Raw genomic sequence first — 57,671 nt, 5'->3', positions numbered from 1 at the left:
GGTCGAGGTCTTCAGCGGCGACCCCTCGGTGTCGCGGCGCGTCTACGAGCTGTCCGGCGAGGTGATCGAGTTCCAGCGGGCCACGGCGCCGCTGGTGGGCATGATCCACGCCTTCATCGCCGGAGCCGCCAAGTACGGCGTCAACGACGAACTGCAGAGCTACCTGCGGGACGTCGCCGACCACGCGATCACGGTGACCGAGCGCATCTCGGCCTTCCGCCAGATGTTGCAGAACATCCTGGTGGTCAACTCGACGCTGGTGACCCAGGCCCAGAACGCGGAGATGGCCCGCATGACCGAGGCCAGCATCCAGCAGGGCGAGGAGGTCAAGAAGATCTCGGCGTGGGCGGCCATCCTGTTCGCGCCGACGCTGGTCGGGACCATCTACGGGATGAACTTCGACTTCATGCCCGAGACTCATTGGGTGTTCGGGTATCCGTTTGCGATCTTGTTGATGGCGGCGGTGTGCATGGTGCTCTACATGGTCTTCAAACGCCGCGACTGGCTGTAGGTGCGCTTGGTGCGGCTCGCTTGGTGCGGCTCGCTTGGTGCGGCTCGCTTGGTGCGGCTCGCTTGGTGCGGCTCGCTTGGTGCGGCTCGCTTGGTGCGGTTCGCTCGGCCGTGAGGTGGGTGGCGGTCGGCTGGTTGCTGGGAGGTCGGCTGGTGCGCTGGGGCGTGCTCGGGTGTTGCGGTTCTCCGACCAGGGGGCTGGGCATCGGTGCGTGCGGTGTTGCTGGTGCCCCCCTGCCGATAGGCCCGCTCGATCCGCCGGGTGTCGTTGAAGCGTCCGATCTTGCCCGACCAGCCGACGAAGACCCGACCACGCCCGGCCGGCCTACGCCGAAATCTGGTCCGATGAGACCGTCACCACCATTGCCGTGGTAGTCCCCACCTGCGGCATCACCTAGGGCATTACCCGGGGCATCACCTGCGGCTAGCCGGTGATGACCGGCGACGCGCCGGGTCCACCCCTGCCCGGCCGCCTTCGCCGCCGCCATCGGCCGGCTCGACGCCCGTCATCCGCCGGTCCGGCCACACCGGGCGTGGCCCAACGGCGAGAACGTACAGGTGGGCGTTGCCGATGCCGCGTCCGCAACATCGGCCCTGTTGTCTGCGGCCGTGTGCGGGACGGCCCTCACCAACCGCCGCGGAGACGCCACGGTTGCGGCCGGCCCGGATCATCGTCCCGGTCAATAGGTCGCACTCGGCCAGGCGTGGCGCCTCGCAACGGAAGGCGCAGGATCGGCGGGAGGGCCCGCTCGGGCACGCCGGTCGCCGTGGCGATGCGCGCCGGTCCGCGCCACTGTTCCTGAAGGGCCGCAGGGTACGGTCGCCCCCTCCGCTGCAGCCATCAGGAACAAGCCCGCAGACCCGCAGGCCCGCATGCCCACATGCCCACATGCCCACATGCCCACATGCCCACATGCCCGCATGCCTGCAGGCCCGCAGAGGCCCGCAGAGGCCCGCAGAGGCCCGCAGCCATGCTCGTCGAAGCCGCGTACCCCCGCTTCCTACCCCTGCTCCCCCTTTTCCCTCTCCCTCTCATTCAGCAAATACAACGACATCAAGTGCTTTTGCGCATTTACCGCCACAAGCCCCTCAGTACAATTCATCACCATCAAGCCGAATTGCGCGATGCCTCAATTTCCACTTCGCCTGCACCGACGCGGCGGGCTAATATTCATGGACCCACCCCTCCCCCAAGCGCAACGAAATCGGGTGATGATGGCGACGCAGCAAGAAATAACCGCCGCCCGGCGTCACATCGAACGACTGCGCGACGAACACGCCAACGACCTGACCGCACTCGTCCGTCTGGTGGACGGCGGCGCGCTCAAGGGCCCGGCCGGTGACCGCCTCGCCGCCGACCTGCGCACCTGGGACCGCGGCTACAAAGACCTCTTCGCCCGGGCATTGAGGCTGCTCGACACGCTGCACCCGTCCGAGCCGGCCTCATGACCCCTCCCGTGGGCATCGACCCCGCCCTGATGATCCAGCTCATCAACGGCATGAAACGAGCAAGCCACACACTCCCCGACATCGGCCTCCAAGTCGAACGAACCCTCACCAACCTCGGCATATCCCTATGGGGGCCGGCCCACCTGTCATCCATAGGCCGCCAGCTGAACGACCGCGTCCCCACACTCCAGGGCCGTCTCGACCTCATCCTCGCCACCCCCGACCGACGTCCCGGCGAACGCGGCCTCCTCTGGGCGGATGAATCCCCATGGCTGTCGAAATCCCCCGCAGAAGGCACGACCGCCGCCACCGCACTGGCCGCGCAACTCCGTACGAAGATCGCATCCCATTCGCTCGACGCAGAATCCGTCGCCGAACTAGAACGCCACAAGAACGACCCGTTCTTCGCCGTGGCCTTCCTCACCCTGGTGCCGCCACGCGAACTCAAATCTCTCATCGCCCGTACATACTGCTCGGACCTCCCGCCCGGCGACCGCCCCCTCCTCTATGACACAGCCGTCCAGGATCGGTTCCTCACCATGCTCAGCACCCTGCTCGGCACCGCCTCCCACGGCGTCGGACGGATGCGCCTGGCCGCCGACTACGCCGACCGGCTGATCGAGGACATCGACCACCCCCAAGACGCGTTCGCCGTGAAGAGGCTCCTACAGGACGGCGACTTCGACCACACCTTCCTGCTCACCCTGGTCCGCAAACTCCACGACAAGGACCTGGCCCATCCCCCCGATCTGTCCCTCCCCCGAGACCCCTGGACCCTCCCCGGCCCCAGAGACGCCTCCCCCGGCGACCTCAGCCCCATGGGCACCGCCCTGATCGCCCTAGCCCATCACCCCGCCGTCGCCCAGGACTTCTTCACCGACCCGGCCCGCAAACCCCTCGCCTACCTGATGCGCACCCACCCCTGGCTCGGCGACGCCGACGCCGACCTCGGCTGGGCCCTCCAGGCCGCCACCACGGAGTTCCGCGACCACGACCTGCCACCCGGCGGATCACGCGGCTACAAGTCCGCGCTGATCGCGTCGTGGGCGGTCCGCTTCTGGAGCGACCCCAAGGTCCAGTCCAACCTCCCCTCCACCCGCCCCCACCTCGGCACCCTCCTCAGCCAGTACATCGCCGACGTGCACCGCGATGCCCAGTCGTTCATCGACAAGCGGCCGGGCGTGGAGACGGACGCCAATGCGGACAAGAATCTCCTCGGCGGCGCCCCCTACGGCGCCAAGTTCAACACCAGGGACATGAAACAGGCCATGGCCTGGACGTTCGAGGACGACAACGCCTTCCGGAAGGTGACCGCCGCCCACGGCCTGTACGCCGCCCGAATGCTGGACGAGTTGGCAGGCAAGATCGCGGCGGAGGTCAAGGCCGATGTCACGGCATGGCGCAAGTCGCACCCTGGTGCCACTAGGCAGCAACTGGACGCCGCACGACAGGACATCCTCGAGGAACGGATGAGCCGTAGTGGAGGCGCGGAGTTCGCCCGGGCGGCGCGCGGTCTCAGTGTGACGACGTGGATGATCACTAATGCGGCCAACATCTCCGGCATCGAGGAAGCCAGGGCGGAGGACGCCCGTTTCTCCGCGTTCAAGGAGATGACGGAGGCGATCGTGGGGCTTGCTCCGGGCCCACCCGGTAAGTTCATCGGCCTGCTGGTCGACACGGCCAAGGGAGAGATCTTCGGCAAGGTCAAGACCGGCCGGGCGGAACAGGCCCGCATGAACGCCGACGATGCGCTGGGAGCCGCCAAGCACATGTTCTCGGACCTGACCGCGGCCACCATGATGCGCCACGGCCTGTTCGGGGACGGTTCCGTACCGGCCAGGACCCATCCGTACCGACACAAGGATTTCTCACCGGGAGCGAGTGGACACTTCCTGGTCAACGGAGAGATCAAACCTTGGGATGAGATGAATTCGGACGAGCGGGAGTCTTACGACGAGTGGCTACACCTGAACGAAACCGGCCGAGTATTCGACCACCCAGACGCGGCCATCGAGATCGGATTCAATAAGGCTACTGATTACCATGCCGGAAGTGGATCATGAAGGTCAGTCGAGCGATTGCCCTTGGTGCGCTCATTCTGGCAGGGTGCTCATCGACTCCGCCCCCAGACGGCAGAGCGCTCGGAAACGTCACCATCGCCCCACGTGAATGCAACTTGATCTCAGCAGATGCCATTATGATCGCGACGGGCCTCAACGAGTACCACGCATTCGGCACCAAGATGGATATGGGCCACAGCTTTGAGTCATGCACGGTTACCGGGAAGTCAGATGCGGAACATCGCCAGGGTCTGCTAATCGAGGTGTTCGACCCGTCGCCTGATGATGCGGAAGATCTGGAGAACACCAGGCAGTCCACCAATGGGATCGATCTGCCTGGTGGCCTGGGGCCCGGTTTTGCGGCCCGGCGTAGGAATGCTCAGGGGCAGGGTATTGCCTTTGTTTATGGGTGGACGGCTGATTACAAGCGGCTGCTCAGCGTGAACATCATGGAGGGGGCGCCGGGGAGGGATTCATTGGCGGATGCGGTGGAGTTTTTTCGGCAGCTCAAGCCGATTTTGCTTGTCCCGGCCTGATGGGGGGCGCCGCCTTGGGGGCCTCGGTGGGAGGGCTCATGGGGGGCAGGTGGGGAAGTCGGTCAGGTGGGGTTCGGCTTCGGTTATGGATTGGCGGAGGTCGGTGAGGAGGGAGGGGAGGCGGGCGGGGGTGTAGCGGGCTGAGGGGATCGAGATGGAGAAGGCTCCTACGGGGGTGCCGCGGCCGTTGCGCAGCGCTGCTCCGATGGCCGAGACGCCCTTTTCGGTGCCGTCGAGGTTGAGGGCGTAGCCGCGGGGGCGGATCTCGTCGAGTTCGCGGAGCAGGGACGTTCGTTCGTGGTCGGGCAGGTCCGGGTAGAGGTCGGCGAGTTGGTCGCTCGGCAGCGCGGACAGCAGGACCTTGCCCCCGGAGGCGCGGTGGGCAGGCAGGATCGTCCCGCGGCGGTCGCCGACGTACAGGATCTGCGGGGACTCGATGCTGTCCAGGAAGCGTACTTCGGCGCCTACTCTGACCATGAGGTTCACGGTCTCCTGGACGCGGGCGCACAGGCCCTCCATGGCGGGCCGGACGCGGGCGCGCAACTCGCGCAGGGCCGAGCCGCCGCCGTCGCCCGCGGCCGAGGCGAGGAAGGGGCCCGGCAGGTACGCGTGGTGCTCGTCCTGGACGGCGAAGTCGCGATAGACCAGCATCGCCAGCAGGCGGTGCGCGGTCGAGCGGGCGATGCCGAGTTCCTTGGCGACGTCGGTGACCTTGAGTCGTCCTTGGTCGCGCAGCATGTGGAGGAGCAGCAGCACGTTGTCGACCGAGCCCAGGGGGTACGCGGGCTTGTTCTTCACAGCAGAACGCTAGTGCAGTATGCGGAATTACTCCCTAGCGTGGGGCAGCATGAACCCGGAGGAGAGGCTGGGTGCGGGCTTCGCCGTCGAGCGTCTGATCCCGTTCTGGGCCCAGGTCGGCGACTTGATGTTCGTACGTCCCAGGTCTGGGGGCCGGAGGCTTGGGTGGGAGTGGAAGACGTTCCAGCCGCCGGGCGGACGGGCGGGTGAGCTCGGCTCGGTTGGCGGGGGCGGGGAGCGGCGGGCCGGTGCGTCGGCTGATCTCGGCCTGGGCGGGTTGCCGTACGCGATCCTGATCTTCTGGGCCGGCGTGCGGTGCCAGGCCCGCGCGAGGTCGCGCCCGAGCAGCGCTCGCCCCCGGAACGCCTTCCGCCTCGTGGGGCGACGGATAAGCGTGGGAACGGTCGTGGTCGTCGACGGCGGGTCGGTTGTGGTGCGGCGCGGCGGCTTCCTGGTTCGCGCCCGGCCGGCGGTTCCCGCGCCGCCACAGCACCATGGGCTTCCCCATGGTGGGGATCGATGGGCTCGGTATCCCATTTGTGCACCACGCGTCGTTCTTTGTGCTCGGATCGGAGCAGGTGAGCGACGCCTCGATGTCGGATGTGTCGCGGTCCGAGCGGTTGCGGGCATGTCCGGAGCTGCGGGTGGTGTCGGTGCGCTGGGCGGGTCTGCGGCTCCGGGCCGCTTCAAGGCTCGGTGCGGGTCCGGGGCTGCGGGTGGTGTCGGGGCTCGGGGCGTGTCTCGGCTTGCTGATCGTCGGCTGTCGCTGGGAGCGCGCCTGCCGGGCTCTGGGCGAGGGGCTGCGGGGTGTGGCCGGGTTGGGGATGTGGTTGTCCGGTTCGGGGAATCGACGGTCGGCGGGGGCGGCTGCCGTCGGTTGGGGCCGAGTTCTGCCGGCTGCGGGACGGGGTGACGACCGTCGCGGGTGGGGGTTGGGGTTGGGTTGCGAGGGGTTCGGCGGCGGGGGTTGGTCACGTTGGACGGCGGTGAGCGTGTTCTGTCGCGTGGTGATCTCGTCGTCGTGGTGGTGGTCGTTTTCAGTTGTTTGTTTTCCGGCACGCCCGTTTGAGGGCTTGGATCAGTTTCGAGAGGGGCTCGTGTGAAGCTCGCGACGCTGCGACTGCCGCGCCGTACGGCCGCCGTCCGGATCGACGGGGAGCATGCCGTGGAGGTCGGGGCGCCCGACGTCGGGATGTTGCTGGCCGACCCGCGCTGGCGGGAGGTGGCGGCCGCGGCGGACGGCGCGCGGCATCCGTTGTCCACGGCCGACCTGGCGCCCGTGGTGCCGGTGCCGGGGAAGATCATCTGTGTCGGGCTCAACTACCGTGACCACATCCTGGAGATGGGACGGGAGCTGCCGCGGTACCCGACGGTGTTCGCGAAGTTCGCCGAGGCGCTGATCGGGCCGTACGACGACATCGAGTTGCCGGCGGTCTCGGAGGCGATGGACTGGGAGGGCGAGCTGGCCGTGATCATCGGGGCCGAGGTGCGCGGTGCCTCGCGGGAGGAGGCCGAGGCGGCCATCGCCGGGTACTCGGTGCTCAACGACGTGACGGCCAGGGACTACCAGAACCGTACGGCGCAGTGGCTGCAGGGCAAGACGTTCGAGGGGACGACGCCGTTCGGGCCCTTCCTGGTCACGCCGGACGAGATCGGCGGGGCGATGACCCTGCAGTGCGAGGTGGACGGGGAGGTCGTGCAGCAGGCGGACACGTCCGGTCTGGTGTTCCCGCCGGCCGAGCTGATCGTGTACCTGTCGGAGATCCTCACGTTGCGGCCGGGCGACGTCATCGCGACCGGCACGCCCGGAGGCGTGGGGCACGCCCGTAGGCCGCCCCGGTATCTGGCGGACGGGAGCAAGGTCGTCACGCGAATCGCCGGGGTCGGTGAGCTGGTGAACACGGCGCGACGCCTTGTCTGACCTGTTCATGCTGGATGGTGGCACCGGCTGTTTCCTGGACCGGTTGCATCTGGCCGACCTCGATCGGCTCTCGGGGCTGCCGGGCTGAGGCGTTGCCGCGCACGTGGCCGTCCCGTACCTCGATGGATGGGGCGGTGCGTGGCTGCCGACGCGAACCGCGCCGGGGCGGCGCTCAGGGGATGGCCGCGGGGCGGTGGGCGGCGCGGGTGCGCACCGCGAAGGGGCGGGACGCCGCCGACACGTAGGGGCAGGGCGTCGCCGCCGAGGGACGTCGCCGCCACGTAGGGGCGGCGACGTGACCGCTGAAGAGGTGGTGTGGCTGCGGGTGTGGGAGGTGTCCGTGGATAGGTCGACTTCGGCGGTCGATGCGAGGAGTTTCGGATGCGACGGCCGCCTCATCCCCTCCGCGATGCCACTGCACCTATCCGTCTGGTCGTCGACGGGGCGTACGAGCTGGTTCTCCAGACGCTCGCCAGTGGACGGCGCGGGCCCATGCGTGACGAACCGTTCAGGGCCAGGGACCCGCGTTCCCCTCGGCCGGCTCTACGGCAGGTGAAGGCGTTCGAGGTCGGGATCGGCCGTCCCCGGCACGACGGCGGTCAGCACTTCGGACGCCTTCCCTGACGTGACCGTCACCGCCTCCTCGGTGCGCAGGTAGCCGGAGGAGACGGTGGCCGTCCCCACCTCCATCCCCGTCGCGGGCCACTGCAGCAGCGTGACCCGCCAGTCGCCGTCGCCGAGCACCACGGCGCCCGCCCGCCGCTCGACCACCCGCAGCGCGGGGTCGAAGTGCCACAGGCTGCGCAGCGTCCCGGACGGCACCGAGTCGCGTACGGCCATCACGTCGTCGCCGTGCCCGACCAGGACGCGGCGGGTCCTGGTCACCCCGTAGGCGTCGTCGGCCAGCTCGAACACCTGACGTTCCGGGCCGAGGTCGGCGCGCAGCAGGTGGGTGTCCGTGCCGGGACGGAAGTCCCCGTCCGGGATCGGCACGTTGTGGGCCTGCGGGGTACGGGTCCAGGCGGCGTAGTCGGTCCGCTCGTAGGAGTGGAACCCGGCCTCGACCAGGATGCGGCGGCCCTGGGCGGAGTAGGTGACGCCGAGGTGGTCCTCGTGGCCGTGCAGGCGGCGGCCAGGGCCGAACCTGATCGAGTAGTGGGCCGAGCGCGGGTCGTCCCAGGCGGTCCGGCCGAAGACGTAGCCGGCGTCGAAGACCCGTACGAGGGGGCCGTCGTGGGGGAAGCCGGGGGCGCGGGTGCCGGCCGGGCTGTCGCCGATGGGGGTCAGGCAGCCGTCGGGCTGGGTGGCGTGCGCGACGTAGCTCTCCAGGGCGGTTCTGCGCTCGGTGAGGCGGGTGGGGGGCTGGGCGCCGCTCTCGCTGATGGCGCGCAGGGCCACGCCGAGGCGGCGGTGCACGTACAGGCCATAGCGGGGGGCCTGCTCGTGCAGGACGCCCTGGGCGTCGACGGCCAGCTCGGCCGAGCCGGTCATCCTGCGTACGGCCAGGTCGCGCCACCTGGCGCGGCCGAGGCGGCAGGCGATGACCAGCAGCCCGATGTCCTGGTCCAGGCCGTGGTTGTGGCCCGCGCGGTAGAGCGCGGGGTCGGCCAGGATCTCGCCGTGCTCGGCCAGGCTCTCCCACAGCAGCGGGGTGCGTACGTGCTCGCTCAGGCAGACCAGCACGGGGGCGCGCAGCGCGACGGCGTGCTCGGCCCACGCCCACTCGCTCACCTCGCGCCCGCCGCGCGGGTTCCGGCTGATCCACTGCGCGGTCACGTCGGCGGCGCGCTCCAGGTACGCCCGTTCGCCGGTGCGCTCGTACGCGGTGACCAGGCGGCCGGCCCAGCGCAGCGTGTGCAGGTTCAGCGACCAGGAGCGGTTGCCGTACGGGTCGGCGGTCCAGTCGATCTCCGTGCCGAGGTCGGCGGGCGGCAGGCCGGCGAACCTGACACGTCCGTCCATCACCTCCGCCACGTCTGCGGCGGGGAACTGGTCGCTCAGGCAGATGGCCCTGCCGGTGGTCGTGCGGGCACGCCAGAACACGTCGCGGCTCCTGTTTTCGGGCGCGCCGAACTCGCCGCGTGGCGGGTCACGCACCTGTCGAGGGTGGGATCAGTGCAGGTCGGGGGCCTGGTCGGTCCAGCCCGCCGTGAGGACGATCTGCGAGCCGCCCGTCCCGCCCGTGTCGGTGCCGGCGAGGACCTGGGAGGTGGCCGGATCGATGATCAACGTCCGCCGGACTCCGGCGGGGAGCGGATAGCTGAACGCCTCGCCGGAGCGTCCCCTGGGGTCGGCGCGGCGTCCCAGGTAGCGGACGTCGGGCAGGTCGGCGAGCGCCCGGTAGGCGGCGGCGCGGACGGCGGGCGGTGACGGCTTGCTCCACAGCAGGCCGCTGAGCGCGTCGGCCAGCAGGTCCGACGAGCCGGTGGGCAACATCGAGGCGACCCGTTCCCTGAGGGCCACGGGGTCGTCGGGCAGCTGCTGGATCTGCCGGAACGTCAGGTCGCGGCCCGCCATGCTGAACGGCGCCCGGCCGGTCACGGGCACGGCACGCCCCGCACAACTCTCCTCGGCGGCCGAACCCGAGGTGCAGGTCCACGCTTGGCCGGTGCTGGTGGCCCAGAGCTCGGTCAGGCGGTCGCCGTCGTGCAGCCGGCTGATGTGCCAGTAGGCGGCCTGCTGCCCGGAGGCCGCCGTACTGGCCGCCGCGAGCAGGATCGAGCGGCCCGGCGCGGCGGACGGCGTGCCCCGGACCAGCATGAGCGCCACGGCGAGTGCGGCGGCCGTGGCCAGGGACAGCGCCGACAGCCGGGCCAGGCGCCTGCGGCGGCGCGCGGCCGCCACTCGCCGCCACACCCTGGCCTGGGCGTAGGGTGCGGGCGCCGGATGCCCGTACAGGTCACGAACGGCCCCCAGGTCGTCGGGCGCGGGGGGCGGGGTGGGGGTGCGGAGGTGGGGGTCAGGCATGGGTGGCCTCCTCCAGGACGTGGGTGCCGAGCCGGCCGCGCAGCTTCCTGCGGGCGCGGCTGAGGCGCGAGCCGACGGTTCCGTACGGGATGCCGAGCGCGGTGGCGATCTCGTCGTGGCTCAGCCCGGCGAGCGCGACGAGCAGCAGCACGTCGCGGTCGCGCCGGTCGAGCTCGGCCAGGGCGGCGGCCAGGTTCGGGCGCAGGCTCTGGGCGCTGACCCGCAGGGCGACGGCCTCCTCGTGGCCGGGCGCGTCGGCGTCGGGACCGAACCGGCCGAGTGCCCGCAGGGTGCGGGCCTCCAGTCTGCGCTGCTTGCCGATGAGGTTCGTGGCGATGCCGTAGAGCCAGGCGCGTACGCCCGCCCGCGACGGGTCGTAGTGAGCGCGCTTACGGAAGGCCGTCAGGAAGGTCTCGGCGACGATGTCCTCGGCGTGGTCGGGGCCGAGCCGCTGGGCGACGTAGGCGTGGATCTCGCCGAAGTACTGGTCGAACACCTCCTCGAAGCGCTCGTCGAGCGTGCGCTCGCCGGGTGCGCGGGCGGCCCACGGCACCGCCGTCGCGATGGTCTCCCCCGTCATGTCCAGCCTCCGTGCGTCAAGTGGTTCATCTCTTATCACCCGACGCGCCGGATCACTTTCACGAAAGTTCGGCGAGGAAGCGGCGGATGTCCGCGATCTCGTCCTGGACCGGGCCCTCGGGCAGCTCGTCGAACGGCTGCACGCTCACCTGCGCCCCCTTCCTGGACCACACGCCCCTGACCATCCCGCCGGCCAGCACGACCGGCCGCAGGACGCCGCCGCCGGGGAACACCTTCGCGGCGTGCTCGGGGGCCAGGACGCCGTCCCTGCCGCGCCAGCCCATCAGGTACTCGTCGAAGGCGGGCGCGAGGCGCAGCACGGGCTCGCCCGGCTCGGGCGGGTCCTGGGCGGCGCTCGTCCGCCAGGCCGTGCGGGCCTCGCCGAGCGGCAGGCCCGACCAGGCGGCCAGGTCCTCGGGGGTCGCCGGGTGGTGGGCGCGCCGGTAGCGCACCGCCAGCTCCTTCAGCGCCTTCCCGCGGTCGGACTCGGGGACGACGGGCGCGCCGAGCCAGTCGCCCGCGTGCACGTACGTCGGCTTGCCCACCCGGGACGGGCCGAGCACGGCCAGGCCATGATGGGCGGCCAGGGCCATCAGGTGCACGACGCCCTGGCCTCGGGCCCGTCCGGCGAGGCGCTCCTCAAGCTGGGCCTTGGTCAGCGGGCCCTGGCCGGCGAGGGCCCCCTCGGCGAGCGGGAGCAGGTCGTCGCCCGTGACGCCCTCCTGGCGCAGGCGGCGCAGGGCACTGGTGTCGCTGCTGGTGAGGGTGTGGATCCAGGGGAGGTCGTCGGCGTGCACGAAGTGCAGCGTGCCGCGCGGGCCCCACGTCCTGACGATCTCGCGGGCCTGCCAGGCGTCCTCGACGGCGGACGGCGTGAGGGTGGCCGAGCGGGCGCGGAAGGCCAGCAGGGCGGAGGGCACGTCCTGGGCCTGGATCGCGGTCAGGTGCCTGACGACGTCGGCCGCGGCGAGGCCGGGCGGGCGGTGCAGGAGCTGGGCCTCGGCGCTTCTCATGGTCTGGATCATCGCAGGAGGAGGCGGTCGCGCAGGCGGGTGGGGAGGGGGGTGCGCGACCGGGCGGCGCGGCGGACGGCGTCGCTGTGGTCCCATGCGCGGGCGGCGTCGGCGTCGGTGACGTCGTCGGGGGCGTACCGGACGAAGTTCGAAATTTCGGCCAACGGCCTGAGATGGGGGGTGATGTCGGGTGGTTGGCCGGTCAGGACGTCCTCGGCGGTCAGCGTCCGCCTGCCGCCCAGCCGCAGGTCGTCGCAGGTCTGCCGCCAGGCGCCGAGCACGCGTTCACCGGGCGCTCCACCGCTCCGCCTGGACCGCCTGCGCCACCAGGGCAGCACGGCGGCCGTCACCGCGTACGCCACCAGCAGGCCCCCGCCCACGGCGGCGCCGAGCACCCAGGGGGACGGCCCGCCGCCGGGCCGGACGTCCTCACTGCGAGCCTTCGGCCGCGACGTGCCGGACCGGTCGCCGTCCCCACGCGTGAACTCGCCTTCCAGCTGCTCGCTCTCCTCGATCGCCGAGGAGACGACGTCATGATCGTCCTTGGCGCCGCTGCGGCCCGGCGTGGGGTAGAACGGCCGCCAGCCCAGCTTCTCGAACTTGATCTCCGCCCAGGCCATGACGTGCCCCGACTTGACGCGATAGATCCCCCCGGACGCCTGCCCCGGCCGGAAGCCCACCACCACCCGCGACGGCAGCCCGAGCGTCCTGGCCATGAGCGCGAACGTCGCCGCGAACTGCTCCGACGTGCCCCGGTGCGTGGTCCGCAGGAAGAACTCCAGGCCCTTGAGCGAGTGACCGGGCGGCGCGGTGACGTCGTAGGAGGCGCTGGTGCGCAGGTAGCTCTGCAACCGGTACGCCTGCTTGATCGGCGCGTCCGCTCCCTTGGTCGCCTCCTGCGCGAGCTCGCGGAACAGCGCCTCCTGCGGACCCGCCGGGAACGCGGTCAGCTCGGGGTCGTCGTGCGCCGGGGTGGCCGCCAGCAGGTCCGCCTTGGACGGCTGCGGCACCTTCGAGGTCACCTCGTAGGTGAAGCCCTTGCCGGGGCTCGGGCCCGTCCCCGGGGCGGGGTCGGCCAGCAGGGCGCCGCTCCGCGGGTCGGTGGCCAGCCCGCGTACCCCGGTGACCTCGACCGGCCGTTCGGCGGCGGGCAGCCACGTCCCCGGCAGCCCGGCGAAGGTCACCCGCTGGCGTACGAGCCGCGCGGCCCCCGTCCACTCGCCCTCGGGGATCCGGCCGCCCGTGGGCTGGAAGCGGGCCCCGGACGTCCAGCGCACGCCGTCGTAGCGGTCGAGCACGGCCAGCCGCCAGTTGAGCGGTTTGTCCGCCCTGACGGTGAACAGTTCCCTGTCGGGGATCTGCAGCCAGCCCGACACGCGGTCCAGCGGGCTGACGCTGTCCACCCGCCGGGGCGGCGGCAGGTCCGCGTCCTGCCTCGGGTCGTACGGCTGCGCCGCCACGGGCAGCAGCGGGCCCAGCACCAGGGCCAGGGCCGCCAGCGCGGCGGCGACCGGCAGGCCGCCGAGCAGCCAGAGCGGTGAGCGGTCGTCGCGGATCAGGGCGAGGGCCGCGACGAGCACGAACAGGGCGGCGGCGACCGGCAGGTTCGAGCCCTCGCCGTGCACGCCGAGCAGCAGCGCGGCGGCGTACACGGCCAGGGCGGGGACGGCGGCGGCGATCCTCGTGCGGGTACGGGTGAGGGTCTCGGCGCCGATGACGGCGGCTGCCCAGACGAGCGTGTGCACGAGGACGAGCAGGCGCGGCTCGGGCTGGGCGGGGAGCAGCGTGGTGAGCAGCGCCTGCCAGGCGTTGGCCACGTCGGCGAGCACACCGGGGGCCAGGCCGTGGTAGAGCGGGATCGTCCCGGCGAACCAGGCGACGAGGTCGAGCGCGAGCGCCAGCCACAGGGGGCGTCGCGCGGTGAGCGCCGCCACCAGGGCCGGGGCGACGGCCGCGGGGACGACGGCGAGCAGCAGGTCGCCGCCGGGGAAGACCCGGTGAAACCCCCACCCGGCGACCCCGCAGACCGCGGCCACCACCCCAAGCCCGACACCCCCACGCCACCCCACCCCGGACGCGGAAGCAACGGACGCGGAAGCAACGGACGCAGAAGCAACAGGCGCGGAGACGACAGGCGCGGGGGATTCGGGGGTTCTGGTTCGGTGTGCCCTCGGCGCGGGGTCCGGGGGTGTCATCGGGGGGCCCAGGCGAAGGGGAGGGTGGCGAGGTCGGTGAGGGGGATGACCGTGACGCCGGGCGCGACCACCGTACCCGGCCCGGTGTGGACGCAGATGACCCGGTCGAACCGCCGCCGGACGCCGGCCGCCCGTCCCACCTCGGCCGCGTCACCGGTGACCAGCACCAGCGACCCGCCCCCACGCGCCACCCGCATCGTCTCCGCCACGCCCGCCGGGCCGGGCCGGGCGAGGGCGAGCCGGTCGAGGATCGTGTCGGGATCGGCCTTGGCGTCGGTCGCGACCCCCTCTCCGGCCTGCACCCGCACCGGGAACCCCGCGCGGGCCGCCGCCACCGCCACGGACGCCGCCGCGTCCACCGCCAGTTCCGTCAGCTCCCGCGTGTCCAGGACGACGGTCGTGGTGGGCAGGCTTGCGTCGATGAGCTGGCGGACCATCAGCGTGCCGGTCCTGGCGCTGGAGCGCCAGTGGACGTGCCGCAGGTCGTCGCCCACGACGTACTCGCGCAGGGTGTGGAAGGTGACCGTGCCGCTGGGGGCGTTGTCGCTGGTGGGCCCCTCCAGGTGGTGGGCCTTGCCGGACGGCGGCACGGGCAGCGCGACGGTGCGCGGGCGGACGAGGAGGGTGACGGCGTCACCGTACCGGCGCACCCGGCGCGTGAGGCCGAACGGGTCGGCCCGGACCAGCAGCAGCGGCCCGACCGGGATCTCCCCGCGCACGTCGGTGGGCAGCGGGTACGACACCGTGCGCGCGGCGTTCCTGGGCAGCCGCGGCAGGCCGATCAGGTGCTCCGACGCCCCGACGCGGTCCTGGACGCGCAGCCCCGACAGGCCGCGCCGGCCCCGGTTGACCACGTTCAGCACGGCGACCGCCGCCTCGCCCCGCGGCACCTTGAGCGGCGTCACCTCGCGCCGCACCTCCAGGTCGGGCGCGGGGGCCGTCCAGGCGAGCGCGGCGGCCAGCGCGAGCACGCCGCCGGTGGCGAGCACGACCGGCTCGGGGTAGCCCAGCGCGAACCCCGCCGCGTAGAGCGCCGCCGAGCCCGCGAGCGTGGCCCACCCGAGCGGGGTGAACAGGGCCGTGAGCCGCATCTACGCCGCCTGCGGCACCGGCGTCCCGGCGAGGATCTCGCCGAGCGCCGACGCTGCGCCGACCTCGCGCAGCTCGGCCTCGGGCGTCAGGATCAGCCGGTGGGCCAGCACCGGGACGGCCAGCGCCTTGACGTCCTCGGGCACCACGTAGTGCCGTCCGGCGGCGGCCGCCTTGACGCGGGCGGCGCGCAGCAGCGCGAGGCTGCCCCGCGGGCTCGCGCCCAGCCGCAGGTGCGGGCTGGTACGGGTGGCCCCGCACAGCCCGACGATGTAGTCGTAGACGGGGTCGGCCACGTGGATGCGGGAGGCGAAGTCGATCATCCCGGCCACGTCCGTCGCCCGCGCCACCACCGGCAGCCGTTCGACCTGCGGCCCGGTCGGCCCGCCCTTGAGCACCTCGACCTCCGACACGTGGTCGGGGTACCCGACGGAGATCTTCATCAGGAACCGGTCGAGCTGGGCCTCGGGCAGCGGGTACGTGCCGTCCATGTCCACCGGGTTCTGCGTGGCCACCACCAGGAACGGCCGCGGCACCGGGTGCGGCTCGGCGTCCACCGTGACGCGGCGCTCCTCCATGACCTCCAGCAGGGCCGACTGGGTCTTGGGCGAGGCCCGGTTGATCTCGTCGGCGAGCACGATGTTGGCGAACACCGGCCCCTGGTGGAACTCGAACCTCTGGTGCGCCTGGTTGAAGATGGACACGCCGGTGATGTCGCTGGGCAGCAGGTCGGGGGTGAACTGGATGCGCCGCCACTCGGCGTCCACGCTGGCGGCGATCGAGCGGGCCAGGGTGGTCTTGCCGGTGCCGGGGACGTCCTCGATGAGCAGGTGGCCCTCGGCGAACAGGCAGATCAGGGCCAGTTCAATGGCCTCGTGCTTGCCGCGGATGACGCGTTCGATGTTGCCGGCCAGGAGCTGGAACCGCTGGGCGAACTGGCCCGCCATGGCGGCGGACTGTTGCGGCGGGGGTTGCTGCGGGTAGGCGTGGGCGGTCTGCTCGAACTGGTCCTGGTAGTTGTACTGGGTCAACCGAGTCCCCCTCCTCAGTCGGTGCACTCGAAGAGCGGTGGCGCCGGGAACGAGCCGCGGGGCGTGGTCATGAGCGTCTCGCTCAGGTAGGCCACACCACCGTTCCACTCGATCCTGTTCCAGACGACGCTGGTCTCCTTGCTCTCGTCCTCGGTCACGCTCTGGCCCTTGACCTGGCAGATGACAGTGATCGTGAGGTACTGCCCCTTGGGGATGCGACCCGCCTCGCCGGTCTTCGTCGCGGCGGGGCGGACCAGCGTGTCCACCACGTTGTTGTTGGCGTTCTTGTACTGCTGCCTCGGATAGGCCAGGTCCACGTCGGCGGTGGCGACGTCGGGGCTCTCCCCGGCCGCGTTCGTGGCCTTGAGCCTGAAGGAGTACTTCGCGTTGTTCTTCAGCCCGTCCACGGTGAACGACGTGCCCTTGATCGCGTCGTTCGCGGCCCCGCCGCTGAGCTGGTACATCACGTCCGGATCGCCGTTCTCGGGGGCGTTCCAGGTCAGTTCGGCGCCCCGGTTCCTGGGCTTGGCGGCGAAGTTCGACGGCGCGCCCGGCGCCACGCACGGCCTGGCCCCGGCGCTCTGCTCCGACTCCACCTCGCCGCCCTTCCAGTGGGCGACGACGACGAAGGTGTACTCCCGCGCGCAGTCCCCGCCGGTGAACTCGAACTGGAAGGGCCCGTCGCCGGCCACCGACTCCGGTTCCGGCCGTCCCTCGCCGGACGCCTTGAGCGTGTAGCGCTCGACCTCGCCGCCCGCGGACGGGCTGAAGGTGACGATCACCCGGCCGGGGCCCGACCGCGCGGTCACCGCGCCGGGCGCGCCGGGCGCGGTGCCGGTGGTGGGCGTCGGTGTGGACGTCGGTGTGGACGTCGGTGTGGACGTCGGGGTCGGGGTGGGGGCCGGCGTGGCCGTCCTGGCCGGGCGGCGTGGCCGTTCGGCGTCCTTCGTCCTGGTCGGGTCGGGTTCGCTGGTCTCGGGCGGGTCGTCCGGCGGCGGCGGATCGGTGTTCGTGGGGTCGGGGCGCGGGGTCTGCTTGGGCTTGGGGGTGTTGGTCGGCCCCGGTACGTCGGAGTCGTCCTTGTCCACGTCGTGCTTGCGGCCCTCGGGGTCGATGACCACGGCCTTGTCGCCGTTCTCGTCGTTGGCCCAGAGCAGGCCGTCCTTGACGAACACGTCCACCGGGGCCGGCCGGTCCGCCACCTGGAGCGTGGTGGGCTGCCCGCCGGCGGCGCTGTCCCAGACGATCAGCGCGCCACGGCCCTTGTCCGGTACGTACACCTTCGCCCCCAGCACCTGCGGCACCCCGAGCCCCGCGGGGTCGTCGATCGCGAACTTGGTGCTGAGGACGGCGTTCGAGGAGGTGTCGATCACGACGAGCAGCCCCGAGTCGCCCGGCGTCAGCACCGGGACGAGCGGGCCCTCGGTCGTGGCCGGGGTGAGCACGCCGCCCTTGGCCGCCCGCGCGACCTCCTTGGGCAGGGTGATCTCGCCGACGCCGCCGTCCGAGCCGATGGTGACGGCCGTGGCGGCCCGCGTGTTGACCACGACGGGCAGGCCACCGGCGATGGTGACGGCCAGTTCCTCGCCCGGTTCGCCCACCTTGACGGGGGTCGCGGCGACGCCGCCGGACACCGGCACGACCTCGCCCCTGGCGGTCACCGGCACCCACAGCCGGCCGCCGCCGTCGATGCGGGCCGCGCCGAGCGGTCCCGGCAGCGTGATCGGCGCGCCCACGGCGTTCAGCGTGACCGGGTCGATGCGCTGGACGCGGCCCGCCGCCGGATCGACGGCGTACGCGGTGCCGCCGGAGACGGCGAGCTGCATCCCGGCCGCGCCGAGGTCACGGGTCTGGGTGACGGTGAGCTGGCTGGGCTCGACCCGGCTGACGAAGCCGGTGCCGTCGTCGACGAGCAGCACGTTCGTGCCGTCCTGGACGACGCGCAGCCGTTTGCCGGCCTTGTCGTCGAGGTAGCCGTCCACCTCGCCGGACAGGCCGTTGACGTGCACGACCTTGCCCCGGGCCGTGGTCCACAGCCACGCGCCGACGTCGGCCAGCTTGGGATTGGCGCTGGAGACGCCCACGCCGAACCACGCCGCCGCGGCCACCAGGACCACGGCCGCTCCCCCGGCTATCAAGGCCGTCGCCCGGTCACCTCGGAGCACACGGATGGACAACCGTCACTCACCCCGTATGTACGATCACAGAGAGTTTGCCCCGCTTTTACCGGGGATCACCCTAGCGGGCAGGAGTCCCATCTGCGCCCGTACCGACTGGTAGCCCGCGTCGGGTTCCGAGTCTGTCGGTGTGAAGCCGTACCTTAGTGCGCGTGTCCGAACAGCCCCTGACCCTCGACGCCGCCCTCTCCGAGGAGGCGGTCCTGTCGACCTACCGCCGCATGTTCGCCGCGCTGGCCCGTGACAGCGGCGCGGTGGTCGACGACCCCGCCCTGGTCGACATCGCCGAGACGCTGTTCGCGGCGTTCGCCGAGGCGGGCGAGGAGTGGCTGACGCACGAGCAGATGCGCTTCGCCTGCCGGGCCTACCCGAGCGACCAGTTCGACAACCGGCTGCGGGTGCTCAAGGGGCTCGGCGCGATCCGCGAGGTGTTCCCCAAGCCCAACCAGCTCCGCTACCGCGCCTCGTTCACCAGCGTGGTCGGCCTGATGTTCATCCGCCGCATGATGGACGACGGCGGCCAGTCCGAGATGCACCGCCTGCTCGCCCTGGAAGACCTCAACGTCGCCGACCCCCGCACCACGATGGAGGAGGCCCGGCAGAGCGCGGTCAACCTGGCCCGCGCGTTCCGCCTGTGGGCCCTGGAGCTGATCACGCTGACCACGGGCACGATCGAGGAGCTGCGCGAGCAGGCCCCCAAGCTGTGGGGCACCGAGGAGATCGCCCGGCGCGCCCAGGGCCTCCACGGCACGATCCTGACCCGCTGGCCCGAGCTCGACCGGGTCTGCACCGACCTGCGCGCGTCCATCTACTCCTACAGCGACGCCTCGCGCCGCGCCGCCGGCCGTCTGGCCGACTCGGCGGGCACCACCCGCAACCTGACGCTGCTGCCCACCGAGACGTGGCGCACGTTCTCCCAGACCGCCTCCAAGGAACGCCTGGCCTCGGTCCTCGACGGGTTCGTCTTCGACGCGCCCGCGCCGTGGCACGATCCGGCCGCCGTCGCGCGGGCGGTCGACGAGGCGCCGCGGCCGGCGCCCGTCCAGCCCACTCCCCCGCGTTCGGCGCTGCCCGACCCCGGGCCGGAGGGCTCGCTCGACTCCTCGCCCGGGGCCGCCGTCGAGCGCCTCACCCAGGTGGCCGAGTCGCTGCTCGGCACGGCCTCGCGGGTCGCGCTGGCCGACGTGATCGGCTCCGACTGGCCCTCGGTCCGCCGCCTGCTCGCCGACCTGACCACCGCCGACCTGCGCCCCGAGCTGCCCTACCGGCTGGCCTGGTCCGACGGCCTGACCGTCGATCCCGACGGCGAGCCCGCGTGGCTCTCCCACGGCTACCTGGAGCGCACCTCATGACGTCCACCGGTTCTTCCGCGGGCCAGGCGCTCGCCCACGCGCGGGCGCGCTCCGGCGGGCCGCTGCGGCTGGGGGCCGGGGTGCCCGCGCCCGCCGGGATGACCCGGCTGACCCGTCCCGACTCCACCGGGCACGCGCTGCCGGTGTGGCCCGACGGGGTGACACCGTCGCTGCTGGAGGAGTACCAGGTCGCCGCCGTGCCGGTGGAGCGGGCCGGTGAGACGCGGCGGGTGCTGGCGGCCACGCTCAAGTGCTGCTGGAACGATCTTTCCGTCGATCCCTGGCCGGGCGATCCGGCGCCCGTCGAGCTGGTGCTCGACACGTACCGGGCGTTGATCGGGCGTACCGACGACCTGATGCGCAACTGGGCGCGGGGCGCGCTGCGGCGGCTGCACGACTCGGCGTGGATCGTCCTCGACGACGGGGTGGTGACGCTCGGGCCGCGCTGCGCGCTGTGGCCGGTGGAGTCGCACGCCCAGTTGCAGGAGCTGGTCCGCCGCCTGCCGGAGCCCGAGCGGCCGGAGCTCACCGTGGTGGCCGACGCCGACATCGTGGCCGCGGCGGTCCTGCCCCTGCCCGGCGCCGGTGGGCGGGCCGAGCCCGGCCTGGCGGAGTTCGACGACCTGCTGGGGGCCTACGACGAGCGGCGGCGGGCCGAGCTGGTGGCGGCGTTCATGGTGGTCGAGCACGCGGCCGATCCGGTCCCGGAGGGCCGATTCGCCGCGCTGCGCGATCCGGCGCTGCGCCACACGCTGGGCGAGATGCTGGCCCGCCGCGGCCGCGCCCTCATCCAGCTCCGCGAACGCTGGACCTCCGGCTACGACGACACCCACACGGCCGCCCTGGCCCGGCCCCAGGCCCCCGAGCCCCCGCCCGTCTCCCCGGCCGGAGATCCGCCCGCGCCCGAGGAAGAGGCCGAGAGGTCGGCGGATGCCGGGAGTGCGGGGCTCGGGGTCGGTGAGCGTGCGGTGCTGACGCTGGTGCTGGTGCACTCGGTCGCGATCCCCAGGGCCGAGGGCCTGCTGCCGGAGGACTCGTGGCTGTCGCCGCACCCCACCCCGGTCGACGAGCTGCGCCGCCACACCCAGGTCCCGATCGGCGAGCTGGAGTCGGCGCTGCGCACGCTGCGGCACGCCGGCCTGCTGGCCCAGGTGAAGGCCGGCGAGGAGGCGGGCGGCTACGTCCCGGGGCCGCAGTTCCACCGGCTCACGCCGGCGGCCAGGCGGCGGTTGCAGGAGGAGCTGATCCTGGCCGCCGGCCCGCACACGCCGCTCGCGGCGGCCGTACGCGCCCGCAGGTCGGCGCAGTGAACGTCATGACAGATGGAAGGGTTACGGGGGTTCGGGTGTCGCAGATGGAGAACGTCGTCGGAGACCGGGTGCTGATCGCCGTGCAGGCGGTCAACATCTCACGGCTCTCGACCCATCCGGTGCCCACGGTCCCCGGCACGCTCATCGTCGTCGCGGGCGCGGGCCCCAAAGACTCCAACGGCGCGGGCAAGTCGTCGTTCATCGCCTCGATCACGGCGCTGCTCGGCGACGAGCAGTGGCGGTTCGCCTCGGGCGCCAAGGCGGTCTCCGAGCTGCTCTTCAACGCAGAGCTGGCCAGCGGCGCGGGCGCCCGTCAGTGGGCGAGCGCCGACCACGGCTACATCGTGGGCGTCTTCGGCCCGCCCGGCATGGACTCCTTCTCCCCGCCGCCCGCCCCGGCTCCGGTCGAGCAGGTCGCCGCGCAGGACCTCACCCTGACCGAGGAGGGCGAGGAGGTCGAGGAGGACAGCGCGGAGCTGTTCGAGGTGCCCGACACCTCCGGCGGGGCGATCACCGTGTGGCTCAAGGTCAACCAGGAGGCCCCCCACCTGGAGATCCGCTGGCGGGAGGGCGTCCACCTGGCCGCCTCGCCGTCCGAGGCCGAGCGGGTGGCGCGGGCCGACGAGATCTGGGCGTCGCTGCCCAGGTCCGCCGGCAAGCGCGACGTCGTGGCCCGCGACCTGACCAAGGTGCTCTACGGCGACCGGGTCAGGTGCGTGTCGTTCCTGTCCACGTCCGTGCGCAGCAAGGTCGCCACCAACCTGCTCTCCCAGCCGCTCAACGAGATCTCCCCCGAGCGCGTCTTCGAGGCCATCGCCGCGCTCACCGGCCTCGACGCCGAGCTGGAGCAGGAGCGCGAGGCCCGCCGCGACGAGCACGCCAAGCGGGTGCGGGCGGCGCAGGCGGCCGACCGGCTGGCCGAGTTCGAGGTGGAGTCGAAGGCGCTGCTCGGCACGTTCGACCGGCGCGACCAGGCCCGGGTGCGCCTGGCCGAGGCGTTGCGCTGCTGGCGCGGCAGGCAGGCGCGCAAGCTCGCCGACGCCGCCGCCAAGGACGAGCTGCTGGCCGCCGACCTCGGACGCCACCGCGCGGCCGGCGAGTCGGCGGCCGAGGCGATCGCGCTGGTCAAGGCCGAGATCACCACGCTGCGCGAGGACACCCTCGACCGCCAGGTGTCCCAGGCCCGCAAGGAGCTGGCCGCCCTGCAGGCCCGTACCACCAAGCTCGACGCCGACCGCGCGGTGGCCGAGAACTCCGCCGACGAGCTGCGGGCCGCGATCCCGGCCCTGGAGGAGACGCGCAGGTTCGCCGACGGGCGCGACGTGCCCGCCGCCGAGGGCGAGCTGCGGGAGGCCGGGCTCCGGCTCAACCAGGCGCTCAAGGCGCTCGGCGTGGCCGACCAGGAGGTGGCCTCGGCGCGGGCGGCGCTCGACGACGCGGAGGGCGGCCCGGCCGCGGCCCAGCTCGACGCCCTGTCGGCGGCGGGCGTCGGGGCGACCGGCCTGCTCGACGCCCTCGACGTGGCCGAGCAGGCCCGCGACGCCGCCCTTCCCGGCGGTGGCCTGCGCGGCTGGCCGCACGAGCACGCCGTCATCGTCGACGCCGCGCGGCTCGGCGAGGCGGCCCGCGCCCTGGCCGGCCTGCCGGGGTCCGTGCTGGTCAGCGCGGCCGGGGTGAGCGTGGTGGGGGCGTTCGACGGGGTGGCGACCGGGCGGGAGGCCCGGATCAAGGCCGCCGGGCAGCGGCTCAACCGGGCCGAGGACGCGCAGGAGAGCGCCGCGGAGGTGGTGCGCGAGGCCGAGGAGGCCGTCGCCGAGGCGCAGCGGCGGCTGGAGGGCGCGCGGGCCGGGGTGCGGCTGGCGGAGCTGGAGGACCGGCTGGCCGAGCGGCGTGAGCGGCTCGTCGGGCTCAACGCGGCGATCGAGGAGCTGGCGCCGAAGGTGGCCGAGGCCGAGCGGCAGGCGGGCGCGCTCGACTTCCGGGCCCGTACCCGGGACATGGAGATCGAGCGGCTCGACGGGCGGCGGCAGCGGCACGAGAGCGAGCGGGCGCAGGCCCGCGAGCAGGAGGCCAAGGTCACGGGCGAGCGCGAGGCGCTCAGGCTCGACGCGCTGGCCGCCGACTGGGGCGGCACGGTGGAGACGGCCCGCGAGTGGATCGCGGCGCTGCCCGAGGAGGAGCGTCCGCGGGCGGCCGAGGAGTGGTGGCGGATCGCCGAGCGCCACTTCGACCAGGCGCTGCGCGACACCTTCCCCGAGGAGGACGCGGAGATCCCGGAGGAGCTGGCGTTCCTGCTGTCCGAGCGGGGCGGCAGCACGGCGCGCGAGCAGGCGACGTTCGCGGCGGTGTGCGGGGCGCTGGCCTCCTACCTGCGCGGCCAGGAGGAGTACGAGAAGCACCAGCGGCGGCAGATCGAGGCGCAGGTCGTCTCCCGGCAGCGCGACCTGGCGGCGGCGGCCCGGGGCGCGGAGGAGGCGGCGCAGTCGACGGCCGTGCACCGGGCGGCGCTGACGGCGGCGATCAAGGCGCGGCTGACGCGGGTGGCCGAGGAGTTCGAGAAGCTCGACACCTCCTACGGCGGCTACGGCGCGACGCTGGAGTTCCCGGTGCCGCCCGCACCCGCCGACCCCGAGCAGCGCTGGCAGTGGCGGGTGACGCCGAAGTGGCGGCGGGGCGAGGGGCAGGGGTTCGTGCCGTACAACCGGCGGGCCAACACCGCGCTCATGGACGAGAAGGCCGTCAAGCTGGTGTGCGCGGCGGCCATCGCCTCCTCCGGCGGCGGCCATCTGTGCCTGGTGCTCGACGAGCTGGGCCGCAACCTGGGCAAGGAGCACCGCAGGGAGGCGGTCGCGCTGTTCCGGCGGATCGGCGAGACGTACGGGATCACGGTGATCGGGGCGTTGCAGGACGACATGGAGCCGTACGCGATCGACGCCTGCGGCCAGTACGTCAAGCTGCGGCGGTCGTCGGACGCGATGCCGTACAACGAGCCGCCGGTGATCGTGGGCCATGACCAGCACGCCGAGCGGGTGCGCTCGCTGGCCGCGTACGTCGACCGGGGTCAGCCGGTCGAGCACGCGGTCTAGCAGGCCCGCGGGGCAGGTACGCGGGGGCGGGTGGGTCAGGCGGCGCGGTCGAGGTCGTCCGGGGCCAGGGCCTGGCGGAAGTCCTCCTCCGCGTGCTCGATGGCGGCGAGCTGCACCGCCTCCCGCCGGAACACCATCGACAGCCCCCAGTCGGCCAGCACCCGCGCCTTGTGGTTGAACGTCGGCACCCACGCCAGGTGGTAGGCCCGGTGCGCCAGCCACCCCAGGAACCCGGTCAGCCTGATCGAGTACACCTGGGCCACGCCCTGGTGATGGCCGAGCCCGGCCACCGACCCCAGGTACGCGTGCCGGTACGCCTTCAGCTTCCGCCCCCTGACGTATGCCACCAGGTTGCGGGCCAGCAGCTTGGCCTGGCGCACCGCGTGCTGGGCGTTGGGCGCCGTGAACCGTCCCGGACTGGTCAGGTCGGGCACCGCCGCGCCGTCGCCGGCCGTGAACGCGTCCTCCAGGCCCGCCACCGTGAGGTATTCGGTGGCCTGCAACCGTCCGGCGGCGTCCACGGGCAGCCCGCTGCCGGCGGCGAGCGGGCTGGGCCGGCCGCCGGCCGCCCACACCAGCGTCCCGGCCTCCAGCGACGTGCCGTCCGACAATGTCGCCACGCCGCCCTCGGCCGAGGCCAGCCGGGTCTCCAGCCGCACGTCCACGCCTCGGGCGCGCAGCGCGTCCACGGTCCAGCGGCCGAGGTCGGGGTGGAGTTCGGGCAGGATGCCGCCGGTCGCCTCGACCAGTGTCCAGCTCAGCTCGGCGGGCGCGATCCCGTCGTGGTAGCGCAGCGCCTCGTCGGCCAGCCCCTGCATCTCGGCCAGCGCCTCGACGCCCGAGAACCCGCCGCCGACCACCACGAACGTCAGCGCCCTGCGCCGCACCTGCGGGTCGTCGGTCGAGGCGGCCGCGGCGAGCTGGGTCAGGACGTGGTTGCGCAGGTGCACGGCCTCGCCGAGGCTCTTGAACCCGACCGCGTGCTCGGCCAGCCCGGGGATGGGCAGCGCGCGGGTGATCGACCCGGCCGCCATCACGAGGATGTCGTACGTGAGCGTCCTGGCCGGCCCCTGGACCGGCTGGAACCGCGCGGTGCGGTTCTCGTGGAACACGCGGGTGACGCGGCCCGTGAGCACCTGCGCGCCCTTGAGCACCCGGTTGAGCGGGGCGACGACGTGGCGGGGCTCGATCGTCCCGCCGACCGCCTCGGCCAGGAACGGCTGGTACGTCATGTACCCCCGCGGATCGACCACGGTGACCGTCACCTCGCCCGACCGGATCAGCCGCCGCAGCCCGAGGGCCGTGTACATCCCGACATATCCACCGCCGACGATCAGAATGTGCTTGCTCATCGCCCGCTCCTCCTTCATCAGGTTCTGCATCAGGAGGACGAGACAGCCCCGGCGAATGTGACCGGAAAAATAGAGTTATTTGAGTGATGTGCCGCCGGTCTCCGGCAGGGCGAACAGGCACAGCAGGCTCAGCAGGGCCATCGCCGAGACGTACAGGCCGACGCCCATGACACCGAGGGCGCTCGTCTGCAGGCTGGTGGCGACCAGCGGCGGCACCGCGCCGCCCAGGACGCCGCCGAGGCTGTAGGCGACCGAGGCGCCGCTGTAGCGGAACTCCGTCCTGAACAGCTCGGGCAGGTACGCCCCCATCGGCCCGAAGATCAACCCCATCAGCCCGAGCGCGCCGGCCAGCGCCAGCCCGGCCAGGACGACCGACCCGGTCTCCATCAGCAGGAACATCACCAGGCCCCACGCGACGGCGGCGGCCGTGCCGGCGAGGAGGGTGCGGCGGCGGCCCAGCCGGTCGCTGACCACCGCCGAGACGACCGTGCCCGCGCCCATGAACAGCACGCCGATCATGGTCAGGCTCAGCATGGTCGTCTTCGGGATGCCGAGGGTGGCGGTGCCGTAGGACAGGCAGTAGGTGGTGGCGGTGTAGAAGAGCGTGTAGGCGACGGTCATCGCGCCGGCGGCGAGCAGCACCCGCCGCCACTGGTGGCGCATCAGGCCGGCGAACGGCACCTTGGCGATGCGGCGCTCGTCCATGGCGGCCCGGAAGACCGGCGTCTCGGAGATCCTCAGGCGCACGTAGAGGCCGACGACGACGAGGAGCAGGCTGGCCACGAACGGCAGCCGCCATCCCCAGTCGCCGAACTGCTCGTCGGTCAGCGTCTCGCCGAGGATCAGGAACAGCCCGTTGGCCACGATGAACCCGGCCGACGGGCCGAGCTGGGGGAACATCGCGTACAGGCCGCGCTTGCCGGGCGGGGCGTGCTCGGTGGCCAGCAGCGCCGCGCCGCCCCACTCGCCGCCCAGGCCGATGCCCTGGGTGAACCGCAGCAGCACCAGCAGCACGGGCGCGGCCACGCCGATGGCGGCGTAGCCGGGCAGCAGGCCGATCGCCACCGTGGACAGGCCCATCACCAGCAGCGAGACGACCAGCATCGACTTGCGCCCCACGCGGTCGCCCCAGTGGCCGAACACCGCCGACCCGAGCGGGCGCGAGACGAACGCCACCGCGAACGTCGAGAACGCGGCCAGGCGGCCGGCCACCGGGTCCATGCCGGGGAAGAACGCGGTGTTGAGCACCAGTGCGGCGGCGGTCCCGTAGATGTAGAAGTCGTAGAACTCGATCGCGGTGCCCATGAGGCTGGCCATGGCGATCCTGGTCGTGCTGGGCGCCGCGGCCCGGGGGGAGGTCTTCACATCGCTTCTCACTATCCGGACTGACATCTTGTCAAGTGATACAACGACGCTACCACCTGCGCAATGTCACACAGCCGCCCGATAGATTCGACCGCAAACGTCACTTTTTGGGAGGTTCACACCTTGGCCGTCGAACTGGTCATCTTCGACTGTGACGGGGTGCTCGTCGACAGCGAGCGCATCTCGGTACGTGTGGGCACCGCCGCCCTGCGCCGCCTGGGCTGGACGATCGACGAGACCGAGTACGCCGAGCGCTTCGTCGGCTGCAGCAACGAATACTGGGACGAGCAGGTCGGCGAGACGCCCCCGGGCTGGCGCGACCAGATCACCCAGGAGTACCTGGCCGCGATGGCGGCCGAACTGTGCGCGATCGAGGGCATCGAGTCCGCCCTTGACCGCCTGGACATCCCCAAGTGCGTGGCCTCCAACGGCCGGCACGCCAACGTCCGCAAGAGCCTGGAGCTGACCGGGCTCGCCCGGCACTTCGACGGCCGCGTCTTCAGCGCCGAGGACGTGGCCCGCGGCAAGCCCGCCCCCGACCTGTTCCTGCACGCGGCGGCCACGATGGGCGCGGCCCCCGAGGGGTGCGTGGTGATCGAGGACAGCCCGTTCGGCGTGCGGGCGGCGACGAGCGCGGGGATGCGGTGCCTGGCGTTCGCGGGCGGCCTGACGCCGCCCTCGCGCCTCACCGGCCTGGGCGCCACCCTCTTCCACGACCCCACCACCATCCCCGACCTGATCGCCACCCTCCCCTGACGCCCCGGACCGGCCCCCTCCCTCGCGACGCCCGAACCGGCTCCCGGCCCGCCCCAACCTGACGCCCCGCCTTCCCAGCTACCCCAGCGGAGGCGGGGCGGCGGGGCTGGGCGACTGGTGGGTGGGCATATCGGGGCTACCCGGGGTGCACGAGCAGGGCGTCACGCCTCGCCATATCGGGCGGGTGGGCAGGTGGGGTCGAGGCGGTCGGCGGTGCGGCGTAGCGAGTGTGCGAGCCGGGCCCGTACGGCGACCCGTTCCGGATCCCGTCTGCGCGGCGCCCCCGGCAGGGCCGCGTCGAGCGAGTCGCGGAACCCCATCGCCGTCCGGTGCGCGAGAACCTGCATGGCATCCATGTCTCTCCTCCTTAATCAATTAAGACCTTAATCAATTAAGAACGCACCGGCAAGGCCGTTCGATACGGTTGGACGATGGCAAGGGTCACCCTGCAGACGATCGCCGACAGGCTCGGCGTGTCCCGCGCCACCGTGTCGTACGCCTTCTCCCGGCCCGACCAGCTCAGCGACGGGCTGCGGCGGCGCATCCTGGAGGTGGCCGACGAACTCGGCTACGCGGGCCCCAACCCGACGGCGCGCTCGCTCCGGCTCGGCCGCGCCGGCGCGCTCGGCCTGCTGTTCAGCGAGACGCTGGCCTACGCCTTCGCCGACCCGTACGCGCTCGGGTTCTTCCGGGGGCTCGCCACGGCGGCCGAGGAGGCGGGCGTCGGCCTGCTCATCCTGCCGCTGCCGCACGGCGACCGGCGCAGCGACACCGTGCGTGACGCGGTGGTCGACGCGTTCTGCGTGGTCTCGCTGCCCGACGGCCATCCGGCGCTGGCCGAGGTGCTGGCCAGGAAGCTGCCCGTCGTCGTGGTGGACGAGCCGTACGTGCCCGGCCACCCCTTCGTCGGCATCGACGAGCCCGCCGCCGGGGCCGCCGCCGCCGCGCACGTGCTCGGCCTCGGGCACCGGCGGGTCGCGGTGGCGATGGTCGGCCTGCACGACGACGGCCACACCGGCTGGGCCGACCGCGCCCGCCAGGAGGGCGCGGTGTTCGCGGCGATGCGCGCCCGGCGCGGCGGCTACCAGGCGGCCTGCGAGCAGGCCGGCCTCGACTGGGACGACGTGCCCTGCTACGAGGTCGCCAGGAACTCGCGGGAGGCGGGCAGGAAGGCCGGCCACGCGCTGCTGCGGCTGGACCCCCGCCCCACGGCGATCCTGACCAACACCGACGTGCTCGCCCTCGGCGTTCTCGACGCCGCCGCGGACCTGGGCCTCGACGTGCCGGGCGAGTTGTCGGTCGTCGGGTTCTCCGACAGCGCGGCCGAGGAGGCGGGGCTCACCACGATCCGGCAGGCCAAGCAGGAGATCGGGGAGGCGGCCGGGCGGCTGCTGCTGTCGGGGGCCGCGGCCCGGCCGGAGCGGCGGCTGTTCCCGTACGAGCTGATCGTGCGCGCCTCGACCGCGCCGCCGGCTAGCTGACCAGTGTCGAGCCTCTGCGGGTCTTGCCCACCTTGAGCTGCACGGGGATGCGCGTGCGCAGCTCGCCGACGTGGCTGACGATGCCGACCGCGCGGCCGCCGTCGCGCAGCCCGTCGAGGATGTCGAGCACGTCGTCGAGGGTGTCCTCGTCGAGGGTGCCGAAGCCCTCGTCCACGAACAGCGTGCCGACCTCCGCGCCACCCGCCTCGGCCGTGACCACGTCGGCCAGGCCGAGCGCGAGCGCGAGCGAGGTGATGAAGCTCTCGCCGCCCGACAGGGTCGCCGGGTCGCGGTCGACGCCGGTCCAGGCGTCGGCCACCTTCAGGCCCAGCCCGCCGCCCGAACGCGCCCGCGATCCGGCGGTCTTGCGCAGGTCGTGCCGGAGCAGGTAGCGGCCGGACGACATGTGGTCGAGGCGTTCGTTGGCGGCGTCGACGACCTGCCTGAGCCGCTCCCCCAGCACGAACGACGTCAGGCTCATGTTCCACTGGTTGTCGCCGGACGTGCCCGAGGCCAGCGCCGCCATGCGTTCGGCCAGCCGGTGCCGCTCGGCCGCGGGGCGCCACCGCTCGATGCGCGCCGCCAGCTCCTCGCGCAGCTCGGCGAGGCGTCCGGCCCTGGCCACCGCCCGGTCGCGCTCGCTGGCCAGCCGCGTGTACGCCTCCTCCGCCGTGTCCCGCTCGGCCCCGGCCGCCGCCAGGTCCGGTTCCGGCTCGGCGGCGGCGGCGACCAGCTCGGGGTCGGCCAGCAGGGCGGTGACGGCGGCGTGCTGGTCGTCCAGCCGCCGCAGCAGCTCCGCCCTGCCCTCCCGCTCGGCCGGGCTCCGGTACGCCTCCTCCGCCTCCCGCGCGTCGGCGAACCCGGCCTCGGCCGCCGCCCGCTCGGCCGCCTCGACGGCGGAGTCGAGTTCGCCGGCCGCCGCGACCGACGCCCTGGTGGCCTCCAGCGCCTCGCGCAACAGCTCGGCCTCGTCGTGGAGCCTGGACAGGCGGGCCGTCAGGGTCGGGTCTCCGCCCCGGGCCGCGTCGAGCCGTGCCGTCAGCCGCCCGGCGTCGCCGCTCAACTCCTCATGCCTGGTGCGTCCGGCCGCCAGCCGGGCCGTGACGCGCCGCCCCTGCTCCTCCAGCTCGGCACGTTCGCGGCCGAGCGCGGCCACCTCGGCCGCCGCCCCCGGCTCCCTGGCCGCCACCGCCGCCAGCCGCCGCAGCTCCTCCTCGGCTGCCCTCAGCACCCGCACCCCGTCGACCTCGGAACCCGTGTCGGCGTCGGCCGCCCCGGGCCCGTCCGCCGCGAAAGGGGCGTCCGGCTGGGAGGGGTGGAGGGTCTGGGCGAGCCGGGTGTGCAGACGGGTGCGCTCGGCGGTGAGCCGGGTGCGATGGGCGTGGTGGGCGGCGAGCGCCTCGGCGATCTCCCTGGCCTGGTCTCTGACGTGGTCGCGCTCGCCTTCGAGGCGGTCGAGCGCGTCGGCGAGGACGGGCTCCCGGTCGGCGACCGACCGCAGCCGGGCCAGCTCCCGCTCGGCCGCGAGCACGCGTTCGGAGGCGGAGTCGGCGGACAACCCCTCGGTGGCCTCCGAGGCGTCGGCGAGCCGGGACTCGATCGAGGCCAGAGCGCGCTCGGCGGCCTCCCGGTCGGCCGCGGCCGACTCGTGGGCGGTCTCGGCGGCGTGCTCGTCCTCGGGCGAGGGGGCGCTGGGGGCCGGTGAGGCGGGCATGGGGTGGTGCTCGGAGCCGCAGACCGCGCACGGACGCCCGTCGGCCAGGTCGCGGGCCAGCTCCGCCGCCATGCCGTCGATCCTGGCCTGGCGCAGGTCGAGCCAGCGTTCGCGGGTCTCCTGGGCACGGTCGACCAGGGCCTGGTGGGCGGCGGCGGCCGACTCCAGCTCGGCGGCCAGGGTGTCACGGCGGTGCGCGGCCTCCAGGGCGGAACGGGCGGCGTCGAGCTGCGCGGCGGCGGCGGGGACGGCCGCCGCCTCGGCGCGTACCTCGGCCAGGGCGGCGCTCGCCTCGGCCAGCCGGGCGGGGAGCTCGGCCTCGGCCGCCGACACCTCGGCCTCGCGCCGCGCCAGCGTTTCGAGCTCGCCGGCCAGGGCGGTGAGCTCGCGGTCGACGTCGATCAGGTCGGCGGCGGCGTCGCGTACGGCCTGGGCCGCCGGGATGCGCGCCGCGGCCACCCGCGCGCCGGCGAGCCTGCCCTCGGCCTCCTCGATCAGCCCCGGCAGGACGCCGAGCCGCGCGGCCACGGCCGCGTCGGCTCCGACCAGCTCGGCCAGCTCCTGCTCCACCCGCAGCAGGTCGCGCCGGACGACCGACAGCCGGGCCTCCTCGGTGAGCAGCTCGGACAACCGGGCCGGCTCGGCCCGCCGCTCCCGTTCCAGGCTCTCCAGCTCCTCCACCGACGGCTCCCCGCCGCCCGCGGGCCCGCCGTCGCGCCGGGCCGGTGGGGTGAGGAGGTGGCGGGCGCGGGCCAGGGCGTCGGCGACCATGGCGCGGGCCTTGGCTGCGGCCTCGGCGCGCTGCCCGGCGGCCGTGACCAGCGGGAGCACCCGGTCGGCGCGGACGGCGTCGTCGAGGACGGCCTGGAGGTCGGCGCGTTCGTCGGCGCGCTCGTCGAGGGTGCGGCGCAGGGTCAGGGCCTCGGCGTGGCGGCGCCGGCGTTCGGCGAGGGCGGCGGCCTGCTCGAACCGCGACCGTGCCGCCCGCGCGGCCTCGCCCGCGGCGGCGTGCCGCTCCTCGCACCGGTGGACGACGGCCCGCGCCGCGTCGAGCAGCGCGCCCGCCCACGCGAGCGGATCGTCGTCCGCCGACGGCGGCCCGCCGTCGGCGAGCACGTCGAAGAGGGCGGGCGGGACGTCGGCGGGCCGCCCTTCGGGAGCCGGGGCACCGTCCGGCCCGGAGGGACGCGGCGCGAGGGTGAAGGCGGGGTCGGAAGGGTGCGGGGTCAGGGTGGGGCCGGCGGCCTCTTCCAGGCGCTTGACGGCGAAGGCCACCTCCCGCCCCAGCTCCTGCTCCTCCCGCCCCGTGGCCCGCCGCAGCTCGGCCAGCCACGACTCGGCCTGGGTGAACACCTTGACGGTGAACAGCCGCTCCAGCAGCCGGGAGCGGTCGTCGCCGTCGGCGCGCAGGAACTTGGCGAAGTCGCCCTGCGGCAGCATCACCACCTGGCAGAACTGCTCGGCGTTCATCCCGAGCAGCCCGCCCACCAGGTCGCCCGCCTCGTCGAGCCGGGTCGTGAGCCCCTGCCAGGCCGACCCGTGGCGCTCCTCGACGACGACCTTGGCCTTCTCCTCGGTGAACCCGGCGCCGCGCAGCTTGGGACGCTGCCACGACGGCGACCGCCGGATGCGCAGCGACCGGCCCCGGATCGAGACCTCCAGCGTCACCGACGGCCCGGTGCCGGCGGGCGCGTGGTCGCAGCGCAGGCTGCGGGCGCTGTTGCGCTGGCCGGGCACGACGCCGTAGAGGGCGAAGCAGAGCGCGTCGAGGATCGTGGTCTTGCCCGCCCCGGTGGGCCCGTGGATGAGGAACAGGCCGGCCTCGGTCAGGGCGTCGAAGTCGACCGTCTCGGTGCCGGGGAAGGAGCCGAAGGCGGTGAGGGAGAGCCGGTGGGGTCGCATCTACGCCATCACCTCCTTCACCCGCGACGCCTCGATCGCCCGTCTGAGCAGGTCTTCCTCCTCGGGCGCGGCGGGCTCGCCGCGCACCTCGCGGACGAAGTCGAGGGCGACCTCCGCCTCGGGCCGCCCGCTGACCTTCACCGGCCCGGCGGCCGGCGCGGCGCCCACCGGCTCGAAGGACAGGGCGAGGGCGTGCGGGAAGCGGGCGCGCAGCCGGTCCATGGCCTGCTTGGGACGGACGGCGTCGGTCAGGGTGATCTGCAGCCAGTGGTCTTCGTAGGAGGCGAAGGCGGGCTGCGTGAGCAGGTCGTCGAGGTCGCCTCGGAGCCGCCCGACCGGCCGGGGCACGGGCGCGGGCACGAACTCCGCGCCCGACCCGAGCGTGACCAGCCAGCAGCCCTTGACGTGGCCGGTCTCGGAGAAGGAGTAGGCCAGCGGGGAGCCGGAGTAGCGGACGGTCTCGGACATGCGCTGGCGGCCGTGCAGGTGGCCGAGCGCGACGTAGTCGACGCCGTCGAAGGCCGACAGGGGCACGTGGGAGACGCCGCCCACGCTGATGTCGCGCTCGCTGTCGCTGGCCTGCCCACCGGTCACGAAGCAGTGGGCCAGCACGACGGCGGCCCGATGGCGTACGGCGTCGGCGCGGACGCGGCTCATCGCGTGGGAGAGCGCGGCGGTGTGGCCGCGGTCGGGCAGTTGCCAGGGGGCGCGCACCAGCTCCGGTTCCAGGTAGGGGATGCCGTAAAAGGCGACGTCGCCGACCAGCACCGGCTCCCACGACCGGTCGGGCTCGGTGCGGACGTGCACCCCCGAGGACTCGAACAGCGCCGACCCGAACCCCAGCCGCAGCGCCGAGTCGTGGTTGCCGCTGATCAGGACCACCCGCGCCCCGGCGGCGCGCAGGCGGGCGAGCGCGTCGGAGAGCAGGGCCACCGCGTCGACCGGCGGCAGGGCGCGGTCGTAGACGTCGCCGGAGACGGCCACGACGTCGACCCGCTCGGCGCGCACCGTCTCGACCAGGTGGTCCATGAACGCGGCCTGCGCCCCGAGCAGGCTCTCCCGATGGAAGGAGCGCCCGAGGTGCCAGTCGGAGGTGTGCAGGATCCGCATGTCGCAGGAAGCTAACATCTCTCACCGACAAATGCGGCCCCTCCCGTCACAGAAGCCGGGAGTAGGCTGGATGATCAGCGGGCAAACCAACGCACATGGGGAGGCCGATGCGCACTGGCCGTGGCACCTTGAGCGTCGCCGCCGGCCTGGTGCTGGTGGCTCTTGCGTCAGTCGGTTACGTGCTGCCGCCCGCGTTCGACCCGCCGCCCCTGAAGGCGGACCCGGCGTTCGCGGCGATCCCGGCGCAACCGGCGGACGAGCTGCGCCCGGTGGTCTCCGCCGACCCCGTGCGGCGGGAGGAGATCTCGCTGCCGGCCGAGGGCCAGCGTCTGGAGGGCACCTTACGCGTCCCGCTCACGCCCGGCCCGCACCCGGCGATGGTGTTCGTGTCGGGATCGGGCAACGGGTCGCGGACGGAGTTCACGCCGCAGGCGGAGTTCCTGGCCAGGGCGGGCGTGGCGACGATCGCGTTCGACAAGCGCACGGTCGGCTATGACTTCCGGGAACGCGACTTCGGCCTGCTCGCCGACGACGCGCTGCGCATGGTGGAGTACCTGCGCACCCGGCCGGAGGTGGACGCCGCGCGCGTCGGGCTGTGGGGGGTCAGCGAGGGCGGCTGGGTCGTCCCGATCGCGGCGGCCAAGAGCGCGGCGGTGGGCTTCACGGTGCTGGTCTCCTCGCCGAACGTCTCGCCGCTGCGGCAGGTCGCCTGGGCCCTGAACGAGCAGCTGGTACGGCTGCACGCCCCCATCGGCGCCCGTGACCTGCTGACCAGGGCGATGGGCGGCGTCGGCTTCAACTTCCTGCGCTACGACGCGATGCCCGCCTTACGGCAGGTCAGGCAGCCGGTCCTGGCGTTCTACGGCACGACCGACCCCTCGATCCCCTTCGTGGAGTCCACCAGGGCGCTGGTCACGGCGCTCACCGAGGCGGGCAACGACCGGTACACGATCCGTTTCATGGACAAGGGCGACCACGCGATGCGGGTCAACGGCGGCCCGTTCACCAGGGGCTACCTGGAGACCCTGGCCAACTGGATCACCGGCCTGCCCGCCACCGCCAGGCCGTCCGTGCACATGGCGGGCAGCACGCCGGTCCAGCGGTTCGAGGCCAGCGACGTGCCCGCGGCCCCCTGGTACGCCGGCGGCACGATGCTCGGGCTGACCATCTGCCTGGCCGCCGTCGGGTACGTGGCGGGCCCGGTGGCGGCGATGGTCGTCCGGCTGCGCGGCCACGGCAGGCCGCCCGTGGAGACCAACGCCCGGTTGTGGCCGCCGATCCGGCGCAGGCTGCGCAGGATGGCGTGGACGGGCCTCGGCCTGCTGGCGTCGGTCGTGGCGTTCATCACGCTGCTGGTGCTGTTCTCGGTGAACCAGGCGGGCGCCTGGCCGGCCGTGCTGGCGGGCTGGCTGGTGGTCCGCGTGCTGGCCGTGCTCATGCTGGTCCAGGAGGTCACGGCGGTGGCCGCGTACGTGTCGGCGCTGCGCGAGGGCATGCAGCCGACCCGGTGGCAGTACGTGGCGATCGGCGGCGTGCTCGGCGGCACCGGGCTGCTGCTGGTGGCGGCGGCCTACTACGGCCTGTTCGCGTTCCCCTGGTAGGCGTTCATCCAGCGGTCCAGCTCGGCGAAGACCTGCTTGCGCGCGGGCTCGGCCGACAGCACCAGGTCGTGCAGGCCGTCCTGGATCCGCACGCAGGTGACGTGGGGGCCGATCGAGGTGGCCCAGCGGGCCATGTGGGCGGGGTCGAGCACGATGTCGGCCGAGCGCGCCTCGGGCACGAAGTCGCGTACCCGCAGGCCGGTCGAGGAGGCCAGGACGAGCACCGGCACGTCCACCGCCAGCCCCCGGTGCAGCCGCCGCTGGGCCCGCCGGACGGCGGCCAGCCACATCCCGTGCACGGAGAACCCGACCAGCGGCTTGAGCTCCAGGTCGTAGTCCCATTCGCCCTGCTCGGTGCGGTGCAGGCTCTGGCCGTAGGCGGTGCTGATGCCCAGGGGCAGCGGGCGGCGGACGTAGGACATCGGGGTCTTGAGCAGGTCGGCGGCCAGCCGGAGCGGGGCGGGCACGTTGAGGTCGAGGAACGGGCTGTTGAGCACGAGCCCCTGCACCAGCCCCCGGCCGCGGACGCGGTCGGCCCACAGCGCGGCGATCAGGCCGCCGGTGGAGTGGGCGTTGACGGTCAGCTCGTCGTGGTCGCGGCGGATGAGGCGGACTGCCTCGTCGATCTCGGGGAAGTAGTCGGTGATGCTCCTGATCAGTCCCCTGGTCTGGTGCGGGAGCAGTGAGCGGCCGTACTTGCGCAGGTCGAGGGCGTAGAAGTCGATGCCGCGCTGGACGTAGTAGTCGGCCAGATGGTCCTGGAAGAAGTAGTCGGTGAACCCGTGGACGTAGAGCACCGCCCTGCGCGAACCGGCCTTCCTGGCAATCAGGGTCGCGACGACCTCGCCCTCGAAGTCGGGCTGCATGGGGAGAACGGTGATCTCGTACATATCAGACAGAATATGGATTGTCCGGCCATGAGGGGATGCCGGGCGGAAGGTCGGTGCTTACCTTCATCGGGAAGTCGGCCTGACGCTTCTCCAGGAACGCCGTCACCCCCTCCACCGTGTCGGCCGCGCCGCCGAGTTCGGCCATGAGCCTGGAGTCGGCCGCGTGCGCCTCCCACGGCGAGGCCGCCGACAGGCCCGACCACATCAGCCTGCGCACGGCGGCGACGGAGACGGCCGAGGTGTTGCCGGCGATCTCGCGGCCCAGCGCGTACGCGGCGGGCAGCAGCTCGTCGTCGGGCAGCACCCGTGACACCAGGCGGCCCTCCAGCGCCTCGGCGGCGGGGAAGATCCGGCCGGTCACGGCCCACTCCATGGCCCGGGAGATGCCGACCACCCGGGGCAGGAACCAGCCCGACGCCGCCTCGGTGACGATGCCGCGCCGGGCGAACACGAACCCGAACCTGGCACTCTCGGCGGCCAGCCGCACGTCCATGGGCAGTGTCATCGTGACGCCCACGCCCACCGCCGGGCCGTTGATCGCGGCGATGACGGGCTTGAGCGAGGCGGCGATCCGCAGCGCGACCGTGCCGCCGCCGTCGCGCGGCGCGCCGTCGACCAACTCGGCCTTCTCCCCATGGCCGGGCGCCCGGTGGTCGAAGGTGTCGCCGCCGCCGCTCAGGTCGGCCCCGGCACAGAAGGCGCGTCCGGCCCCCGTGACCACCACCGCGCGCACGTCGTCGTCGGCGTCGGCGAGGTCGAACGCGCTGATCAGCTCGGCGCGCATGGTCAAGGTGAACGCGTTGAGCCGCTCGGGGCGAGACAGTGTGATGGTGGCGACGCGATCGGCCACGTGGTACTCGATCTCGGAGAAGGCCATGACCCGAATCTTATTCGGTTACCGATGTTCACCCTCCGATAAAGACATATTTCGCATCCAATGCGTAGGCTGCCCGCGCTGTTCGTGCCTGCGGGTTACGGTGGACTTCGGGGAAACGGGGATGGCGTGCAGGATGGCATGCAGGGCAGGAGACCGGTGAGCGCGGCAGCGGTCCTCGGCTGGCTGGCGCTCTCGGCGCTGGCGCCCGGGGCCGCCCATTTGCGCGCCGGCCGGCGCCGGACCGGCCTGATCCTGCTCTCGTGCTACGTCGCCGGGCTGTTTGCACTGCTGGCGGTGGCGCTGACGACCGACAACCTGCTGGGGTCGCTGACCCAGGACTCGTGGCTGACCGCGATCGTCGTCGGGGCCGTGTCGCTGGGCGTCGCCTGGTTCGTCGTGATCGTGCACTCCTTCGTGGTGCTGCGTCCCGGACGGCTGCCGCAGAGCGGCCAGATCCTGGCCGGCACGCTGGCCGGGCTGCTCGCCGTCGTGGTGGTGGTGCCGTTCGGGGTGGTCGCGAACAACGTGTGGACCTACCAGAAGACCCTCGGCGACATCTTCACCGGCCCCGAGCCGGTCGAGTCCCCCGTCCAGGCCGGGCAGAAGCCGCCGGAGGACCCGTGGACCGGGCGGGAGCGGGTCAACCTCCTGCTCCTCGGCGGCGACGCCGACGACAACCGCACCGGCGTGCGCACCGACAGCATGAACGTGGCCAGCATCGACGTGAAGTCCGGCAACACCGTGCTGGTCAGCCTGCCGCGCAACCTGGAGAACGTGCGCTTCCGCCCCGGCACGCCCATGGCCCAGCGGTTCCCCGGCGGCTTCCGCCTGCCGGCCGACCCCGGCGGCGGCCGCAGCGACCTGCTCAACAGCGTCTGGGAGTACGCCGACGCCCACCCGGAGATCTTCGGCGGCCGCCGGCACCAGGGCCCGCAGGTGCTCATGGAGACCATCGGCTACACCCTCGGCCTGGAGATCGACTGGTACGCCCTGGTCAACATGTGGGGCTTCGCCCGTCTCATCGACGCCATCGGCGGCATCACCATCACCGTCGAGCAGGACGTCGTGTTCGGCAAGTACAACGAGGGCCTGGTCAAGGCCGGCACCAGGAAGCTCAAGGGCGCCGACGCGATGTGGTACGCCCGCTCGCGCACGTTCAGCGACGACTACACCAGGATGCGGCGGCAGCGCTGCGTGCTCGGCGCGCTGCTGGGCCAGGCCGACCCGGCGACCGTGCTGGCCCGGTTCAACCGGATCGCGCTGGCCGCCAAGGAGCTGATCAGGACCGACATCCCGCGCTCGATGCTGACGAACCTGGTGCCGCTGGCGCTCAAGGTCAAGAACGCGAAGGTGACGAGCCTGCAGTTCGTGCCGCCGCTGATCAGCACCGGTTACCCCGACTGGGACAAGATCCGCGAGCTGACCGCCAAGGCCGTCCGCGACTCGACCGCGGCCACGTCCGCCGTCGCGGCCTCGGCGACCCCGTCGGCCGGCCCGTCGGCGTCGGACGGCACGTCCTCCCCCAAGCCCGGCAAGTCCGCCGAACCGGGGAAGTCCGGGCCGCCGACGAAGGGGCTCACCGAGGGGTGCGGGGCGGGCTGAGTCCGCGCGAGACGCTCCGGAGCCCCGGTCACCGATGGCATCCTGGACGGACCGGCAAATCTGGAGGAGATTCGCGATGTCCCACCCCCTCGGCACGTCACCCGCCATCCGGCACACCCCTCTCGACGCCGACGAGAGAGCGCGGGCCGAGGCCGGCTTCGTCCCCCTGGTGGCCCAGCAGCTCGCCGAGAACGGGCGGTTCAGGGTGAGTGCCGACACCCCGGAGCTGGTGGAGGTGTTCCAGGGGGTCGCCCGCAAGGTGGGCGAGCTGCTCGGGCGGCCCGTGGTCAGCTACTCCAACGGCCGGTACATGGTGATCACCTTCGGTCAGGGCTCAACGGGCGGCTGAGGCCGGAAGGCGTTCCAGGAGGGCGCGCAGGATCCGGTGGGGGTGCGTCCACAGCAGGGCGCCGCCGACGCCGGGCACGACGTGCCGCACGGCTCCCGGGATGCGGGCGGTCAGCCCCTCCCCCTGGTCGGGCGAGTGGGTGGCGTCATGCTCGCCGTACCAGACGTCGACCGGCACCGTGATCGACGACAGGTCGATGCCCCAGCGGCCCATCGCCAGGACGGTGTCGCGGGCGTAACCGGCCGGCCCCTGCGCGAACGCCTCCCCCAGCGCCTCGCGGTACCCGTCGGCGAACTCCGGGCCCTGGTAGACGGCCAGGTCGCAGGCGGGGCTGCCGCCCATCACCAGGTCCCACATGGCCTGCGGGGTGAAGCCCGCGAAGACCTGCTCGGCGGCCTGCGGATCGTGCGTGGACAGCTCCGTCAGCCGCCGCAGCTCGTCGGGCAGCGCGTCGGCGAAGCGCGGGTCGGCCACCTCGTCGGCGGCGGAGACCAGGGCCAGCGCGCCGACCACGTCTGCGGCGGCGCAGGCCAGCGCGAACGGCGCGCCCTGCGAGTTGCCGACCATGGCAGGACGCCCGAGGCCCAGACACCCGGCGAAGACCTCCACGTCGGCGGCGAAGTCAGCGAACGTGCGGCCCGGCGCGGGGGTGGAGGCGCCCAGTCCGGGCCGGTCGAGGGAGATCAGGCGCACGCCGAGGTCGCCGGGCGCCGCCGCGCCCATGCCGAGCCGGCGGCTCGTGGCGGCCCCCGGGGAGAGCAGGACCGGCGTCCCGTCCACCGGCCCCCATTCGGCCCAGCCCAGAAGCCGGCCGCCGGGCAGCCGTTCCGCGCCGGTGCGGGCAGGGCGTTCGATCAAGGTGGTCATGCGCCCATCATCGCGTGAGCACCTCGGGGGGCATCCACCGGTTTTCCGGGCGCGCCGGAGCCGCCGACGGGTGAATCCGCAGGTCATCCGGCACACTTGGCTTGTGCTCATCGATCTGGTCCCGCCCTTTGAAGGGCGTCACTGCGAGACGACCACCGCCGGCACCCTGCTGCGGCACGCGGGCGTGGAGTTGTCTGAGTCGATGCTGTTCGGGCTGGGCGAGGGGCTGAGCTTCGTCTACTGGGACAGCGGCTCGCTGGACGTCCCGCTGATCGGCGGCCGGGTCAAGCCGCACGCGATCACCGAGAAGCTGGCCTCGGCGCTCGGGTTCACGCTGGACACGCAGGAGACGTCCTCCCCCATCACGGCCTGGTCGAACGTCCGCCGCCACCTCGACGAGGGCACCCCCGTCGGGCTCCGGCTCGACTGCTACCACCTCGACTACATCAGGACGCCCTACCACTTCGGCGGCCACTACGTCGCGATGGTCGGCTACGACGAGGGCCACGCCCACCTCGTGGACACCGCCCAGCAGGGCACCCGCAACCGGGTGCCGCTCGACTCGCTCGAACGCGCCCGCGCGGCGACCGGGCCGATGACGGCGCACAACCTGTCGTACACGGTGGGGCCGTGCGCCGAGCCCGACCTGCCGTACGCCATCAAGGAGGCCGTCCGGTCCACCGCCGCCGCCTTCCTCAACCCGGCGATGAGGAACGTCGGCTACCGGGGCATCGAGCAGGCCGCCGCGCTCGTCCCCACCTGGCTGGAACGCGGGCCGACCGCGCAGCTCACGCGTACGGCCAACCTCATGGAGCGGGGCGGCACCGGCGGCGCGTTCTTCCGCAACCTCTACACCGAGTTCCTGGCCGAGGCCCAGACGATCGCGCCCGGCAAGGCCCTGGAGACGGCCTGCCAGGCGTACATGGCGCTGGCGCCCAAGTGGAGCCAGGTGGCGGACCTGCTGGCCCAGGCCGGGGAGACGGGCCGGCAGCAGCCGCTCGACGAGGCCGGGTCGCTGCTGTACGACCTGGCCGAACGCGAGCGGCTGGCCATGGAGACGCTGTACGAGGTGTCCTGAGAATCCCGCCGGACGCCCGGGGCGCGGGTCAGCGGGGGCGGCGGAAGGTGGCGCGCCAGCGGTGGCGACCGCCGTCGCGCAGGTCCTCGATCCGCTCCGCCGTCAGCCCGCCGGTCGCGAACGCCGCGATCTCCGAAGGCGTCAGCGGCCACGGCGGGCCGCCGACCGGGCCGCCGTGCTCGCGGCCCGACGCGATCACCAGCAGCGTGCCTCCGGGACGGACGAACGCGGCGACGCTCTCGGTGGCGCGAGCGTGCAGCGCCTCGGGCAGGGCCTGCACCGTCATGATCTCCACGACCAGGTCGAAGGCGTGCCGCCAGTCGGCGGGCGGGTCGAGCAGGTCGGCGGTGACGTACTCGACGGCACTGTCCGGGAAACGCTCGCGGGCCAGGCGCACGGCCGACTCGCTGACGTCGAAGGCGACCGTCGCGTAGCCGAGGGCGGCCACGTGCTCGGCGTCGTCGCCCAGGCCCGCGCCCACCACGAGCGCCCGCCCGTCGCCGGGCTTCCGGTCGGCGGCCCACTCCACGAGCAGGAAGTGCGGGGTACGCGTGTCCCACGGCACGATCGCGTCGCCGGTCGCCGACTCGGCGTAGAGGCGCTCGAACCAGCCGGTCGGATCGCCGTCCGCGAGCGACCGGGCGGCCAGCCGCCGGGCGTCGGCGTCGGGGTCGGAGTCGGCGGCGGGGTCAGGGGCGGTCATGCGTGGAACGACTCCTTGGCGAGGCGGCTCAGGCGGCTCTCGTCGATCGTGTGGCCCAGGCCGGGCTGGGTGAGCGGGACGGCGATGACGCCCGCGTTCGCGCCGACCAGCGGCGTGACGATCTGGTTCTGCTTGGGCGGCTGGGTGACGTCGCACGGCAGCGTGCAGCCCGGCAGGCTCGCGACCGCCACCGTGGCCGCCCTGGCCAGGCCCGCTCCCTGGCCGCCCGTGCACTGGATGTCCCAGCCCGCGGCGGCGGCGCGGTCGTGCGCCCGGCGGGCCTCCGAGAGCGACGGGAAGGCGGTGGGCCGCAGCAGGAGGACCCTGGCGGCGCGCAGGGTCAGGTAGTCGTCCAGCTCCGCGGTCGAGCGCACCTCGACGGCGACCGAGGCGGACACGTCGTCCTGCAGCGCGGCGTGCGCGTGGACGTCGCCGAGCGGGAAGGGCCGCTCGATGACCTCAAGGCCGTAGGAGTCGAGGGCGACGAGCTGGCCGAGGTCGGAGTAGGCGTTGCCGCCGTCGACGGCCAGGGTCAGCGCGGGGTAGGCCTGCCGCACCGCGCGTACGGGCTCGACGTCCCAGCCGGGCCTGATGTCGAGGGTGACGTGCCCGTAACCGGCGCAGACCTGCTGGTTGACGCGGGCGACCAGGCTCTCGACGGACGGGTCGGGCGCCAGCCGCACGGTGGCCATCACCGAGGTTCGGGTGCCGCCGATGGCGTGCGCGAGCGGCACGCCGCGCATCCTGGTCCACAGGTCCCAGCAGGCCATGTCGACGGCCGGGTCGCCGCTCGGCACGGCGTCGGGGTGCTCCCAGTCGACGCCGATCAGCAGCGCGGCCAGTGACTCCTCCAGCCGCGACCAGGCTTTGGGCTCGGGTGAGACGGCCTCGCCCCAGCCGGTCATGCCGCCGTGGTCGGTGAGCTTGACGAGCAGGCTCTCCGTCCTCGCGCCGTACGGCAGGACCAGCCGGAAGACCTCCAGCTCCCGCACTCGCGGCATGAGAACCCCCCTTTAGCCATGACGAGAGAGTCGTCGCGCCTGGTGAAGGCCGTCCACGCCGATGCGTTTGGCAGCGTTCTCAGCACTTTGACGTTCTCATCACTATGACGCGGTCCCTTCCATACTGCCTGCCTTGGCGGACTGCACAAAACGGGGGGCCAGCACGAAGGCCAGGACGGCGAGCACGACGGTGAATCCGAGCCCCACGGCGTAGTTCTCGCCGGTGGCGGTGAACAGGGCGCCGCTGACCGCGACGGCGACCACGGTGAACACCGACTCACCGACGCCCACGGCCGCGCTGTTCTGCCCCTCCTCGCCCTCCTTGGACATCTCCAGCACCAGCACGGACACCGTGGGGTGCAGAGCGCCGATGCCGAGGCCGGAGATGGCCATGGCGACGTAGGCGACCGCGATGGGCAGGGAGTCGACGAGCACGAGCGACACCAGCGTGATGCCGACGGCGATCATCGCGGCGCCGCCGCGGATGGCGGTCATGTGGCTGATCGTGCCGCGGCCCTTGATCCAGGAGCCGGTGGACCAGCCGAGCGCGCCGACCGTGAGGACGACGCCCGCGCCGGTGGCGGTCAGGCCGCGCTCGTGGATCAGCATGAGCGGGATGAGCACCTCGGCGGCCATGAGCGAGCCGTAGGCCAGGCCGCGCAGCACGGGAGCGGTCGGCAGGCCGCGGGCGGCGCGCAGCGAGCCGGGCAGCAGCAGCTTGGGCAGGGCCACGACCAGCAGCACGATGCCGGCCACGAGCAGCGGCAGGCCGGCCAGCTCCAGGGCGCTGCCGTACTGGATGAGGGCGGCGGCGACGGCGGTCAGCATGGCCCAGACGAGCTTGCGGCCGAGGCCGGGGGCGGGTTCGGCGGAGCCGCGCTCGGCCGAACGGCCGGCGGTGCCGCGCCACAACAGCAGGGCCGAGGGGATGACCAGGGCTGAGACGCCGAGGAAGATCCACCGCCAGCTCACGTTCTCCACGACGAACCCGGCGATGGCCGGGCCGATCATGGAGGGCACCACCCAGGCGGCCGAGAACAAGGCGAACACCTTGGGATGCATGGCCCCCGGGAAGACCCGGGCGACCAGCACGTACAGGGAGACCTGGATCAACCCGGCGCCGAGCCCCTGCACGAAACGGCCCGCGACCAGCACCTCCATCGTCGGTGCGAATCCGGCCACCAGGAGCCCGGCCACGAAGGTGGCCACGCCGACGGCGATCGGCTGCACCGGCCCCCGCACGTCGCTCCACCGGCCGCCGAGCACGGTCGCGATCACGCTGGCCGCGAGAGTGGCGCTGAAGGCCAGGTTGTACAGGGCCATGCCGCCCAGGTCGCCGGCCACGATGGGCATCGCGGTCGCCACCGCCATCGCCTCGAAGGCCACCAGCATGACGAGCGCGACCAGGCCGACGCTGAGCGCCCGGTACTGCGCGGACAGCACGCCGGCCGGGGCCGGGGCGACGTCTTCGATCGGTTCAACAGTCGTTGTCATGACCGTAAAAGTAGGGGGAACCGCGCGTCGACACATCGGGCGCGGGGCCTAGGCAATTGGGCCTAAGGCATGCGGGACTCGATGCCGTCGAGGAGCAGTTCGAGGCCGTAGCGGAAGCGTTCCTCGCCGTCGGCGGCGATCAGGTCGTCGATGTGCTCGACCAGGTACGGGAAGCGGTCGCGCGGCAGGGCGCGGTAGTAGTCGGCGATCTGGGTCGCGAACGCGGTGAAGTACTCCTCCGGCGTGGACATGTCCGAGGCGCGCAGCCGGCTGATGTGCACCGAGCCCTCGTAGGCGTCGCCGATGAGGTAGAGGGACAGGCGGTCGAGGCACAGGGCGGCCTCGCGCGGCGGCATCCCGGCCTCCACCATCAGCCCGTACACGAACTCGCCGGTGCGCAGCGAGTTCTCGCCCGTGGGGATGTTCGCCAGGGCCGCCCTGGCGACGTCGGCGTGCTTGTTCAGCACCCGGTAGACCTCCAGCGCGTACGCCCTGAGCTGGTCCTTCCACCGGCCGGGGTCGCGCTCGGGCAGCCGGATCTCGCCGAGGACGCGGTCGTAGACGAGTTCGAGCAGCTCCTCCTTGTTCGCGACGTGCGCGTACAAGGAGGCGGGGCCGGTGTCGAGCTCCTGGGCGACGCGTCTCATGCTCAGCGCGTCGAGCCCTTCGGCGTCGAGGACGCGCAGCCCGGTCTCGACGATGAGGTCCTGGCTGAGCTGCCGCCTGATCGGCGCGGGCTTGCGGGACTTGCGCCACGGCGGCACCGGCACGGCTTCTTCCTTGCTCCCCATGGCGAACACTGTACTTGACACGAACGCTGTTCGCTACTAAAACGGTGTTCGTAACGAACAGTGTTCGTACCAAGAACAGCGTTCTTAAGGAGTTCCCCCCGATGACAGTGACCAACTCGGCGCAGGCCACGGAGGCCGTCGCGCCCTACCGGTGGCGCTGGGCCGCCCTTTTCGTGATCCTCGCCGCCGAGGTGATGGACCTGCTCGACGCGTTGATCACCACGATCGCCGCCCCCACCATCCGCGCCGACCTGGGCGGCAGCGACAGCCTCGTGCAGTGGCTCGGCGCCGGCTACACGCTGGCCATGGCCGTCGGCCTGGTCACCGGCGGACGGCTCGGCGACCTGTTCGGCCGCAAGCGCATGTTCCTCATCGGCGCCTTCGGGTTCACCGCCGCCTCGCTGCTGTGCGGCGTGGCGGGCAGCCCCGAGATGCTGATCGCCAGCCGGGTGCTGCAGGGCCTGTTCGGGGCCGTGATGTTGCCTCAGGGCCTCGGGCTGATCAAGGAGATGTTCCCGCCGCAGGAGATCGGCAAGGCGTTCGGCATGTTCGGGCCCGTCATGACGATCTCGTCGGTCGGCGGCCCCGTGCTGGCCGGCTGGCTGGTCGACGCCGACTTCTTCGGCACCGGCTGGCGCATGATCTTCCTGATCAACCTGCCGCTCGGCCTGGCCGCCGCGCTGGCCGGCATCCGCTTCCTGCCCGAGTACCGCCTCTCGAACGCCACCAGGCTCGACCTGGTCGGCGTCGGCCTGGTCTCGGTCGCCGGATTCCTGCTGATCTACCCGCTGATCCAGGGCCGCGAGCTCGGCTGGCCCGCCTGGACGTTCGTCTCGATGGCCGCCTCGCTGGTCGTCTTCGCCCTCTTCGGCAGGTACGAGTCGCGCCGCGCCGCCTCCGGCAAGGACCCGCTGGTCACCCCCAGCCTCTTCCGCAAGCGGGCCTTCTCCGGCGGCCTGGTGGCCGGCCTGGCGTTCTTCTCCGGCATGATCGGCCTCAGCCTGGTCTTCAGCATCTACATGCAGGCCGGCCTGCACTTCAGCCCGCTCAAGGCCGGCCTGGCCAGCCTTCCCCAGGCGGTCGGCGGCGTGATCGGCTTCGGCCTGGCCATGTCCGGGCTCCAGGAGAAGCTGGGCCGCGGCCTGCTGCAGATCGGCGTGGTCGTCATGGCCGCCGGCGCGGCCGTGCTCGGGGTGACCATCCACCTGGCCGGCACCGACGTCGGCGTCTGGCAGCTCGCCCCCGGGCTGGCGCTGGTCGGCATCGGCATGGGCCTGACCATGGCGCCGTTCTTCGACATCGTGCTGGCCGGGGTCGAGCCGCACGAGTCGGGGTCGGCCTCGGGCACGATGACCGCCGTCCAGCAGCTCGGCGGCGCGCTCGGCACCGCCGTCCTCGGCACGCTCTTCTTCAACCTGCTCAAGGATCAGTGGAGCTTCGGCTCGGCCATGCAGGTGACCGTCTGGGTCGAGATCGGGCTGCTGGCGATCACCTTCGCCCTGTCGTTCCTCATGCCGCGCAAGGCCCGCCCCGAACAGGCCGGCCACTGAGCGCTGACCCGGCCGCGGCTCCCCTGCGGGGGTGGAGCCGCGGCCTCGGCCTTTCTCAGCCGCCGGCGTGACGCTCGGCCCACCGGGTGATGTCGCGGCGTTCGACGGCGGCGGCCATCAGGTCGGGGAAGGCGTCGGGGGTGCAGGCGAAGGCGGGCACGCCCATCGCGGCCAGCGCGGCGGCGTTCTCGTGGTCGTAGAAGGGCGCGCCCTCGTCGGAGAGCGCGAGCAGCACGATCACCTGCACGCCGGCCTGCGTCATCGCCGCCACCCGGCGCAGCATCTCCTCGCGCACACCGCCCTCGTACAGGTCGCTGATCAAGACGAAGATCGAGTCGGCCGGACGGGTGATGAGACCCTGGGAGTAGGCGATGGCCCTGTTGATGTCGGTGCCGCCGCCGAGCTGGGTGCCGAACAGCAGCTCGACCGGGTCGTGCAACTGCTCGGTCAGGTCGACCACCGCCGTGTCGAACACCACGAGCGACGTCTTCAGCGACCGCATCGAGGCCAGGACCGCCCCGAACACGCTCGAATACACCACCGAGGCCGCCATCGAACCGCTCTGGTCGATGCAGAGCACCACCTCACGCTGCACCGACCGCTGCCTGCGCGCGTAGCCGACCAGCCGCGACGGGACGACCGTGTTCCGCTCCGGCAGGTAGTTCTTGAGGTTCGCCCGGATCGTGCGGTCCCAGTCGATGTCGGCCACCCGCTTGGGCCGGTACGTACGCGCCGAACGGTCGAGCGCGCCCGTCACCGCCGCCCGCGTACGGTCGGCGAGGCGGCGTTCGAGCTCCTGGACCACCTTGCGCACCACGGCCCTGGCCGACTCGCGGGCCTGGGCGGGCATGACCCGGTTGAGCGCGAGCAGCGTGCCGACCAGGTGCACGTCGGGCTCGACGGCCTCCAGCATCTCCGGTTCGAGCAGCAGCCTGGTGAGGTTCAGCCGCTCGATCGCGTCCTTCTGCATGACCTGGACGACCGTGGACGGGAAGTACGTCCGGATGTCACCCAGCCAGCGGGCCACCCGCGGCGCGGACGCCCCGAGGCCGCCCTCGCGACGGCTCTGCCCCTCGCGGCCGTCCTGGTCGTAGACGGCGGCCAGGGCCGCGTCCATCTGCGCGTCGGCACCCTCCAGGGCGCGGCCGGTGCCGTCGGCGTCGCCGCCCCCGAGCACCAGCCGCCACCTGCGCATGCGCTCATCCACGGTCTCTCCCGGTGATCGCCAGCACGGTCGCCACGGCTCCCGCCGCGCGCCGCTCGTCCACGTCCGGCTCCGCCGCGCCGCCGGGGTCGCCCGTGCGGCCCGCCGCGCTCACCCGCTCTCCGACGGCCCGCCGCTCCGGCGCGGCGAACCCGCCGAAGGTACGGCGCAGCAGCGGCAGCACGTCGGTGAACTGGTCGGCGGGCAGCGCGGTCAGCCAGGCGTCGACCAGGCCCAGCAGGCGCGGGTCGTGCACCAGGAGCAGGCCGCCGCCGGACAGGAAGCCCTCGACCCAGGCCGCCGCCCTGACCGGGGTCTGGCCCCGGGACATGGCCCTGGACATGCGGTCGCCCGCGTCGTCGAGCTCGCCGCAGTCGAGCAGGAGGCGGGTGAGCCGGCCCTCGATGAGACCGTGCAGGTCAGGCCGGTCGGCGATGCCCCGCAACGTGCCCAGCCACCGCCCGCGCGGCGACGCCCCCTCACCGGCCGCTCCGCCGTCACCGGCCGCGTCATCAGCGGCCTCGGCGGCAGGTTCGGCGAGGAGGGCGACGGCGGCGTGGACGGCGTCGACGTGCTTCAGCAGCCCGGCCGCCGCGTCGTCGTCGAGCGCGGTGACCGCCACCGGCAGCCCGACGCAGATCCGGTCGAGCATCGAGCGCACGATCACCGCCAGCCCCTCGGCCGAGGTGCCGCGCACGTCGCCGTAGCGGTGGGCGCGCACCATCGCGGGCAGCGCCGCCATCAGGTGCGTGACGTCGGTGTCCAGCGCCGCCTTGGCCGACAGCGCGGCGAGCACGCCGGGCAGCGCCTTCGGCAGGTCGGCCAGCAGGCACAGCTCGACCAGCGCGGTCAGGTCGGCGAGCGCCGCCGACGCCGCCCCTGCCAGGTCGCGGGCCCGCTGCGCGGCCGCGGCGGCGACGGTGGTGCCGAGGGCGGCGTGCTCGATGAGCGCGAGGTCGTGCTCGGGCCGCCACTGCAGCGTCCACGACTCCCTGAACGTGCCCTTGCCGCGCGCCTGGCCCGGCGTGCCCCAGCCCACCTCCAGCATCCGCAGCCGGTGCAGCAGGTGGCTGCGCTCCAGGTCGAGCGGCTTGCGCAGGTCGAGGTCGAGCTCCCGGTCGAGGGCCTCGGGCCGGAGCTTGAGCCGCCGCCGCTGCTCGCGCAGGTCGCGCTGGAGCGGGACCATCGGGGTGCCGTCGGTGACGTGGCCCAGCCGGTCGCCGACGACCATGCGCCGCTGGATCAGCTCGACGGCCAGGTCGTCGCCCTCGCACAGCACCGCCCTGGCCGCCTCGGTGACCTCGCCCAGCCCGGCCAGCGGCCTGCCGCGCAGCCCCGCCAGGGTCGCGGCCAGGCGCACGGACTCGATGACGTGCGCGGACGAGACCGGCAGGCCCTCCTCGCGCAGCACGGCGGCGGCCTCGGTGAGCCAGCGCTCGACCGGCCGGTCGGGGGCGGCGAACAGGTGGTGGTACCAGCCCGGCGAGGTGATGCCCGCGCCGTAGCCGCTCCAGGAGGCCAGCCGTCCGTACGTCCACGGCACCCAGGTCAGCTCGGCCTTCACCCTCGGCATCCCGCGCAGCAGCGCGTTGTCGGCCGAGGCCGGGGGCAGCGGACCGGTCAGCGCGGGCACGTGCCAGGCGCCGCAGACCACCGCGATCGTGCCGAACCCCTCCTTGATCGCCGCGCGCAGCGTCCTGCGCATGTACGCCTCGCGCCTGGCCTCCCGGCCGGTCGGCTCGTGCCCCTCGCGCACGGCAGCCATGGCCTCGGCGATCGCCTCGAAGGGGGTGTCGCCGCGGTGCTCGACGACGTCCTCCCACCAGCGTTCGGGGTCGTCGTGCCCGGCGGCGGCCGCCAGCGCGCCGATGGGGTCGGTACGCAGCCCGTCGCCCCCCGCCTCGGCCTCCTCCTCGCCCTCGGCCTCGTCGGCCAGGGAGTGGGCGGCGGCCAGGTCGCAGAAGCGCACCGGGACGCCGGCGGCGACGCCGTACAGGATCGCCTGCCATTCGGGGGAGAACTCCGCGAACGGCCAGAACGCGGCCTTCGCCGGAGCGCCGGGCACGTGCGCGAGCAGCGCGACCGGCGGCTCCAGGTCGGGGGCGAGCGGCACGAGCGCGTCGGCCTCCGGCGGCCCCTCGACGAGGATCGCGTCGGGGCGCAGGCGTTCGAGCTCACGCCGGAGCGCGCGGGCCGAGCCGGGGCCGTGATGGCGCACGCCCAGGACGGACACGGTGCTCATGACACCTCGCGGCAGGCGCGGTAGAAGTCGCGCCAGTCGGGACGCTCGCGCACCACGGTCTCCAGGTACTCGCGCCACACCACCCGATCGGAGACCGGTTCCTGCACCACCGCGCCCACGATCCCGGCCGCCACGTCGGACGGCCGCAGCACGCCGTCGCCGAAGTGGGCGGCCAGCGCGATGCCGCTGGTGAGCACCGAGATCGCCTCGGCCGTGGACAGGGTGCCGCTGGGCGACTTGACCTTGGTGCGGCCGTCCTCGGTGACGCCGGCGCGCAGCTCGCGGAAGACGGTCACCACGCGCCGGATCTCGGCCAGGCCGGTGGTGGTCTCCGGCAGCTCCAGCGCACGGCCCAGATCGGTGACGCGGCGGGCGACGATGTGCACCTCCTCCTCGGCGTCGGCGGGCACGGGGAGCACGACGGTGTTGAACCGGCGGCGCAGGGCGCTGGACAGCTCGTTGACGCCCCGGTCGCGGTCGTTGGCGGTGGCGATGACGTTGAAGCCGCGCTCGGCCTGCACCTCGCGGTTGAGCTCGGGGATCGGCAGCGTCTTCTCCGACAGGACGGTGATCAGCGCGTCCTGGACGTCGGAGGGCATGCGGGTCAGCTCCTCGACGCGGGCGACCCGCCCCTCGGCCATGGCCCGCATCACCGGCGAGGGGGTCAGCGCCTCGAACGACGGGCCCTCCGACAGCAGCCTGGCGTAGTTCCAGCCGTACCTGACGGCCTCTTCGGCGGTGCCCGCGGTGCCCTGGACGAGCAGCGTCGAGTCGCCGCTTACCGCGGCGGCCAGGTGCTCCGACAGCCACGTCTTGGCCGTGCCTGGCACGCCGAGCAGCAGCAGCGCGCGGTCGGTCGCGAGCGTGGCCACGGCGACCTCGACGATGCGGCGGGCGCCGACGTATTTGGGGGTGACGCGGTCGCCGTCGCCCAGGATGTACCGGGTCACCGCCCAGGGCGACAGCTTCCAGCCGGGGGGCCGGGGACGGTCGTCGTCCTTGGCCAGGTAGGCCAGCTCCTCGGCGTACTGGTCTTCGGCGTGGGGACGCAGGACGGTCATGCGAGCTCCTTGTACATGTCGGCACGGAAACGCAGGAGGGCGGCGACCTGCTGGATCGGCGCCACCGGCGAGTAGCTCTCGGCCAGCGGGAACAGGGCAGGGTCGATGTGCTCGCCCGCCAGCTTGACCAGCTCGCCGAGGTTCCACGGCTGGACGGCCGCCACCTTGACGATCTTGTGGAGGACGGCCGTCGCCAGCCCCTCCCCCCACTGGGACGAGACGCCGCCGAGAACCATGATCAACTGGCTGTCCAGGTCGTGCTCGACGACGAAGCCGGCGGCGAGCTCCTGCTGCTCGCCCGGCGGGAGCGCTTCGAGCAGGTCGGCGATCGGGTCCCAGCCGAACATCGCGCGCGCCCACTCCGGGTCCTTCTGCAGCACCGCGGCCCGCACCCAGGCGGCCTTCACCTCGGCGTCCCAGTCGGGGACGCGCATCGTGAGCAGCTCGGACGGCGGCCGGCCCCAGACGCCCAGCGGGGCGCGGGCCAGGATCTGCTGCAACCACCAGGCCCGCTCGCCGATGCCGCGCGGCGGCTTGGGACGCACGCCGTCGCGTTCCATCGCCCGGTCGCACTCCAGGGGCGCCTCGACGGCGATGGTCGAGCCGGAGATCGACACGCAGGCCCGCGCCCGCTCGGCCATGCGCCTGGACAGGCGGGAGCCGGGCAGCCGGGTCAGCAGGTTGGCGGCGGCCTGGCGGACCTCGCGGCGGCGGTCGTCGAGCGCCGCTTCGAGGAACGGCTCGTCGCCCATGCCGAGCCCGTCGGCCAGCAGCTCGACGAACTCGGCCCGGTCGTCGGGCGTCTCCCGCTCCCACGTGCTCTCCAGCAGCTCCCTGGCCCCGGCGGGGTCGGCGGCGCGCAGGGCGCGCAGGTGGGCGCGGCGGTCGGCGGCGCCGCCCAGCTCCCACGTCTCGCCGGTGGGCTCCTCCAGCAGGTAGCCCCACGCCGGGTTGAGCCCGGCCAGCCAACGGCCGCGCTGCCCGGCCAGGACGCCCAGATGGGCCCGGATCGAGCGGTCGCGCCTGCCTCTTTCGAGCAGGTCGGGCAGCACGTCGCAGGGCACCCGGCGGCCGGTCGCGGCGGCCGCGGCCAGCCATTCGGGGAGCAGGCGGGCGTACTCGCCGCCCATGATGCGGACCAGCCGCTCGGCCGCGCGCCGGTCGACGGCGGGCAGCTCCTCGGCGGGGGCGGGCGCCGGCGGCGCGGACCCGACCGGGCGGCGGCCCGCGCGCCGCCGGGCCGTCTCGACGGCGGCGGCCTCCAGCAGGTCTCCTCCGTACGGCCTGCGGTCGGTGCCCACGAGGGCCGTGGAGGCCAGGTCGTCCCAGGTCACAGGATCACCGCCGTTCCTTCGTCGTCCCAGGTGGTGAGCGGGCGCAGGCCCTGCGGGGTCCATTCGGCGGCCAGCGTGACGGGGTGGCCGCCCGAGACGGCGATCAGCCGCCAGGGGTCACGGGCCCGGGGGTGCAACGGCAGCCCCCCGACCGACGCCCGGCCGGGGACGACGCCGGCCAGCACGACCGGCCACGACTCGGTCCAGGGATCCTCGGCCAGCACCCGCGCCACCTCGTCGAGCGCCTCGTCGGCCGACACCCCGACCGGCCCGGCGGCCCCGGCCGCGAGAGGCGTGGCGGGGTGGCGGGCGGCGACGAGGGCGCGCAGGGGGGCGGCGCCCGGGTAGAAGGCGAGGTCGGCGTCGATCGTGGTGCCCGTGACCAGGGAGGCGTCCAGCGGCTGGCCCTGAGGGGCGAAGGAGAGGATCAGCGCCGCCCGGCCGGTCGCCCGGCCCTTGAGCCAGACGCGGCGGGCGGTCAGCCGGTCGTGCTCGTCGTCGCGCCCGCCGAGCACGTGCCAGTGGTCGCGCACCGCCGGCCCGGCCAGCACCTCTTCCTTCGTGACGGGGAAACCGGTGCGGATCTGGACGGTCTGCGCCAGGGGCCCGGGGAGGTCGGCGCGGCGGCGGTAGGCGACGGCGAGGAGGTTGACCAGCGCGTACTCCTCCAAGAGCCGGCCGGGCCAGTCGTCCTCGGCGCGCACCTGGGTCAGCCGGGACACCAGGCCGGCGACGCCGGGGGCCTGGGCGTCGATGAGGCGCTTGGCCAGGCCGTCCCAGTCGTGCTCGGCGGAGGAGGCCAGGCCCTGGCGGATCTGGTCGGCCAGCCAGCGCTCCAGCTCCGCCAGCCCGGCCCCCACCCGCGCGTGCCGCACCGACTCCGCCCGCTCGGCCCGCTCCACCCGTTCCTTCCCTGCCGCCTCGCCATCGGCCACCCCGGCCGCATCGGCGCGGGCCGCCTCGACGCGGGCCGCGGACCTGGCGGCGCGCTCGGCGCGGCCGTCGAGCCACTCGGTCACCCACTGCGGCGCGGCCTCCTCGGCGGGCACGCCGTCGGCCGACCACAGCAGCAGCAGGCCCAGCGCGTGCTTGCAGGGGAACTTGCGGCTGGGGCAGCTGCACCGGTAGGCGGGCTCGCTCAGGTCGACGCACGCCAGGTAGGGCTTGGACCCGCTGCCCTTGCACTCGCCGTAGAGGACGCTGCCCGTCGTGCCGCGCGAGGACCACTTGCCCGCCGCGGCCACCCCCTGGGCCGCCTTCTGGGACGAGGCGTCGGGGGCGAGGGCGAGCACCTGATCACGGCTCCACCGTTCGATCACCTGCCGCAGACTAGCCAGGCCGACCGACAGTTCGCGCGGCGAGCACCCCGCCGACGGGCGCCGACGAACACGGGCGTGGGCGAGGTGGTCAGCCCGCGCGCCCGGTTCCTCGTAAGATCGGCCATGTGGAGCTGAGGATCTTTCCCGACGGCGCGCCCACCGAGGTCGCCGACGAGGCGGCCGCCCTGGCGCTGGCCGCGACGTTCGACGGGCAGGCCGTCCTCGACGGCGCCCGTTTCCTGCGGCGCGACGTCACCGGCGCGCCCGTCGCGTTCGTCGCCCGGCCGCCCGTGGCCGCCGAGCTCGACCTGCTTCCCCATCCGGAGGGCGGCTGGTACCGCGAGACCTGGCGGTCGCCCGTCACGATCCGGCCCGACGGCTACCCGGGCCCGCGCGCCAGCGCCACCGGCATCTACTTCCTGCTCCAGCCGGGCGAGGAGTCCGTCCCGCACATGGTGAGGTCGGACGAGGTGTGGCTGTGGCACCGGGGCGGCCCGCTGAGCCTGACCGTCGGCGACCGGGACGTCGTCCTGGGGCCGCTGGTGGAGCGGGGGCAGGTGCCGCAGGCGGTCGTGCCCGGCGGCGTGTGGCAGTCCGCGCGTCCGGCCGGGGACGAGGCGGTGCTGGTGAGCTGCGTCGTGTCGCCGGGGTTCGACTTCGCCGATTTCACCGCGTGACCGGAAAGATCGTCTTATATAGAAGGCATGCCGGGCATCGAGGCGGCCCTGACCGCCGCTGGGAAGAGCATCGCTGAACGTGCCATGCGCGAATGGCTGGCCACCCGGGCCGCGCGCAAGGACCGTACGAGTGAGCTGAAGGATCTCGTCCAGAGCGGGTTCCGTGACCGGCTGGCGCCGCGGAAGATCGACAACCAGCTCCAGGGCATCGCGCTGGCCGTCGAGGGCCGGCTGTCGCGGCTCGTCGAGCAGGAGTTCCGCGGGCTGGACGAGTCCGCGCGGGCCGCCGTCCTGCTGGAGGCCGTGGCCGCGCTGCGCGCCGCCGACCTGTCGGACGAGGCCCTGTTCGAGTCGGACGCCGACCCCGCCAAACTCGCCGGACGCATCCTGGCGGCCCTTCCGGAACCCCGCCTCGGGGAGGCCGAGGACCGCCTGTACACCGTCCTGCTCGCCGAGTCCGTCGACTGCCTGATCGGTCTCATGCGTCAGCTCCCCCAGTACCTGCCGCGCGCCGCCACCGAGACGCTGGGCCGGCTCAGCAGCCTGGCCGAGGGCGTCGAACGCCTGCTCGCCAGGATGCCGCAACGCACGCTGGAGGCCCCCGAGGGCACCCAGGACGACGCCGCGTTCGCCCGCCTCTACCTCGGTTTCGCCAGCCGCACCCTCGACGAGGTCGAGCTGTTCGGCGTCCGGGTGGAGACCTACCGTCCGCGCACGTCGCTGAGCGTCGCCTACATCAGCCTCAACGTCTCCTCCGGCGAACGCGGCCCGCGCACGCCGGAGCGGCTGTCGGTCGCCGCGCTCACCGGCGTGCACCCCGCCGAGCGCGGCACCGAGCGCATCGAGTCGGCGCTCGGCCGCTCCAGGCTCACGCTGCTGCGCGGCGACGCGGGTTCGGGCAAGAGCACGCTGCTGCGCTGGCTGGCGGTCACCGCCGCGCGCGGCGGCTTCTCGGGCGACCTGGCCGCCTGGAACGGCTGTGTGCCCCTGATGATCAAGCTGAGGAGCCATTCGTCAGGACGGCTGCCCGCGCCCGCCGACTTCCTCGACGACGTCGCGCGGGAGGTCGCCGGCCGCATGCCGCGCGGCTGGGTGGAGCGCGTGCTGGCGTCCGGCCGCGGGTTGCTCCTGGTCGACGGCGTGGACGAGCTGCTCGTACGGCACCGGCCGGCCGTACGGGAGTGGCTGTCGCGGCTGCTGGCGGCCTATCCGGAGCTGCGCGTCGTGGTGACCTCCCGCCCGACCGCCGCCGACGCCCGCTGGCTGGCCGACGAGGGGTTCGCGGCGGCCACGCTGGAGCCCATGACGCCCGACGACCAGCGGGAGCTGATCCGTCAGTGGCACGTCGCGATACGCGACTGCCCGAGCCTGCCGTGCGACCCCGGCGAGCTGGAAGGCTACGAGGTCGCCCTGCTGGCCAGGATGGAGTCCAATCCGCACCTGGGCGTGGTCGCCTCGACCCCGCTGCTGGCCGCCATGCTGTGCGCGCTCAACCTCGACCGCCGCACCCAGCTCCCGCGCAGCCGGATGGGCTTCTACGACGCCGTGCTCGGCCTGCTGCTCGAACGCCGCGACGCCGAGCGGCGGATCGACGACGACGTGTCCCTCGACCCCGGCCAGAAGGTGTGGATCCTGCGCGACCTGGCCTGGCGGCTGGTGTCGATGGGCCGTTCCGAGTTGTCGAAGGCGACCGCGCTGCGGCGGGTCGAGCAGAAGCTCGGCTCGATGACCCGCGTCTCGCACACCGCCTCCGACGTGCTCGAACACCTGTTACGCCGGAGCGGCGTGCTGCGCGAGCCGGTGCCCGGCCGGATCGACTTCGCACACCGGACCGTCCAGGAGTACCTGGCCGCCGGGCAGCTCGTGGAGGACGAGGACGTCGAGGCGGCGGTCGAGCGGGCGCACCTGGACCAGTGGCGCGAGGTCGTGGTGATGGCCGCCGGGCACGCGAACGGCCGGCTGCGCGGCGAGCTGCTGAGCGGCCTGCTGGACCGCGCCGACCAGGGCGGCAAGCACGCCCGCAGGCTGCGACTGCTGGTGGCGGCGTGCCTGGAGACCGTCCAGGAGATCCCGGCCGGGGTGCGCGACCGGTTCGAGGCGTGCCTGGCGCAGGTGGTCCCGCCGCGCACGGAGGAGGAGGCGACCCTGCTGGCGGCGGCGGGCGAGGAGATCCTGCGCCGCCTGCCCCGCGACCTGACGGGCCTGCCGGCGAGCCGCGCGGCGTGGACGGTCCGCACGACGTTCCTGATCAACGGCCCGGAGGCCCTGGACCGCCTGGCCGGCTACGCGTCCGACCCGCGGTGGCAGGTGCGGGAGCAGCTCCGCCAGGGCTGGGAGTACTTCGACGCCGACGTCTACGCCCGGCGGGTCCTGGCCGACATGGAGGACGTCACCTTCTCCAGCGCCCGCCATCTCCGCAGCGCCGCCCTCCTGAAGGCGTCCGAGGTGCTCGTCACCGTGCCCACCCCTCTCCCCGACCTGCGATTCCTCCGCGACATGCCCCAGACGCAACTGCTGAGCGTGCAGGACGCCCCGATCCGCTCCTTGGACGGGGTGGCGTCGCTGCCCCGGCTGACCGAACTCGGCCTGCACTTCTACGCCACGCCTCACGCCGTGGACCTCGGCCCCCTGGACGGATCGCCGCGTCTGCGCACCATGCGGCTCTGGGGAGTCCGGCTCGACGATCCGGCCTTCCTCGACCGTCTGCCGCGCCTGAGGGAGCTCGTCCTCGACCTGCGCGACGACGACCGGGACGCCTGGCACGCGCCGCTCGCCCGGCAGGACCAGCTGGAGTCACTGCACCTCCGGCGCGACGGCCTGCCGATCCCCGGGACGGTCTTCGCCGGGATGCGGCGACTGGAGAAACTGTGGCTGGACGGCGTCGCGGAAGCCGGCGCCTGCCTCGACGCCGCCTCCCTGACCTGCCCGTCCGTCGCCGACGTGTCCCTCGACGAGGTCGGCGGGCTCGATCTCGCGGCACTCGGCCGCTTCTCCCTGACCCGCCTCCGCCTGCGCCACTGCCCCGCCCTGACGGATCTCACCCCGCTGTGCGGGCAGACGCGGCTCTCCTCCCTGACCCTGGCCGTGTGCCCCGGCGTCACCGACCTGTCCCCGCTCGCCGCTCTGCCCGGGCTGCGCAACCTGAATCTGTTCCTCATGCCCGCCGACCTCGACGTGAGCCCGCTGGCCGGGATGCCGGGGCTCACCGTCCAGCTCGGGCGTACGCAGCGGGTGGTCAACGGGGACGGTGTCAGGGTCAGGAGGCTGTGACGCCCGGT

The 57,671-nt window shown here is 73.3% G+C and carries 43 protein-coding genes (1 of these 43 cut by a window edge); 17 read left to right on the top strand and 26 right to left on the bottom strand.

Annotation, left to right across the window (positions count from 1 at the left end; translation table 11 throughout):
• From ACIA8R_RS06440 to ACIA8R_RS06425, 4 genes are all read left to right on the top strand, one after another.
• Positions 1 to 511: the 3' portion of a magnesium and cobalt transport protein CorA gene (locus tag ACIA8R_RS06440; protein WP_364097967.1), read on the top strand. The gene continues 608 nt to the left of window position 1, outside the view; the window shows 511 of its 1,119 coding nt (coding positions 609-1,119); its start codon lies beyond the left edge, outside the window; the stop codon is at positions 509 to 511.
• Between the two features lie 1,211 nt (positions 512 to 1,722).
• On the top strand, positions 1,723 to 1,959 hold the full coding sequence (locus ACIA8R_RS06435) for a hypothetical protein (protein ID WP_397036912.1): 237 nt from the start codon (positions 1,723 to 1,725) through the stop codon (positions 1,957 to 1,959).
• 8 nt (positions 1,960 to 1,967) lie between these two features.
• On the top strand, positions 1,968 to 4,022 hold the full coding sequence (locus tag ACIA8R_RS06430) for a hypothetical protein (RefSeq protein ID WP_397036910.1): 2,055 nt from the start codon (positions 1,968 to 1,970) through the stop codon (positions 4,020 to 4,022).
• Positions 4,023 to 4,156: 134 nt separating this feature from the next.
• Positions 4,157 to 4,555 carry a hypothetical protein gene (locus ACIA8R_RS06425; protein WP_364097973.1) on the top strand — a complete coding sequence of 133 codons (399 nt, stop codon included), beginning with the start codon at positions 4,157 to 4,159 and terminating at the stop codon, positions 4,553 to 4,555.
• 36 nt (positions 4,556 to 4,591) lie between these two features.
• Here ACIA8R_RS06425 and ACIA8R_RS06420 read toward each other — a convergent pair whose 3' ends face one another.
• On the bottom strand, positions 4,592 to 5,353 hold the full coding sequence (locus ACIA8R_RS06420; protein WP_357701189.1) for an IclR family transcriptional regulator: 762 nt from the start codon (positions 5,351 to 5,353) through the stop codon (positions 4,592 to 4,594).
• A 1,099-nt stretch (positions 5,354 to 6,452) separates the two neighbouring features.
• Here ACIA8R_RS06420 and ACIA8R_RS06415 point away from each other — a divergent pair.
• A complete protein-coding gene (locus tag ACIA8R_RS06415; protein WP_357701191.1) occupies positions 6,453 to 7,274 on the top strand; it encodes a fumarylacetoacetate hydrolase family protein in 822 nt (273 codons plus the stop codon).
• 543 nt (positions 7,275 to 7,817) lie between these two features.
• Here ACIA8R_RS06415 and ACIA8R_RS06410 read toward each other — a convergent pair.
• The 8 genes from ACIA8R_RS06410 to ACIA8R_RS06375 form a co-directional block, all read right to left on the bottom strand.
• Entirely contained in the window at positions 7,818 to 9,371 is a 1,554-nt protein-coding gene (locus ACIA8R_RS06410) for a heparinase II/III family protein (RefSeq protein ID WP_397036907.1), read from the bottom strand.
• Between the two features lie 15 nt (positions 9,372 to 9,386).
• The gene (locus ACIA8R_RS06405; protein ID WP_364089574.1) at positions 9,387 to 10,241 is read right to left on the bottom strand and encodes a hypothetical protein; all 855 of its coding nucleotides are present in this window, start codon (positions 10,239 to 10,241) and stop codon (positions 9,387 to 9,389) included.
• Positions 10,234 to 10,821 carry an RNA polymerase sigma factor gene (locus ACIA8R_RS06400; protein ID WP_364089577.1) on the bottom strand — a complete coding sequence of 196 codons (588 nt, stop codon included), beginning with the start codon at positions 10,819 to 10,821 and terminating at the stop codon, positions 10,234 to 10,236. The genes ACIA8R_RS06405 and ACIA8R_RS06400 overlap by 8 nt, the downstream gene beginning before the upstream one ends.
• A 58-nt stretch (positions 10,822 to 10,879) precedes the next feature.
• Positions 10,880 to 11,833, bottom strand: a complete 954-nt coding sequence (locus ACIA8R_RS06395) for a winged helix DNA-binding domain-containing protein (RefSeq protein WP_397036904.1) — start codon at positions 11,831 to 11,833, stop codon at positions 10,880 to 10,882.
• Between the two features lie 8 nt (positions 11,834 to 11,841).
• Positions 11,842 to 13,872, bottom strand: coding sequence for a DUF3488 and transglutaminase-like domain-containing protein (locus ACIA8R_RS06390; RefSeq protein ID WP_397036902.1), 2,031 nt, complete (start codon positions 13,870 to 13,872; stop codon positions 11,842 to 11,844).
• Positions 13,873 to 14,024: 152 nt separating this feature from the next.
• A complete protein-coding gene (locus ACIA8R_RS06385) occupies positions 14,025 to 15,119 on the bottom strand; it encodes a DUF58 domain-containing protein (RefSeq protein ID WP_397036900.1) in 1,095 nt (364 codons plus the stop codon).
• Positions 15,120 to 16,148, bottom strand: coding sequence for a MoxR family ATPase (locus ACIA8R_RS06380; RefSeq protein ID WP_364089589.1), 1,029 nt, complete (start codon positions 16,146 to 16,148; stop codon positions 15,120 to 15,122).
• Positions 16,149 to 16,162: 14 nt separating this feature from the next.
• On the bottom strand, positions 16,163 to 18,265 hold the full coding sequence (locus ACIA8R_RS06375; RefSeq protein WP_397036898.1) for a fibronectin type III domain-containing protein: 2,103 nt from the start codon (positions 18,263 to 18,265) through the stop codon (positions 16,163 to 16,165).
• A 212-nt stretch (positions 18,266 to 18,477) separates the two neighbouring features.
• On the opposite strand from ACIA8R_RS06375, the gene ACIA8R_RS06370 reads away from it, so the two are divergent.
• Genes ACIA8R_RS06370 through ACIA8R_RS06360 form a run of 3 tightly spaced genes read left to right on the top strand, consistent with a single transcriptional unit; the run spans position 18,478 to position 24,073 of the window.
• Positions 18,478 to 19,677: a hypothetical protein gene (locus ACIA8R_RS06370; protein ID WP_397036896.1), complete on the top strand. Its 1,200-nt coding sequence runs from the start codon at positions 18,478 to 18,480 to the stop codon at positions 19,675 to 19,677.
• Complete coding sequence (locus tag ACIA8R_RS06365) at positions 19,674 to 20,987, top strand: hypothetical protein (protein ID WP_364089596.1); 1,314 nt, start codon at positions 19,674 to 19,676, stop codon at positions 20,985 to 20,987. Before ACIA8R_RS06370 ends, ACIA8R_RS06365 begins: the two co-directional genes overlap by 4 nt.
• Before the next feature lie 44 nt (positions 20,988 to 21,031).
• Positions 21,032 to 24,073 carry a chromosome partitioning protein ParA gene (locus tag ACIA8R_RS06360; protein WP_364089599.1) on the top strand — a complete coding sequence of 1,014 codons (3,042 nt, stop codon included), beginning with the start codon at positions 21,032 to 21,034 and terminating at the stop codon, positions 24,071 to 24,073.
• 35 nt (positions 24,074 to 24,108) lie between these two features.
• Here the strand turns inward: ACIA8R_RS06360 and ACIA8R_RS06355 are convergent, their stop codons facing one another.
• Both ACIA8R_RS06355 and ACIA8R_RS06350 read right to left on the bottom strand, forming a co-directional pair.
• A complete protein-coding gene (locus tag ACIA8R_RS06355) occupies positions 24,109 to 25,425 on the bottom strand; it encodes an FAD-dependent oxidoreductase (RefSeq protein ID WP_364089602.1) in 1,317 nt (438 codons plus the stop codon).
• Positions 25,426 to 25,500: 75 nt separating this feature from the next.
• A complete protein-coding gene (locus tag ACIA8R_RS06350) occupies positions 25,501 to 26,790 on the bottom strand; it encodes an MFS transporter (protein WP_397036893.1) in 1,290 nt (429 codons plus the stop codon).
• 123 nt (positions 26,791 to 26,913) lie between these two features.
• Between ACIA8R_RS06350 and ACIA8R_RS06345 the strand changes: the two genes are divergently transcribed.
• The gene (locus ACIA8R_RS06345; protein WP_364089608.1) at positions 26,914 to 27,546 is read left to right on the top strand and encodes an HAD family hydrolase; all 633 of its coding nucleotides are present in this window, start codon (positions 26,914 to 26,916) and stop codon (positions 27,544 to 27,546) included.
• A 161-nt stretch (positions 27,547 to 27,707) separates the two neighbouring features.
• Here the strand turns inward: ACIA8R_RS06345 and ACIA8R_RS06340 are convergent, their stop codons facing one another.
• Positions 27,708 to 27,902, bottom strand: coding sequence for a hypothetical protein (locus ACIA8R_RS06340; protein ID WP_364089611.1), 195 nt, complete (start codon positions 27,900 to 27,902; stop codon positions 27,708 to 27,710).
• Between the two features lie 75 nt (positions 27,903 to 27,977).
• Here ACIA8R_RS06340 and ACIA8R_RS06335 point away from each other — a divergent pair, with 75 nt between their 5' ends.
• Positions 27,978 to 29,027 (top strand): LacI family DNA-binding transcriptional regulator, encoded by a 1,050-nt coding sequence (locus ACIA8R_RS06335; RefSeq protein WP_357701221.1) that lies wholly within the window; start codon positions 27,978 to 27,980, stop codon positions 29,025 to 29,027.
• Here the strand turns inward: ACIA8R_RS06335 and ACIA8R_RS06330 are convergent.
• The gene (locus tag ACIA8R_RS06330; RefSeq protein WP_397036890.1) at positions 29,020 to 32,643 is read right to left on the bottom strand and encodes an AAA family ATPase; all 3,624 of its coding nucleotides are present in this window, start codon (positions 32,641 to 32,643) and stop codon (positions 29,020 to 29,022) included. The genes ACIA8R_RS06335 and ACIA8R_RS06330 overlap by 8 nt on opposite strands.
• Positions 32,644 to 33,753 carry an exonuclease SbcCD subunit D gene (locus tag ACIA8R_RS06325; RefSeq protein WP_364089620.1) on the bottom strand — a complete coding sequence of 370 codons (1,110 nt, stop codon included), beginning with the start codon at positions 33,751 to 33,753 and terminating at the stop codon, positions 32,644 to 32,646.
• A gap of 107 nt (positions 33,754 to 33,860) precedes the next feature.
• On the opposite strand from ACIA8R_RS06325, the gene ACIA8R_RS06320 reads away from it, so the two are divergent.
• Positions 33,861 to 35,354 (top strand): alpha/beta hydrolase family protein, encoded by a 1,494-nt coding sequence (locus ACIA8R_RS06320; RefSeq protein ID WP_397036888.1) that lies wholly within the window; start codon positions 33,861 to 33,863, stop codon positions 35,352 to 35,354.
• On the opposite strand, the gene ACIA8R_RS06315 is transcribed toward ACIA8R_RS06320, so the two are convergent.
• Positions 35,327 to 36,244: an alpha/beta hydrolase gene (locus ACIA8R_RS06315; RefSeq protein ID WP_357701228.1), complete on the bottom strand. Its 918-nt coding sequence runs from the start codon at positions 36,242 to 36,244 to the stop codon at positions 35,327 to 35,329. The two genes, ACIA8R_RS06320 and ACIA8R_RS06315, sit on opposite strands and share 28 nt — an antisense overlap.
• 1 nt (position 36,245) lies before the next feature.
• Positions 36,246 to 37,121: an enoyl-CoA hydratase-related protein gene (locus ACIA8R_RS06310; RefSeq protein WP_364089627.1), complete on the bottom strand. Its 876-nt coding sequence runs from the start codon at positions 37,119 to 37,121 to the stop codon at positions 36,246 to 36,248.
• A 156-nt stretch (positions 37,122 to 37,277) separates the two neighbouring features.
• Between ACIA8R_RS06310 and ACIA8R_RS06305 the strand changes: the two genes are divergently transcribed.
• Positions 37,278 to 38,723, top strand: a complete 1,446-nt coding sequence (locus ACIA8R_RS06305) for an LCP family protein (RefSeq protein WP_364089630.1) — start codon at positions 37,278 to 37,280, stop codon at positions 38,721 to 38,723.
• A gap of 76 nt (positions 38,724 to 38,799) precedes the next feature.
• A complete protein-coding gene (locus tag ACIA8R_RS06300) occupies positions 38,800 to 39,072 on the top strand; it encodes a hypothetical protein (RefSeq protein WP_357701234.1) in 273 nt (90 codons plus the stop codon).
• Here ACIA8R_RS06300 and ACIA8R_RS06295 read toward each other — a convergent pair.
• A complete protein-coding gene (locus tag ACIA8R_RS06295; protein ID WP_397036885.1) occupies positions 39,058 to 39,939 on the bottom strand; it encodes an alpha/beta fold hydrolase in 882 nt (293 codons plus the stop codon). The two genes, ACIA8R_RS06300 and ACIA8R_RS06295, sit on opposite strands and share 15 nt — an antisense overlap.
• Before the next feature lie 103 nt (positions 39,940 to 40,042).
• Between ACIA8R_RS06295 and ACIA8R_RS06290 the strand changes: the two genes are divergently transcribed.
• Positions 40,043 to 41,017: a BtrH N-terminal domain-containing protein gene (locus ACIA8R_RS06290; protein WP_364089637.1), complete on the top strand. Its 975-nt coding sequence runs from the start codon at positions 40,043 to 40,045 to the stop codon at positions 41,015 to 41,017.
• 28 nt (positions 41,018 to 41,045) lie between these two features.
• Here ACIA8R_RS06290 and ACIA8R_RS06285 read toward each other — a convergent pair whose 3' ends face one another.
• The 4 genes from ACIA8R_RS06285 to ACIA8R_RS06270 all read right to left on the bottom strand — a co-directional run bounded on the left by ACIA8R_RS06285 (position 41,046) and on the right by ACIA8R_RS06270 (position 45,006).
• On the bottom strand, positions 41,046 to 41,720 hold the full coding sequence (locus tag ACIA8R_RS06285) for a class I SAM-dependent methyltransferase (protein WP_397036883.1): 675 nt from the start codon (positions 41,718 to 41,720) through the stop codon (positions 41,046 to 41,048).
• Positions 41,717 to 42,721, bottom strand: a complete 1,005-nt coding sequence (locus ACIA8R_RS06280) for an enolase C-terminal domain-like protein (protein ID WP_357701241.1) — start codon at positions 42,719 to 42,721, stop codon at positions 41,717 to 41,719. The genes ACIA8R_RS06285 and ACIA8R_RS06280 overlap by 4 nt, the downstream gene beginning before the upstream one ends.
• 102 nt (positions 42,722 to 42,823) lie before the next feature.
• The gene (locus ACIA8R_RS06275; RefSeq protein WP_397036880.1) at positions 42,824 to 44,215 is read right to left on the bottom strand and encodes an MFS transporter; all 1,392 of its coding nucleotides are present in this window, start codon (positions 44,213 to 44,215) and stop codon (positions 42,824 to 42,826) included.
• Between the two features lie 62 nt (positions 44,216 to 44,277).
• A complete protein-coding gene (locus ACIA8R_RS06270) occupies positions 44,278 to 45,006 on the bottom strand; it encodes a TetR/AcrR family transcriptional regulator (RefSeq protein ID WP_364089646.1) in 729 nt (242 codons plus the stop codon).
• A gap of 44 nt (positions 45,007 to 45,050) precedes the next feature.
• Between ACIA8R_RS06270 and ACIA8R_RS06265 the strand changes: the two genes are divergently transcribed.
• Entirely contained in the window at positions 45,051 to 46,556 is a 1,506-nt protein-coding gene (locus tag ACIA8R_RS06265) for an MFS transporter (RefSeq protein WP_397037331.1), read from the top strand.
• Between the two features lie 55 nt (positions 46,557 to 46,611).
• Here the strand turns inward: ACIA8R_RS06265 and ACIA8R_RS06260 are convergent, their stop codons facing one another.
• Genes ACIA8R_RS06260 through ACIA8R_RS06240 form a run of 5 tightly spaced genes read right to left on the bottom strand, consistent with a single transcriptional unit; the run spans position 46,612 to position 53,716 of the window.
• Complete coding sequence (locus ACIA8R_RS06260) at positions 46,612 to 47,751, bottom strand: VWA domain-containing protein (protein WP_397037329.1); 1,140 nt, start codon at positions 47,749 to 47,751, stop codon at positions 46,612 to 46,614.
• Between the two features lie 4 nt (positions 47,752 to 47,755).
• Positions 47,756 to 50,002, bottom strand: a complete 2,247-nt coding sequence (locus ACIA8R_RS06255; protein WP_397036878.1) for a DUF5682 family protein — start codon at positions 50,000 to 50,002, stop codon at positions 47,756 to 47,758.
• Positions 49,999 to 51,063 carry an AAA family ATPase gene (locus tag ACIA8R_RS06250; protein WP_364089655.1) on the bottom strand — a complete coding sequence of 355 codons (1,065 nt, stop codon included), beginning with the start codon at positions 51,061 to 51,063 and terminating at the stop codon, positions 49,999 to 50,001. Before ACIA8R_RS06250 ends, ACIA8R_RS06255 begins: the two co-directional genes overlap by 4 nt.
• Positions 51,060 to 52,397, bottom strand: coding sequence for a DUF5691 domain-containing protein (locus ACIA8R_RS06245; protein WP_397036876.1), 1,338 nt, complete (start codon positions 52,395 to 52,397; stop codon positions 51,060 to 51,062). The genes ACIA8R_RS06250 and ACIA8R_RS06245 overlap by 4 nt, the downstream gene beginning before the upstream one ends.
• Positions 52,394 to 53,716 (bottom strand): SWIM zinc finger domain-containing protein, encoded by a 1,323-nt coding sequence (locus tag ACIA8R_RS06240; RefSeq protein ID WP_397036874.1) that lies wholly within the window; start codon positions 53,714 to 53,716, stop codon positions 52,394 to 52,396. Before ACIA8R_RS06240 ends, ACIA8R_RS06245 begins: the two co-directional genes overlap by 4 nt.
• Before the next feature lie 125 nt (positions 53,717 to 53,841).
• Here ACIA8R_RS06240 and ACIA8R_RS06235 point away from each other — a divergent pair, with 125 nt between their 5' ends.
• Both ACIA8R_RS06235 and ACIA8R_RS06230 read left to right on the top strand, forming a co-directional pair.
• On the top strand, positions 53,842 to 54,393 hold the full coding sequence (locus ACIA8R_RS06235) for a cupin domain-containing protein (protein ID WP_357701257.1): 552 nt from the start codon (positions 53,842 to 53,844) through the stop codon (positions 54,391 to 54,393).
• A 27-nt stretch (positions 54,394 to 54,420) separates the two neighbouring features.
• Positions 54,421 to 57,663, top strand: a complete 3,243-nt coding sequence (locus ACIA8R_RS06230; protein ID WP_397036872.1) for an NACHT domain-containing protein — start codon at positions 54,421 to 54,423, stop codon at positions 57,661 to 57,663.
• Positions 57,664 to 57,671 lie beyond the last annotated feature (8 nt).

Source organism: Nonomuraea sp. NPDC051191 (genome assembly GCF_044455665.1).
Taxonomy (GTDB): Bacteria; Actinomycetota; Actinomycetes; order Streptosporangiales; family Streptosporangiaceae; genus Nonomuraea.
The sequence above is the reverse complement of the archived record's forward strand: the minus strand, read 5'-3'. Positions and strand labels throughout refer to the sequence as shown.

Coding starts and splice junctions, on each gene's coding strand:
- ACIA8R_RS06355 (WP_364089602.1), bottom strand. CDS start 25,425: ATGAGCAAGCACATTCTGATCGTCGGCGGTGGATATGTCGGGATGTAC.
- ACIA8R_RS06285 (WP_397036883.1), bottom strand. CDS start 41,720: ATGACCGCCCCTGACCCCGCCGCCGACTCCGACCCCGACGCCGACGCC.
- ACIA8R_RS06365 (WP_364089596.1), top strand. CDS start 19,674: ATGACGTCCACCGGTTCTTCCGCGGGCCAGGCGCTCGCCCACGCGCGG.
- ACIA8R_RS06255 (WP_397036878.1), bottom strand. CDS start 50,002: ATGAGCACCGTGTCCGTCCTGGGCGTGCGCCATCACGGCCCCGGCTCG.
- ACIA8R_RS06280 (WP_357701241.1), bottom strand. CDS start 42,721: ATGCCGCGAGTGCGGGAGCTGGAGGTCTTCCGGCTGGTCCTGCCGTAC.
- ACIA8R_RS06260 (WP_397037329.1), bottom strand. CDS start 47,751: ATGCGCAGGTGGCGGCTGGTGCTCGGGGGCGGCGACGCCGACGGCACC.
- ACIA8R_RS06315 (WP_357701228.1), bottom strand. CDS start 36,244: ATGTACGAGATCACCGTTCTCCCCATGCAGCCCGACTTCGAGGGCGAG.
- ACIA8R_RS06295 (WP_397036885.1), bottom strand. CDS start 39,939: ATGACCACCTTGATCGAACGCCCTGCCCGCACCGGCGCGGAACGGCTG.
- ACIA8R_RS06320 (WP_397036888.1), top strand. CDS start 33,861: ATGCGCACTGGCCGTGGCACCTTGAGCGTCGCCGCCGGCCTGGTGCTG.
- ACIA8R_RS06335 (WP_357701221.1), top strand. CDS start 27,978: ATGGCAAGGGTCACCCTGCAGACGATCGCCGACAGGCTCGGCGTGTCC.
- ACIA8R_RS06360 (WP_364089599.1), top strand. CDS start 21,032: ATGGAGAACGTCGTCGGAGACCGGGTGCTGATCGCCGTGCAGGCGGTC.
- ACIA8R_RS06250 (WP_364089655.1), bottom strand. CDS start 51,063: ATGACCGTCCTGCGTCCCCACGCCGAAGACCAGTACGCCGAGGAGCTG.
- ACIA8R_RS06340 (WP_364089611.1), bottom strand. CDS start 27,902: ATGGATGCCATGCAGGTTCTCGCGCACCGGACGGCGATGGGGTTCCGC.
- ACIA8R_RS06310 (WP_364089627.1), bottom strand. CDS start 37,121: ATGGCCTTCTCCGAGATCGAGTACCACGTGGCCGATCGCGTCGCCACC.
- ACIA8R_RS06300 (WP_357701234.1), top strand. CDS start 38,800: ATGTCCCACCCCCTCGGCACGTCACCCGCCATCCGGCACACCCCTCTC.
- ACIA8R_RS06325 (WP_364089620.1), bottom strand. CDS start 33,753: ATGCGGATCCTGCACACCTCCGACTGGCACCTCGGGCGCTCCTTCCAT.
- ACIA8R_RS06230 (WP_397036872.1), top strand. CDS start 54,421: ATGCCGGGCATCGAGGCGGCCCTGACCGCCGCTGGGAAGAGCATCGCT.
- ACIA8R_RS06395 (WP_397036904.1), bottom strand. CDS start 11,833: ATGAGAAGCGCCGAGGCCCAGCTCCTGCACCGCCCGCCCGGCCTCGCC.
- ACIA8R_RS06330 (WP_397036890.1), bottom strand. CDS start 32,643: ATGCGACCCCACCGGCTCTCCCTCACCGCCTTCGGCTCCTTCCCCGGC.
- ACIA8R_RS06425 (WP_364097973.1), top strand. CDS start 4,157: ATGATCGCGACGGGCCTCAACGAGTACCACGCATTCGGCACCAAGATG.
- ACIA8R_RS06405 (WP_364089574.1), bottom strand. CDS start 10,241: ATGCCTGACCCCCACCTCCGCACCCCCACCCCGCCCCCCGCGCCCGAC.
- ACIA8R_RS06270 (WP_364089646.1), bottom strand. CDS start 45,006: ATGGGGAGCAAGGAAGAAGCCGTGCCGGTGCCGCCGTGGCGCAAGTCC.
- ACIA8R_RS06275 (WP_397036880.1), bottom strand. CDS start 44,215: ATGACAACGACTGTTGAACCGATCGAAGACGTCGCCCCGGCCCCGGCC.
- ACIA8R_RS06435 (WP_397036912.1), top strand. CDS start 1,723: ATGATGGCGACGCAGCAAGAAATAACCGCCGCCCGGCGTCACATCGAA.
- ACIA8R_RS06385 (WP_397036900.1), bottom strand. CDS start 15,119: ATGCGGCTCACGGCCCTGTTCACCCCGCTCGGGTGGGCCACGCTCGCG.
- ACIA8R_RS06400 (WP_364089577.1), bottom strand. CDS start 10,821: ATGACGGGGGAGACCATCGCGACGGCGGTGCCGTGGGCCGCCCGCGCA.